The 56,276-nt window shown below is 39.0% G+C and carries 65 protein-coding genes and 3 pseudogenes (2 of these 68 running past the window's edge); 15 read left to right on the top strand and 53 right to left on the bottom strand.

The window, feature by feature from the left end; translation table 11 throughout:
- Together modA and hldE are read right to left on the bottom strand one after the other, a co-directional pair.
- Positions 1-648 carry the 5' portion of a molybdate ABC transporter substrate-binding protein gene (modA, locus tag DV356_RS04335; RefSeq protein ID WP_118806569.1) on the bottom strand. The gene continues 90 nt to the left of window position 1, outside the view, so only the first 648 of its 738 coding nucleotides appear in the window; the start codon lies at positions 646-648; its stop codon lies beyond the left edge, outside the window.
- A 185-nt stretch (positions 649-833) separates the two neighbouring features.
- On the bottom strand, positions 834-2,264 hold the full coding sequence (gene hldE, locus DV356_RS04330) for a bifunctional D-glycero-beta-D-manno-heptose-7-phosphate kinase/D-glycero-beta-D-manno-heptose 1-phosphate adenylyltransferase HldE (RefSeq protein ID WP_005688478.1): 1,431 nt from the start codon (positions 2,262-2,264) through the stop codon (positions 834-836).
- 96 nt (positions 2,265-2,360) lie between these two features.
- Between hldE and htrB the strand changes: the two genes are divergently transcribed.
- The 4 genes from htrB to gltS all read left to right on the top strand — a co-directional run bounded on the left by htrB (position 2,361) and on the right by gltS (position 8,834).
- Positions 2,361-3,296 carry a lipid A biosynthesis lauroyl acyltransferase HtrB gene (gene htrB, locus DV356_RS04325; RefSeq protein WP_118806568.1) on the top strand — a complete coding sequence of 312 codons (936 nt, stop codon included), beginning with the start codon at positions 2,361-2,363 and terminating at the stop codon, positions 3,294-3,296.
- Positions 3,297-3,368: 72 nt separating this feature from the next.
- Positions 3,369-5,267, top strand: a complete 1,899-nt coding sequence (gene parE, locus DV356_RS04320; RefSeq protein ID WP_005692944.1) for a DNA topoisomerase IV subunit B — start codon at positions 3,369-3,371, stop codon at positions 5,265-5,267.
- Between the two features lie 67 nt (positions 5,268-5,334).
- The gene (gene parC, locus DV356_RS04315; RefSeq protein ID WP_118806567.1) at positions 5,335-7,578 is read left to right on the top strand and encodes a DNA topoisomerase IV subunit A; all 2,244 of its coding nucleotides are present in this window, start codon (positions 5,335-5,337) and stop codon (positions 7,576-7,578) included.
- A 41-nt stretch (positions 7,579-7,619) separates the two neighbouring features.
- Complete coding sequence (gltS, locus tag DV356_RS04310; RefSeq protein ID WP_112101819.1) at positions 7,620-8,834, top strand: sodium/glutamate symporter; 1,215 nt, start codon at positions 7,620-7,622, stop codon at positions 8,832-8,834.
- A gap of 38 nt (positions 8,835-8,872) precedes the next feature.
- On the opposite strand, the gene DV356_RS04305 is transcribed toward gltS, so the two are convergent.
- On the bottom strand, positions 8,873-9,781 hold the full coding sequence (locus DV356_RS04305; RefSeq protein ID WP_118806566.1) for a RimK family alpha-L-glutamate ligase: 909 nt from the start codon (positions 9,779-9,781) through the stop codon (positions 8,873-8,875).
- A gap of 114 nt (positions 9,782-9,895) precedes the next feature.
- Here DV356_RS04305 and DV356_RS04300 point away from each other — a divergent pair, with 114 nt between their 5' ends.
- Positions 9,896-10,159, top strand: coding sequence for a GrxA family glutaredoxin (locus tag DV356_RS04300; RefSeq protein ID WP_105894423.1), 264 nt, complete (start codon positions 9,896-9,898; stop codon positions 10,157-10,159).
- A gap of 66 nt (positions 10,160-10,225) precedes the next feature.
- Here the strand turns inward: DV356_RS04300 and fabB are convergent, their stop codons facing one another.
- A complete protein-coding gene (gene fabB, locus DV356_RS04295; RefSeq protein WP_005655138.1) occupies positions 10,226-11,446 on the bottom strand; it encodes a beta-ketoacyl-ACP synthase I in 1,221 nt (406 codons plus the stop codon).
- A 148-nt stretch (positions 11,447-11,594) separates the two neighbouring features.
- On the opposite strand from fabB, the gene mnmC reads away from it, so the two are divergent.
- The 5 genes from mnmC (at position 11,595) to licD (ending at position 17,003) form a co-directional block, all read left to right on the top strand.
- Positions 11,595-13,607, top strand: a complete 2,013-nt coding sequence (gene mnmC / locus DV356_RS04290; protein WP_118806565.1) for a bifunctional tRNA (5-methylaminomethyl-2-thiouridine)(34)-methyltransferase MnmC2/FAD-dependent 5-carboxymethylaminomethyl-2-thiouridine(34) oxidoreductase MnmC1 — start codon at positions 11,595-11,597, stop codon at positions 13,605-13,607.
- Positions 13,608-13,694: 87 nt separating this feature from the next.
- Entirely contained in the window at positions 13,695-14,630 is a 936-nt protein-coding gene (gene licA, locus DV356_RS04285) for a phosphorylcholine kinase LicA (RefSeq protein WP_118806564.1), read from the top strand.
- Positions 14,630-15,508: a choline transport protein LicB gene (gene licB, locus DV356_RS04280; RefSeq protein WP_118806563.1), complete on the top strand. Its 879-nt coding sequence runs from the start codon at positions 14,630-14,632 to the stop codon at positions 15,506-15,508. The genes licA and licB overlap by 1 nt, the downstream gene beginning before the upstream one ends.
- On the top strand, positions 15,505-16,206 hold the full coding sequence (locus DV356_RS04275; RefSeq protein ID WP_118806562.1) for an NTP transferase domain-containing protein: 702 nt from the start codon (positions 15,505-15,507) through the stop codon (positions 16,204-16,206). The genes licB and DV356_RS04275 overlap by 4 nt, the downstream gene beginning before the upstream one ends.
- Complete coding sequence (gene licD / locus DV356_RS04270; RefSeq protein ID WP_118806561.1) at positions 16,206-17,003, top strand: lipopolysaccharide cholinephosphotransferase LicD; 798 nt, start codon at positions 16,206-16,208, stop codon at positions 17,001-17,003. Before DV356_RS04275 ends, licD begins: the two co-directional genes overlap by 1 nt.
- Before the next feature lie 37 nt (positions 17,004-17,040).
- On the opposite strand, the gene sppA is transcribed toward licD, so the two are convergent.
- On the bottom strand, positions 17,041-18,888 hold the full coding sequence (gene sppA, locus DV356_RS04265) for a signal peptide peptidase SppA (RefSeq protein WP_118806560.1): 1,848 nt from the start codon (positions 18,886-18,888) through the stop codon (positions 17,041-17,043).
- Between the two features lie 98 nt (positions 18,889-18,986).
- Between sppA and DV356_RS04260 the strand changes: the two genes are divergently transcribed.
- Positions 18,987-19,541, top strand: coding sequence for an NAD(P)H nitroreductase (locus tag DV356_RS04260; protein ID WP_118806559.1), 555 nt, complete (start codon positions 18,987-18,989; stop codon positions 19,539-19,541).
- Between the two features lie 42 nt (positions 19,542-19,583).
- Here the strand turns inward: DV356_RS04260 and DV356_RS04255 are convergent, their stop codons facing one another.
- The 3 genes from DV356_RS04255 to sstT all read right to left on the bottom strand — a co-directional run bounded on the left by DV356_RS04255 (position 19,584) and on the right by sstT (position 22,110).
- Positions 19,584-20,138: a TorD/DmsD family molecular chaperone gene (locus DV356_RS04255; protein WP_118806558.1), complete on the bottom strand. Its 555-nt coding sequence runs from the start codon at positions 20,136-20,138 to the stop codon at positions 19,584-19,586.
- On the bottom strand, positions 20,131-20,745 hold the full coding sequence (locus tag DV356_RS04250; RefSeq protein WP_112087689.1) for an NAD(P)H-dependent oxidoreductase: 615 nt from the start codon (positions 20,743-20,745) through the stop codon (positions 20,131-20,133). The genes DV356_RS04255 and DV356_RS04250 overlap by 8 nt, the downstream gene beginning before the upstream one ends.
- A 120-nt stretch (positions 20,746-20,865) precedes the next feature.
- Positions 20,866-22,110, bottom strand: coding sequence for a serine/threonine transporter SstT (gene sstT, locus DV356_RS04245; RefSeq protein WP_118806557.1), 1,245 nt, complete (start codon positions 22,108-22,110; stop codon positions 20,866-20,868).
- A gap of 284 nt (positions 22,111-22,394) precedes the next feature.
- On the opposite strand from sstT, the gene DV356_RS04240 reads away from it, so the two are divergent.
- On the top strand, positions 22,395-22,835 hold the full coding sequence (locus DV356_RS04240; RefSeq protein ID WP_118806556.1) for a LexA family protein: 441 nt from the start codon (positions 22,395-22,397) through the stop codon (positions 22,833-22,835).
- A 69-nt stretch (positions 22,836-22,904) separates the two neighbouring features.
- Here the strand turns inward: DV356_RS04240 and aroG are convergent, their stop codons facing one another.
- The 21 genes and pseudogenes from aroG to DV356_RS04135 all read right to left on the bottom strand — a co-directional run.
- Positions 22,905-23,993 (bottom strand): 3-deoxy-7-phosphoheptulonate synthase AroG, encoded by a 1,089-nt coding sequence (gene aroG / locus DV356_RS04235; protein WP_005687779.1) that lies wholly within the window; start codon positions 23,991-23,993, stop codon positions 22,905-22,907.
- 217 nt (positions 23,994-24,210) lie between these two features.
- On the bottom strand, positions 24,211-25,461 hold the full coding sequence (gene lolE / locus DV356_RS04230; RefSeq protein ID WP_118806555.1) for a lipoprotein-releasing ABC transporter permease subunit LolE: 1,251 nt from the start codon (positions 25,459-25,461) through the stop codon (positions 24,211-24,213).
- Complete coding sequence (gene lolD, locus DV356_RS04225; protein ID WP_005656856.1) at positions 25,461-26,144, bottom strand: lipoprotein-releasing ABC transporter ATP-binding protein LolD; 684 nt, start codon at positions 26,142-26,144, stop codon at positions 25,461-25,463. Before lolD ends, lolE begins: the two co-directional genes overlap by 1 nt.
- A gap of 81 nt (positions 26,145-26,225) precedes the next feature.
- Positions 26,226-26,867: a dethiobiotin synthase gene (bioD, locus tag DV356_RS04220; RefSeq protein WP_118806554.1), complete on the bottom strand. Its 642-nt coding sequence runs from the start codon at positions 26,865-26,867 to the stop codon at positions 26,226-26,228.
- A gap of 18 nt (positions 26,868-26,885) precedes the next feature.
- A complete protein-coding gene (bioC, locus tag DV356_RS04215) occupies positions 26,886-27,659 on the bottom strand; it encodes a malonyl-ACP O-methyltransferase BioC (protein ID WP_118806553.1) in 774 nt (257 codons plus the stop codon).
- Positions 27,647-28,294, bottom strand: a complete 648-nt coding sequence (locus tag DV356_RS04210; protein ID WP_118806552.1) for a DUF452 family protein — start codon at positions 28,292-28,294, stop codon at positions 27,647-27,649. The genes bioC and DV356_RS04210 overlap by 13 nt, the downstream gene beginning before the upstream one ends.
- 9 nt (positions 28,295-28,303) lie before the next feature.
- Positions 28,304-29,446 (bottom strand): 8-amino-7-oxononanoate synthase, encoded by a 1,143-nt coding sequence (bioF, locus tag DV356_RS04205; protein WP_118806551.1) that lies wholly within the window; start codon positions 29,444-29,446, stop codon positions 28,304-28,306.
- Between the two features lie 8 nt (positions 29,447-29,454).
- A complete protein-coding gene (gene bioA, locus DV356_RS04200) occupies positions 29,455-30,747 on the bottom strand; it encodes an adenosylmethionine--8-amino-7-oxononanoate transaminase (protein WP_118806550.1) in 1,293 nt (430 codons plus the stop codon).
- 18 nt (positions 30,748-30,765) lie between these two features.
- Entirely contained in the window at positions 30,766-31,947 is a 1,182-nt protein-coding gene (locus DV356_RS04195) for a lipoprotein-releasing ABC transporter permease subunit (RefSeq protein WP_005654778.1), read from the bottom strand.
- Positions 31,947-32,894, bottom strand: a complete 948-nt coding sequence (locus DV356_RS04190) for a 2-hydroxyacid dehydrogenase (protein WP_005693583.1) — start codon at positions 32,892-32,894, stop codon at positions 31,947-31,949. Before DV356_RS04190 ends, DV356_RS04195 begins: the two co-directional genes overlap by 1 nt.
- 59 nt (positions 32,895-32,953) lie before the next feature.
- Positions 32,954-33,808 (bottom strand): 3-deoxy-8-phosphooctulonate synthase, encoded by an 855-nt coding sequence (gene kdsA, locus DV356_RS04185; RefSeq protein WP_005654784.1) that lies wholly within the window; start codon positions 33,806-33,808, stop codon positions 32,954-32,956.
- A 14-nt stretch (positions 33,809-33,822) separates the two neighbouring features.
- Entirely contained in the window at positions 33,823-34,626 is an 804-nt protein-coding gene (locus tag DV356_RS04180; RefSeq protein ID WP_005654786.1) for a SirB1 family protein, read from the bottom strand.
- Positions 34,626-35,504 carry a peptide chain release factor N(5)-glutamine methyltransferase gene (prmC, locus tag DV356_RS04175; protein WP_118799957.1) on the bottom strand — a complete coding sequence of 293 codons (879 nt, stop codon included), beginning with the start codon at positions 35,502-35,504 and terminating at the stop codon, positions 34,626-34,628. The genes DV356_RS04180 and prmC overlap by 1 nt, the downstream gene beginning before the upstream one ends.
- Positions 35,504-35,944: an RDD family protein gene (locus DV356_RS04170; protein ID WP_192880830.1), complete on the bottom strand. Its 441-nt coding sequence runs from the start codon at positions 35,942-35,944 to the stop codon at positions 35,504-35,506. Before DV356_RS04170 ends, prmC begins: the two co-directional genes overlap by 1 nt.
- 52 nt (positions 35,945-35,996) lie before the next feature.
- On the bottom strand, positions 35,997-37,079 hold the full coding sequence (gene prfA / locus DV356_RS04165) for a peptide chain release factor 1 (protein ID WP_192882163.1): 1,083 nt from the start codon (positions 37,077-37,079) through the stop codon (positions 35,997-35,999).
- Between the two features lie 278 nt (positions 37,080-37,357).
- Positions 37,358-38,017 carry a tetratricopeptide repeat protein gene (locus DV356_RS04160; RefSeq protein ID WP_112119481.1) on the bottom strand — a complete coding sequence of 220 codons (660 nt, stop codon included), beginning with the start codon at positions 38,015-38,017 and terminating at the stop codon, positions 37,358-37,360.
- Between the two features lie 11 nt (positions 38,018-38,028).
- Positions 38,029-38,205 (bottom strand): hypothetical protein, encoded by a 177-nt coding sequence (locus DV356_RS09845; protein ID WP_005668661.1) that lies wholly within the window; start codon positions 38,203-38,205, stop codon positions 38,029-38,031.
- On the bottom strand, positions 38,205-38,864 hold the full coding sequence (locus tag DV356_RS04155) for a tetratricopeptide repeat protein (protein ID WP_112119480.1): 660 nt from the start codon (positions 38,862-38,864) through the stop codon (positions 38,205-38,207). Before DV356_RS04155 ends, DV356_RS09845 begins: the two co-directional genes overlap by 1 nt.
- Before the next feature lie 200 nt (positions 38,865-39,064).
- Positions 39,065-39,601, bottom strand: a complete 537-nt coding sequence (locus tag DV356_RS04150; protein WP_112119479.1) for an elongation factor P hydroxylase — start codon at positions 39,599-39,601, stop codon at positions 39,065-39,067.
- A 261-nt stretch (positions 39,602-39,862) separates the two neighbouring features.
- On the bottom strand, positions 39,863-40,570 hold the full coding sequence (locus DV356_RS04140; protein ID WP_116961880.1) for a PBECR3 domain-containing polyvalent protein: 708 nt from the start codon (positions 40,568-40,570) through the stop codon (positions 39,863-39,865).
- A 14-nt stretch (positions 40,571-40,584) separates the two neighbouring features.
- Positions 40,585-40,743: pseudogene (locus tag DV356_RS04135) on the bottom strand (phage portal protein family protein); the annotation flags it as partial.
- Between DV356_RS04135 and DV356_RS04130 the strand changes: the two are divergent.
- Positions 40,742-41,266 (top strand): pyruvate kinase, encoded by a 525-nt coding sequence (locus DV356_RS04130; RefSeq protein WP_118806548.1) that lies wholly within the window; start codon positions 40,742-40,744, stop codon positions 41,264-41,266. The pseudogene DV356_RS04135 and the gene DV356_RS04130 sit on opposite strands and share 2 nt — an antisense overlap.
- On the opposite strand, the gene DV356_RS04125 is transcribed toward DV356_RS04130, so the two are convergent.
- The 12 genes and pseudogenes from DV356_RS04125 to DV356_RS04080 form a co-directional block, all read right to left on the bottom strand.
- Positions 41,205-41,804 carry a site-specific integrase gene (locus DV356_RS04125; protein WP_239495799.1) on the bottom strand — a complete coding sequence of 200 codons (600 nt, stop codon included), beginning with the start codon at positions 41,802-41,804 and terminating at the stop codon, positions 41,205-41,207. The genes DV356_RS04130 and DV356_RS04125 overlap by 62 nt on opposite strands.
- An 83-nt stretch (positions 41,805-41,887) precedes the next feature.
- Positions 41,888-42,007 (bottom strand): annotated as a pseudogene (locus tag DV356_RS09995) (site-specific integrase); the annotation flags it as partial.
- Positions 41,979-44,300 carry a phage tail-collar fiber domain-containing protein gene (locus DV356_RS04115; RefSeq protein WP_239994844.1) on the bottom strand — a complete coding sequence of 774 codons (2,322 nt, stop codon included), beginning with the start codon at positions 44,298-44,300 and terminating at the stop codon, positions 41,979-41,981. The gene DV356_RS04115 and the pseudogene DV356_RS09995, both read right to left, overlap by 29 nt.
- 8 nt (positions 44,301-44,308) lie before the next feature.
- The gene (locus DV356_RS04110) at positions 44,309-44,848 is read right to left on the bottom strand and encodes a phage tail protein I (protein ID WP_112119475.1); all 540 of its coding nucleotides are present in this window, start codon (positions 44,846-44,848) and stop codon (positions 44,309-44,311) included.
- Positions 44,835-45,749 carry a baseplate assembly protein gene (locus DV356_RS04105; RefSeq protein WP_112119474.1) on the bottom strand — a complete coding sequence of 305 codons (915 nt, stop codon included), beginning with the start codon at positions 45,747-45,749 and terminating at the stop codon, positions 44,835-44,837. Before DV356_RS04105 ends, DV356_RS04110 begins: the two co-directional genes overlap by 14 nt.
- Positions 45,746-46,084 (bottom strand): GPW/gp25 family protein, encoded by a 339-nt coding sequence (locus DV356_RS04100; protein WP_005633786.1) that lies wholly within the window; start codon positions 46,082-46,084, stop codon positions 45,746-45,748. The genes DV356_RS04105 and DV356_RS04100 overlap by 4 nt, the downstream gene beginning before the upstream one ends.
- 1 nt (position 46,085) lies before the next feature.
- Complete coding sequence (locus DV356_RS04095; RefSeq protein WP_112119473.1) at positions 46,086-46,685, bottom strand: phage baseplate assembly protein V; 600 nt, start codon at positions 46,683-46,685, stop codon at positions 46,086-46,088.
- Between the two features lie 103 nt (positions 46,686-46,788).
- Positions 46,789-47,217: a hypothetical protein gene (locus DV356_RS04090; RefSeq protein ID WP_118806547.1), complete on the bottom strand. Its 429-nt coding sequence runs from the start codon at positions 47,215-47,217 to the stop codon at positions 46,789-46,791.
- 8 nt (positions 47,218-47,225) lie between these two features.
- Complete coding sequence (locus DV356_RS04085; protein ID WP_005689803.1) at positions 47,226-47,783, bottom strand: hypothetical protein; 558 nt, start codon at positions 47,781-47,783, stop codon at positions 47,226-47,228.
- 97 nt (positions 47,784-47,880) lie between these two features.
- A complete protein-coding gene (locus DV356_RS09840) occupies positions 47,881-48,051 on the bottom strand; it encodes a hypothetical protein (RefSeq protein WP_162628616.1) in 171 nt (56 codons plus the stop codon).
- On the bottom strand, positions 48,029-48,196 hold the full coding sequence (locus tag DV356_RS09835; RefSeq protein WP_162836930.1) for a hypothetical protein: 168 nt from the start codon (positions 48,194-48,196) through the stop codon (positions 48,029-48,031). The genes DV356_RS09840 and DV356_RS09835 overlap by 23 nt, the downstream gene beginning before the upstream one ends.
- A gap of 76 nt (positions 48,197-48,272) precedes the next feature.
- Complete coding sequence (locus tag DV356_RS04080; protein WP_118806546.1) at positions 48,273-50,993, bottom strand: phage tail tape measure protein; 2,721 nt, start codon at positions 50,991-50,993, stop codon at positions 48,273-48,275.
- Between the two features lie 39 nt (positions 50,994-51,032).
- Here DV356_RS04080 and DV356_RS04075 point away from each other — a divergent pair, with 39 nt between their 5' ends.
- Complete coding sequence (locus tag DV356_RS04075; protein ID WP_112119470.1) at positions 51,033-51,242, top strand: hypothetical protein; 210 nt, start codon at positions 51,033-51,035, stop codon at positions 51,240-51,242.
- Here DV356_RS04075 and DV356_RS04070 read toward each other — a convergent pair.
- A pseudogene (locus DV356_RS04070) lies at positions 51,239-51,391 on the bottom strand (phage virion morphogenesis family protein); the annotation flags it as partial. The gene DV356_RS04075 and the pseudogene DV356_RS04070 overlap by 4 nt on opposite strands.
- Positions 51,392-51,520: 129 nt before the next feature.
- Between DV356_RS04070 and DV356_RS04065 the strand changes: the two are divergent.
- Positions 51,521-51,793, top strand: coding sequence for a hypothetical protein (locus tag DV356_RS04065; protein ID WP_005653074.1), 273 nt, complete (start codon positions 51,521-51,523; stop codon positions 51,791-51,793).
- Here the strand turns inward: DV356_RS04065 and DV356_RS04060 are convergent.
- The 11 genes from DV356_RS04060 to DV356_RS04010 all read right to left on the bottom strand — a co-directional run.
- The gene (locus tag DV356_RS04060) at positions 51,771-52,229 is read right to left on the bottom strand and encodes a phage virion morphogenesis protein (RefSeq protein WP_005653071.1); all 459 of its coding nucleotides are present in this window, start codon (positions 52,227-52,229) and stop codon (positions 51,771-51,773) included. The genes DV356_RS04065 and DV356_RS04060 overlap by 23 nt on opposite strands.
- Positions 52,229-52,699, bottom strand: a complete 471-nt coding sequence (locus tag DV356_RS04055; RefSeq protein ID WP_118806545.1) for a phage tail protein — start codon at positions 52,697-52,699, stop codon at positions 52,229-52,231. Before DV356_RS04055 ends, DV356_RS04060 begins: the two co-directional genes overlap by 1 nt.
- Positions 52,696-52,911 (bottom strand): TraR/DksA family transcriptional regulator, encoded by a 216-nt coding sequence (locus tag DV356_RS04050; RefSeq protein WP_005633796.1) that lies wholly within the window; start codon positions 52,909-52,911, stop codon positions 52,696-52,698. The genes DV356_RS04055 and DV356_RS04050 overlap by 4 nt, the downstream gene beginning before the upstream one ends.
- A complete protein-coding gene (gene lysC / locus DV356_RS09925) occupies positions 52,908-53,171 on the bottom strand; it encodes an Rz1-like lysis system protein LysC (RefSeq protein WP_005672206.1) in 264 nt (87 codons plus the stop codon). The genes DV356_RS04050 and lysC overlap by 4 nt, the downstream gene beginning before the upstream one ends.
- Positions 53,086-53,436, bottom strand: coding sequence for a chemotaxis protein (locus DV356_RS04040; RefSeq protein WP_112119466.1), 351 nt, complete (start codon positions 53,434-53,436; stop codon positions 53,086-53,088). Before DV356_RS04040 ends, lysC begins: the two co-directional genes overlap by 86 nt.
- The gene (locus DV356_RS04035) at positions 53,421-53,939 is read right to left on the bottom strand and encodes a lysozyme (protein ID WP_112080763.1); all 519 of its coding nucleotides are present in this window, start codon (positions 53,937-53,939) and stop codon (positions 53,421-53,423) included. Before DV356_RS04035 ends, DV356_RS04040 begins: the two co-directional genes overlap by 16 nt.
- Positions 53,932-54,153 (bottom strand): phage holin, encoded by a 222-nt coding sequence (locus DV356_RS04030; RefSeq protein WP_005692259.1) that lies wholly within the window; start codon positions 54,151-54,153, stop codon positions 53,932-53,934. The genes DV356_RS04035 and DV356_RS04030 overlap by 8 nt, the downstream gene beginning before the upstream one ends.
- A 1-nt stretch (position 54,154) precedes the next feature.
- On the bottom strand, positions 54,155-54,364 hold the full coding sequence (locus tag DV356_RS04025; protein WP_005663423.1) for a tail protein X: 210 nt from the start codon (positions 54,362-54,364) through the stop codon (positions 54,155-54,157).
- Positions 54,364-54,870: a head completion/stabilization protein gene (locus DV356_RS04020; RefSeq protein WP_061723992.1), complete on the bottom strand. Its 507-nt coding sequence runs from the start codon at positions 54,868-54,870 to the stop codon at positions 54,364-54,366. Before DV356_RS04020 ends, DV356_RS04025 begins: the two co-directional genes overlap by 1 nt.
- A 292-nt stretch (positions 54,871-55,162) precedes the next feature.
- Complete coding sequence (locus DV356_RS04015; RefSeq protein ID WP_061723991.1) at positions 55,163-55,813, bottom strand: phage terminase small subunit; 651 nt, start codon at positions 55,811-55,813, stop codon at positions 55,163-55,165.
- A gap of 11 nt (positions 55,814-55,824) precedes the next feature.
- Positions 55,825-56,276, bottom strand: the end of a protein-coding gene (locus DV356_RS04010) for a phage major capsid protein, P2 family (RefSeq protein ID WP_061723990.1). The gene runs 598 nt beyond the window's last position; the window shows 452 of its 1,050 coding nt (coding positions 599-1,050); its start codon lies off the right edge, out of view; its stop codon occupies positions 55,825-55,827.

The raw sequence follows: 56,276 nt of genomic DNA, 5'->3' as shown, positions 1-56,276 counted from the left end.
ATATTTAGAAGAAGAAAGTAGACCAATAGTAACTTTTTCTTCTGGTGTGCCTTTTGGACTTGGTAATAATTCAACCTTGTCTCGAACTTTCCAAGCACCTGAACGACCTACTACAGCTGCATCTACATCACCATTTAATAAATATAGCATTAATTGTTTTACCGTCGCAGCTTTCACAACAATTTTATCATTAAGTTGCTTTTGATATCCTGACAACTCAAACATTTTTTCAGCGCCTTTACCAAGAGCCATTGCTTTACTATCACCAATACCTAAACGTAATGAGCTTTCAGCTAATGCTTTAAAAGAATCAATCCCTGAAATTTTATCTTTACGAATAGCCATAACTGGAACATGCAATACTATGGTCCCTATATTGTTTACATCATTAGTTTTCTGTAATTTTGTGACATAATCCTCTAAACCCGCTAAAAAAAGATCACCACTTTTTACCGTGTTATAACGAGCTAGAATCTGTCCAGAACCACCATATTCAACAGTTACTTTATTTCCTGTTTCTTGTTCATATTGGTGAATAATTTTTTCCACAGGCTCCTTCAGTCCCGCCCCAGCATATAAATACAAGTCTGCAGCTTGTACAGAAAATGTAGTTAAAATCATTGAAGTTACCGCAACTAATTTTTTCATTTTCTCTCCTTATAAAATGAGTTTCAGCGAAAATCGATATATATAAAATTGTATAATGAATTATTCGAAAGATTTATTCAATCTTTAGTTTATAAATTAATCGATTTTTTTCTAATTTCATGACATGGCACTAATTGACTTAATTTTGAAACAACAAAAAAGGTTGGGACTCCCCAACCTTTCACTTAATCTTTCAATAATTTAATTTTTTCAATCACGTTTGTTGTTGAACAACCATTTTCAAAGTTTAGCACTTTAACATCGCCACCGTTTGCCCAAACTTCTTTACTGCCTGCAATCTCTTCGGGTTTGTAATCTCCACCTTTGACCAAAAGATCTGGTAGAATTTCGCCGATTAAACGTTGTGGTGTATCTTCAGTGAAAGGCACCAACCAGTCCACGGATGCCAAACCAGCCAATACCGCCATACGGTTTTCAAGATTATTAATTGGACGACTTTCGCCTTTTAAGCGTTTAACAGAATCGTCGCTGTTTACCGCAACAATTAAACGATCGCCCAATTTACGTGCATTTTCTAAATAAGAAATATGCCCTGGATGCAAAATATCGAAACAGCCATTAGTCATCACAATTTTTTCACCGCGTGCTTTAGCTTGTGCGACAGCATCTTTTAATTCTGCTTCACTCATAATGCCAAATCCCGTTTCAGGGCGAGCATGAATCGCATTTTCAAGTTCAACTGTAGAAACCGTTGAAGTCCCCAATTTCCCCACCACAATTCCTGCGGCAACATTGGCTAGGTAACAAGATTCTTCGAAAGAACGTCCATCTGCTAATGCGGTTGCTAATACGCTAATGACAGTGTCACCGGCTCCCGTCACATCAAACACTTCTTTTGCAACGGTTGGCAAATGATAAGGCTCTTGATTTGGGCGTAATAATGTCATGCCTTTTTCAGAACGCGTCACCAAAAGTGCGGTTAATTCAATATCAGAAATTAATTTTAAACCCTTCTTAATAATCTCTTCTTCTGTATTACATTTACCTACAACGGCTTCAAATTCAGACATATTGGGTGTCAATAATGTAGCCCCACGATAACGTTCAAAATCAGTTCCCTTTGGATCGATCAACACAGGCACATTCGCTTTGCGTGCAATTTGAATCATTTTCTGAACATCTTTAAGCGTGCCTTTGCCGTAATCAGAAAGAATCAAAGCACCGTAATTTTTCACCGCACTTTCTAACTTCGCTAATAAATCCTTGCAATCTACATTATTGAAATCTTCTTCAAAATCAAGGCGGAGCAGCTGTTGATGACGAGATAAAATACGTAATTTAGTAATGGTTGGATGGGTCTCTAATGCAACAAAATTACAATCGATTTTTTGTTTTTCTAATAAATGGGAAAGTGCAGAACCAGTTTCATCTTGTCCAATCAATCCCATTAACTGAACGGGTACATTGAGTGACGCAATATTCATCGCTACATTTGCAGCACCGCCCGCGCGTTCTTCATTTTCTTGTACACGAACCACTGGCACTGGTGCTTCTGGTGAAATACGGTTGGTTGCGCCGAACCAATAACGATCAAGCATCACGTCGCCTAATACAAGTACTTTTGCTTGCTTAAATTCTGCTGAATATTGAGCCATTTTAAAATCTCTCTATTTGAATAACCAAAATTGTGGCGATTTTACCACAACTCAAATTTACGATAAACTACGCCCCTAACTTACGTGGAAAGAACAATGAAAAACGAAAAACTCCCTCAATTTCAACCGCACTTTTTAGCCCCAAAATACTGGCTTTTTTGGTTAGGCGTGGCAATTTGGCGAAGTATTTTATGTCTTCCCTATCCTATTTTGCGCCATATTGGTCATGGTTTCGGTTGGCTATTTTCACATTTAAAAGTGGGTAAACGTCGAGCAGCCATTGCACGCCGTAATCTTGAACTTTGTTTCCCAGACATGCCAGAGAATGAACGTGAGGCGATTTTGCAAGAAAATCTTCGTTCAGTAGGCATGGCAATTATCGAAACTGGCATGGCTTGGTTTTGGTCGGATTCACGTATCAAAAAATGGTCGAAAGTTGAAGGCTTACATTATCTAAAAGAAAATCAAAAAGATGGAATTGTTCTCGTCGGTGTTCATTTCTTAACGCTAGAACTTGGCGCTCGCATCATTGGTTTGCATCATCCTGGCATTGGTGTTTATCGTCCAAATGATAATCCTTTGCTTGATTGGCTACAAACGCAAGGTCGTTTACGCTCTAATAAAGATATGCTTGATCGTAAAGATTTACGCGGAATGATCAAAGCTTTACGCCACGAAGAAACCATTTGGTATGCGCCTGATCACGATTACGGCAGAAAAAATGCCGTTTTTATACCCTTTTTTGCAGTGCCCGATGCTTGCACAACCACTGGTAGTTATTATTTATTGAAATCCTCACCAAACAGTAAAGTGATTCCATTTGCGCCATTACGCAATAAAGATGGTTCAGGCTATACCATGAGTATTTCAGCGCCTGTTGATTTTACGGATTTACAAGATGAAACGGCGATTGCTGCGCGAATGAATCAAATCGTTGAAAAGGAAATAATGAAGGACATAACAATATACATGTGGCTACATCGCCGTTTTAAAACACGTCCAGATGAAAATACGCCTAGTTTATACGATTAAAAGTGCGGTCGAATATCACCGCACTTTTTGATAGAATTTTCTCAAATTAAAAAATTAACGAATAATCTCACCATGACAACCAATTATTCAGCTCAAGAAATTACCGTTCTTAAAGATCTCGAACCAGTGCAAATTCGCCCGGGAATGTACACTGATACTACTCGCCCTAATCATTTAGCACAAGAAGTTATTGATAACAGTGTGGATGAAGCCCTTGCGGGTTTTGCCACAAAAATTGAAGTAATTTTGCACCCTGATCAATCCATTGAAGTCACAGACAATGGTCGCGGTATGCCTGTGGATATCCATCCTACGGAAGGCGTTTCTGGCGTAGAAGTGATCCTGACTAAACTGCATGCTGGTGGTAAATTCTCCAATAAAAATTATGAATTTGCGGGAGGTTTACACGGTGTGGGGATTTCTGTGGTGAATGCGCTTTCTGAACGCGTGGATATTCAAGTTAAACGCAATGGTGAAGTGTATAAAATTGCCTTTGAAAACGGCAGTAAAGTAGAAGAATTGGAAGTTATAGGGACTTGTGGCAGACGCACAACTGGAACAACTGTTCACTTCAAACCGAATCCAAAATATTTTGACAGCGCGAAATTTTCCGTTAGCCGCCTACGCCATTTATTAAGAGCGAAAGCGGTACTCTGCTCAGGGCTTGAAATCAAATTCATTGATAAAGTAAACAATACTCAAGACATTTGGTTATATGAAGATGGGCTTTCCGATTACCTTATCGAAGCAGTAAATGGCTTTGAAACCCTTCCGGAAAAACCATTTGTTGGCGAATTTAAAGGAGCAAATGAAGCCGTTAGCTGGGCATTACTTTGGTTGCCAGAAGGTGGCGAACTAATCGGCGAAAGCTACGTAAACTTAATTCCAACAATTCAAGGCGGAACGCATGTTAATGGTCTACGTCAAGGTTTATTAGATGCTATTCGTGAATTTTGCGAATTTAGAAATCTATTACCACGTGGGGTAAAACTTACCGCCGATGATATTTGGGATCGCTGTTCTTACATTCTTTCCCTTAAAATGCAGGATGCACAATTCGCAGGGCAAACAAAGGAACGCTTATCATCACGCCAAAGTGCGGTGTTTGTCAGCGGTGTTTTAAAAGATGCGTTCAGCCTATGGCTCAACCAAAACGTACAAGATGCTGAAAAATTAGCAGAAATTGCCATTAGTTCTGCACAACGCCGATTACGCGCCGCCAAAAAAGTCGTGCGAAAAAAACTCGTTAGTGGCCCAGCATTACCAGGAAAATTAGCTGATTGTGGCTCACAGGATTTAGAAAAAACGGAATTATTTTTAGTGGAGGGCGACTCTGCTGGCGGCTCAGCAAAACAAGCACGTGATCGCGAATATCAAGCGATTTTGCCGTTACGTGGGAAAATTTTAAACACATGGGAAGTTTCCCCTGATCAAGTATTAGGTTCAACCGAAATTCACGATATCGCCGTGGCTCTAGGGATCGATCCTGATAGCAATGATTTATCACAACTTCGCTATGGTAAAGTCTGTATTCTCGCGGATGCTGACTCCGATGGTCTGCATATTGCCACCCTACTCTGCGCCCTGTTCTTACGTCATTTTCCGAAATTGGTACAAGACGGTCACGTTTACGTAGCAATGCCACCACTTTATCGCATTGACTTAAATAAAGAAGTCTTCTACGCATTAGATGAAAGTGAAAAAGAGGCGATTTTAGATCGGTTGAAAAATAAAAAAGGCAAACCGAATGTTCAACGCTTTAAAGGTTTAGGTGAAATGAACCCGTCGCAATTGCGTGAAACAACAATGGATCCTAATACGCGCCGTCTCGTTCAATTAACTTATGATTTAGGGGAAGATCAAGGCTCAGATACATTAGAACTGATGGATATGTTATTAGCGAAAAAACGTTCCGAAGACCGTAAAAATTGGTTACAAGCGAAAGGCGATCAGGTTGATTTATCTGTTTAAACTAAATTAATCTCAGCAAATCCGAATTTCAATAAATTAAGAATATATTCAATTAACAGAAACCAAAATGACAAATATTAATTATGAAGGCATTGAGCAAATGCCTCTACGTACTTTCACTGAAAAGGCTTATCTCAACTATTCCATGTATGTCATCATGGATCGTGCGTTGCCTTTTATCGGTGATGGTTTAAAACCCGTTCAACGCCGTATTGTATATGCGATGTCTGAACTTGGCTTAAATGCCACGGCAAAATACAAAAAATCTGCCCGTACCGTCGGTGATGTACTTGGTAAATTCCATCCACATGGCGACAGTGCTTGTTATGAAGCTATGGTGTTAATGGCACAACCCTTCTCTTATCGTTATCCGCTTGTAGATGGTCAAGGTAACTGGGGGGCACCCGATGATCCAAAATCCTTCGCTGCCATGCGTTATACGGAATCACGCCTCTCTAAAATCTCTGAAATCTTGCTAAGTGAACTCGGACAAGGAACAGTAGATTATCAACCAAACTTTGATGGAACCTTGGCTGAACCACAATATTTACCTGCTCGTTTACCGCATATTTTATTGAACGGCACAACAGGTATTGCGGTGGGGATGGCGACAGATATTCCACCACACAATATTAACGAAATTGCTGATGCAGCAGTAATGTTGTTAGATAATCCTAAAGCGGGATTAGATGATGTACTTGAAATTGTTCAAGGCCCAGATTTTCCAACAGAAGCGGAAATTATTTCGCCAAAATCAGAAATTCGTAAAATTTATGAGCAAGGTCGTGGCTCAATAAAAATGCGTGCAACTTGGAAAAAAGAAGACGGCGAGATCATTATTTCTGCGCTTCCACATCAATCTTCTCCCTCAAAAGTTATTGCACAAATAGCCGAACAAATGACGGCAAAAAAACTGCCAATGCTAGAAGATATTCGAGATGAAGCCGATCACGAAAACCCAATTCGCATTGTGCTAGTCCCTCGCTCAAATCGCGTCGATACTGATGCCTTAATGGCACATTTATTCGCGACCACAGATCTTGAAAAAAGCTACCGTGTAAATATGAATATGATCGGGCTTGATCATAAACCAGCGGTAAAAGGCTTATTAGAAATCTTAAATGAATGGCTCACTTTCCGTCGCACAACGGTCACTCGTCGCTTTCAATATCGCCTAGATAAAGTGCTCTCTCGCTTGCATATTTTAGAAGGCTTGATGATAGCCTTTTTAAATATTGATGAAGTTATCGAAATTATACGCCACGAAGATGATCCAAAAGCAGAGCTTATGGCACGCTTTAATTTAAGCGATGAACAAGCCGATGCCATTTTAAATTTACGCTTACGTCATTTAGCGAAATTAGAAGAAAACCAACTCAAAGCTGAACAAGATGAACTTGAAAAAGAGCGGTTAAATTTAGAAGCAATTTTAGGATCAGAACGCCGTTTGAATACGCTTATCAAAAAAGAAATTCAAGAAGATGCGAAAAAATATGCCAGTCCACGTATGTCTCAACTGGTCGAACGTGAAGAAGCCAAAATGATCTCTGAAAGTGATATGACGCCAGCAGAACCAGTTACTGTCATCTTATCAGAAATGGGCTGGGTACGTTGTGCAAAAGGACACGATATTGATCCTAAATCATTAAGCTACAAAGCTGGCGATAGCTATCTAGCTCACGCTTGTGGCAAAAGTAATCAAGCCGTTGTATTCATTGATAGCACGGGGCGGAGTTATGCACTCGATCCGCTTTCATTGCCTTCCGCTCGCTCCCAAGGCGAACCACTTACAGGTAAACTCAATTTACCCACTGGTGCGACCATTGAATATGTTGTAATGGCCAGCGAACAGCAAGAATTATTGATGGCTTCTGATGCGGGATATGGTTTTATTTGTAAATTTGAAGATTTAATTGCACGTAACAAGACTGGAAAAGCCTTGATTTCTTTACCAGAAAATGCCAAAGTGTTGAAGCCTAAAACATTGATAAATTCTACCGCACTTGTTGTCGCAATCACATCAGCAGGCAGAATGTTGATTTTTCCAGCACAAGATTTACCGGTATTATCAAAAGGTAAAGGCAATAAAATGATCACTATTCCCGCAGCGAATGCAAAAGATCGTAGCGAACTATTGACAAAATTATTGCTTATTTCAGATCAAGCAAGTCTTGAATTTCATTCTGGAAAACGAAAAATTGTATTAAAACCAGAAGATCTGCAAAAGTTCCGTGCAGAACGAGGCAGAAAAGGTTCGACATTACCACGTGGATTACATACCAATCTTGAAATTATGGTAGTCGAGCCGTAACACAACACATCACTTAAACATAACATAGGGAGATCCAATTTATGAGCTATACTTTTAGCACGTATGAAACCCTTGCATTAGCAAGCTTAGTTTTGCTATTGGGCTATTTTTTGGTTAAACGCATTAATGTATTAAAAACATTTAACATTCCAGAGCCAGTTGTTGGTGGCTTTATTGTTGCCATTGGTCTTTTAATTTGGCACAAAATTGATGGAACATCCTTTAACTTCGATAAAAATCTACAAACCACAATGATGTTAGTGTTTTTTACTTCTATCGGTTTAAGTGCCAACTTTTCCCGTCTAATTAAAGGCGGAAAGCCACTCGTTGTATTTCTATTCATTGCTGCATTATTAATCTTCGGACAAAACGTTATTGGCATTGCAAGTTCAATGGCATTAGGAATCCATCCAGCTTATGGCTTACTTGCAGGTTCAGTAACCTTAACAGGTGGTCACGGCACTGGAGCTGCTTGGGCGGATACATTTGCACATCAATTTAATCTACAAGGTGCAACTGAAATTGCCATTGCCTGTGCAACTTTCGGTTTAGTATTCGGTGGTATCATCGGTGGTCCTGTCGCTCGTTTCTTATTAAATCGCCAAAAACAAGGCGAAAATCCTGAAAATGATGAAGTTGATGACATTCAAGAAGCATTTGAACACCCAACTTATAAACGTAAAATTACTGCACGTTCATTAATTGAAACAATTGCAATGATTTCAGTATGTTTATTAATTGGTCAATATTTAGATGTACAAACAAAAGGTACTGCACTCCAATTACCAACTTTCGTATGGTGTTTATTCACTGGTGTTATTGTCCGCAATATTTTAACCAACATTTTCCGTTTCCAAGTAGCAGAATCCGCTATTGACGTATTGGGTAGCGTAGGCTTATCCATCTTTTTAGCAATTGCTTTAATGTCATTAAGACTTTGGGAACTTGCAGGTTTAGCAATTGACGTATTAATTGTTCTGGCTATTCAAGTAGCATTTATGGCTGCCTTTGCAATTTTCATTACTTATCGAGCAATGGGTAAAGATTACGATGCCGTCGTATTAAGTGCTGGACACTGTGGTTTTGGTTTAGGCGCAACCCCAACAGCAATCGCAAATATGCAAACTATTACCAGCCGTTTTGGGCCATCGCACAAAGCATTTTTAATCGTTCCAATGGTCGGAGCATTCTTTATCGACTTAATCAACGCTGCGCTATTAAAAGTTTCATTTGCAGTTGTAAATATGCTCGCGTAAAGTGCGGTTGAAATTGACAATGTTTTAGAGAAATGCCTTTATCTTGAATTGATAAAGGCATTTATTTCAATATAATCAATTATTTCAGCTGCAATATCAATCCCACTTGTTTTTTCAATCATTTCTAAGCCAGGGCTTGCATTCACTTCTAAAACCAATAATCCATTTTTTGAACGAATTAAATCCACGCCAGCTACATCTAAACCGATAGCTTTTGTTGCTTGAATGGCTATCTGATTTTCTTCATCGCTTAGGGTAATTTTTTCGGTTTTTCCGCCACGATGGCAATTCGCCCGAAACTCACCATTTTGCCCAATTCTCTGCATCGTTGCTATCACTTGATCACCCATCACAAAACAACGAATATCCGCATTGCCCGCTTCTTCGATAAAATCTTGCTGCAGCATAGATATATTGGTTTGCTTAAAAGCTTCCATAATGCTCACCGCACTTTGTGGTTTTTCAGCTAAAATTACCCCAATTCCTTGTGAACCATTTAGCGTTTTTAAAATTGTCGGCGAACTGATATGAGGTGTCGTCGCCTGAGCTTGCACTTCACTGCCACCTAAAAGTGAATTGGGAACAGGAACACCAGCCTTCAGCAAAAGTTGCAAACTTTTCCACTTATCACGTGCATTTAAAAATGCCTGAGATGAATTTAAACAAAAAGTCCCCTTGCCTTCAAAATGCTGTAAGACTGAGCATCCCATTTGTGTACTTGTTGTGCCAAATCGAGGCAAAATAGCATCATAATCAGGCAATAAATAAGGTTTCGACTCTGAATTTTCTTGATAAAAAATCTGAAAGTGCGGTGGATTTTGCGAGAGTTTTAAGAAACAGTGATTCGGATCTAAAATATCCATCTCATGCCCTTGATGTTTAGCCGCTTCTTTTAAGCGTTGGCAACTATAAAGACGAGGTTCTCGGCAAAGCATTAGTAATTTCATAATATTTAACTCATTGTCTACGATGTTCCGTATATTACACGAATAAAAACGCTTTATGTAGATGATAAAAATCAGTAGAATTACCTAGAATTTTAACTCAAAAAAGGAAATCTTATGTTCGTTGTTATTTTTGGTCGTCCTGGCTGCCCTTACTGTGTACGAGCAAAAAACCTTGCTGAAAAATTAAAAGGCAAAGTTGCTGATTTTGACTATCGTTATGTGGATATTCACGCAGAAGGCATTACTAAAGAAGATTTATCAAAATCTGTTGGTAAACCAGTAGAAACCGTACCACAAATCTTTATTGATGAAAAACCAATTGGTGGTTGCACTGATTTTGAAGCATTAATGAAAGAACAATTTGGTATCGTTGCTTAATTTTTCTTTTTAATTTATACAAAAAAGCCACTTTCAATCGAAAGTGGCTTTTTTCATAGAAGAGTTTTAACCGTTATAACGTTTAAAAATTAATGTCGCATTTGTACCACCAAAACCAAAGCTGTTTGACATGACAGTTTGTAATCCTGCATTTTCTTTCGTCTCAGTAACGATGTTGCAACCTTCAGCGGCTTCATCTAAGGTTTCGATATTAATACTTGGTGCAATAAAATCATTATCCAACATTAATAACGTGTAAATTGCTTCGTGTGCACCCGCAGCACCTAAAGAGTGACCAGTCATTGATTTAGTTGAAGAAATCGCTGGGATTTTGTCACCAAATACATTTTTGATTGCACCTAATTCTTTCACGTCACCTACTGGTGTAGATGTACCGTGTACATTGATGTAATCAATTGGGGTATCGACAGTTGCCATTGCTTGTTTCATACAACGCTCTGCACCTTCACCACTTGGTGCAACCATATCGTAACCATCAGAAGTTGCGCCATAACCTACAATTTCAGCGTAAATTTTTGCACCACGAGCAAGTGCATGTTCTAATTCTTCCACAACCACAACAGCACCACCACCTGCAATAACGAAACCGTCACGATTTGCGTCATAAGCACGAGATGCTTTTTCTGGCGTTTCATTGTATTTAGTTGAAACTGCACCCATTGCATCAAACTCAGTAGCACATTCCCAAGATAACTCTTCTGCACCACCAGCAAAAACGATATCTTGTTTGCCTAATTGAATTAATTCAACCGCATGACCAATACAATGTGCAGAGGTTGCACAAGCAGAACTCATAGAATAATTCACACCACGAATTTTATAAGGTGTTGCTAAACAAGCTGAAACACTTGATGCCATTGTTTTCGTTACAGCGTAAGGACCAATCGCTTTTACACCGCGAGGGCCACGAACCGCATCACAAGCCACTAATTGATTATGTGCAGACCCCGTACCTGCGCCAATCACTAAGCCAGTACGATCATTAGAAACTTGATCTTCTGTTAAGCCTGCATCTTCAATCGCTTCACGCATAGAAAGATAAGCATAAGCCGCTGCATCACCCATAAAACGGAACACTTTACGATCAATGTGCTCGCTTGGGTTTAATTTGATTGTTCCGGCAACATGGCTACGCATATTCATTTCTACAAACTCAGGCACAACTTCAATACCTGATTTCCCTGCTTTTAATGAAGCCAATACTTCTTCTTTGTTGTTACCGATACTTGAAATAATCCCAAATCCTGTAATTACAGTTCTTCTCATTGCTTCTTCCTTATTGTTTTATATGTAAAAATAACGACTCAAAATTACTATGAAATAAAAATATTTCAAGCAATAATTCATTTGTTCGACCAGTTCAGAAAATCGCGTTATTATACGCAAATTTCATTAGGCAAGAAAGGAATAAAAAATGACCTTTAGCGTCCAACATGCTGAGATTCACTTCAACCAAAACCATATTCCCGTCTCAGATCAATTCGATGATGTCTATTTTTCTAACGAAAATGGATTGGCAGAAACCGATTATGTTTTTCTACAAGGTAATCAACTTTGGGAACGTTGGATAACACACAAAGACGCTAATTTTGTCATCGCTGAAACAGGATTTGGTACAGGATTAAATTTCTTTGCGGTAACCAAATTGTTCCGTGAATTTCGCCAGCAACACGAGAATCATCCTTTAAAACGCCTAAATTTTATTTCCTTTGAAAAATATCCGCTAAAAATCACCGCACTTTCGCAAGCACATCTTGCCTATCCGCAGTTTGAAGATTTAAGCGCTCATTTGCAACGTTATTGGCCTTCATTAATTCTAGGTTGTCATCGTATTCATTTTGAAGAGACAACCTTAGATTTATGGCTTGGTGATGTATCAGAAAACTTGCCACAACTTGGCGATTATATGAATGAACGTATTGATGCTTGGTTTTTAGATGGCTTTGCGCCGAGTAAAAATCCTGAAATGTGGAATGATGATCTCTATAACTTAATGTTTCGTTTCACGAAACCCAATGGTTCTTTTGCCACTTTCACCGCAGCAAGTGCAGTCAGAAAAGGACTTGAATCCGCAGGCTTTAACGTGACAAAACGTAAAGGCTTCGGCAAAAAGCGAGAATGTTTAAGTGGGTTAAAAATACAATCAAAATCTACCGCACTTTCAACACCTTGGTATCTTGCTCAGCCTGCGAAAATGGAAAAACAAGATGTCGCTATTATTGGCGGTGGTATTGCCTCTCTTTGTGCTGCCATTTCTTTAATAAAACGTGGGGCAAAAGTCACCATTTATTGTGAAGATGACGCGCTCGCACTTAATGCCTCAGGCAATAAACAAGGTGCATTTTATCCGCAACTTAGCGATGATAATGCGCGTACCATTGATTTTTACCTGCACGCTTTCAGTTACGGTCGCCAATTACTTGATTGGGCAATCGAACAAAACATAGTGTTTGAACACGAATTTTGTGGCGTGGCACTATGTGCTTACAACGAAAAAAGTGCGGTTAAATTAACAAAGATTTCTCAGCTTGGTTTACCGAACGAAATCTTCCAAATGCTGAGTGCTGAACAACTCAGTGAAAAAGTGGGATTACCGCTTAATTGCGAAGGCGGTTGGATTGAACAAGGGGCTTGGCTTGCACCAAGACAATTTGTTCAAAATGCCTTTTCATTTCTTGAAAAGCAGGGTGTCGTCATTAAAACCGCACAAAAAATTACCGCACTTTCTCAAGAAGAAAAAGGTTGGGAACTAAAAAATATGCAAGGTCAAAAATACTGCCATGAAGTCGTCATTCTTGCGAACGGATATAAAATTACTGATTTTGTTCAAACAGAAAAGCTACCGCTCTACCCTATCCGCGGGCAAGTCAGCCAAATTCCAACATCAGAAAACTTACTCAAACTGAAATCTGTGCTTTGTTATGATGGCTATCTTACTCCAGCCAATCAATTAAAAACCTCACATTGCATCGGTGCAAGCCATGTTCGTGATAATGTTGATCGCCATTTTAGCGAACAAGAACAACAAGAAAACCAACAAAAACTCCAACAAAATATCGCCCAACCTTGGACTCAAGATGTGGATACATCAGGTAATCTCGCTCGTGTAGGCATCCGCTGCTCTGTAAGAGATCTTGCCCCAATGGTGGGAAACGTGCCTCATTTTGAACAGCAACAAGCGGGTTATTACAATCTATTTAACCTCCGCCGTCGTAAACAACCTATTCAAAGTGCAGCCAATTTTCAGAATCTTTTCTTAATCGCAGCCTTAGGTTCTCGTGGGCTTACCTCTGCTCCACTATTAGGCGAAACCTTAGCTTCAATCATTTATGGCGAGCCATTACCAATAAGCGAAGCCATATTACATAATCTTTCAGCTAACCGAGCTTGGGTAAAAAAGTGGTTGAAAGGTTCAAAAGTTGAATAAATTCATAAGATTCAGAGCCTTACAAAAATAACTTTAACGTGTTAAAATCAAACAAAATTTAAATATAAAAATGAATACAAAAATGCTATGCAATCAATCAATCAATCAATCAATCAATCAATCAATCAAATTGTAGGATTTGTTAAAACTTGCTACAAGCCTGAGGAAGTATTTCATTTTCTTCATCAGCATTCCATTCCTTTTTCCTCCATTGGAGGAATGACTAATCAAAATGTTCTACTTAATATTTCTGGAGTTAAGTTTGTATTACGGATCCCTAATGCCGTAAATTTATCACTTATAAATCGAGAATATGAGGCATTCAATAATGCTCAGGCATATCGTGCTGGCTTGAATGTAGAAACTCCCGTATTAGATGCCAAAAGTGGCGTAAAACTGACTCGTTATTTAGAAAATAGTAATACTTTAAGCCAGATACAATTAAACGAACAAAGTTGTTTGTCTCAAGTTGTGAATAATTTATATCGTTTACACAATAGTGAATTTGTTTTTCGTAATGTATTTAGCGTATTCGATGAGTTTCGCCAATATTTTTCATTGCTAGAAAACAAATCCGCTTTTTATCAAGCTGATTCGAGAATGGATAAACTTTCAGCTGTATTTTGGCAATTTGAAGAAATCAATAAAGAGATAATTTTACGTCCGTGCCACAATGATTTAGTCCCTGAAAATATGTTATTACAAGATGATCGGCTATTTTTTATCGATTGGGAATATTCGGGCTTAAATGATCCGCTATTTGATATAGCTACTATCATTGAGGAAGCTCATTTATCAAAAGAAGCTGCTGATTTTCTATTAGAAACCTATTGCAATCAGACAAATAAATATCACAAGACAGAATTTCAAATCGCTCACAAACGGTTAAAAATCCATCGTTTTTGCCAAAATGTATTGTGGTTTTTATGGACAAAAGTCAAAGAAGAACACGGCGAGAATTTTGGCGATTATGCGTTAAAACGCTTAGACGCAGCATTTAAACTGTTAGAGGAATTGCCATAATGCGTGGCTATCTCTTTGGCATACTGTCCGCTGTATTTTGGGCATTATCTGGACTGTTGTATAATGAATTGCCATTAAGTGAATATACTGCGTTAGGGAAAGTAATTTCATTACTTTTTTTAATTGATTTTTGCTCGTTATTAGTTATCGGCATCACATTATGGCGAAAAAGTGCGGTAGATTTTCAAGGCGTTTTTTGGCAACCTGCGTTATCTGGCATATTAGGCGGACCAATGGGAATGTCTGCCTATTTATTAAGCATTCATTATTTAACAATCTATTATGCTGCACCGCTTTCATCTCTCTTTCCTGTTTTCGCTGCGTTAATGTCTTATTGGATTCTAAAAGAAAAAATTACCAAAACAGCCCAATTCGGATTCGCCTTGGCTATTATTTCTTCTTCGTTGCTTGCTATTGAAGTAGGACAAGAAATAACCTTTAATACTATCGGTTTTATTTTTTTAATAATTTGTATATTAGGGTGGTCATCTGAAATAGTGATATCCTCCTATACAATGCGTTCTCTCTCTGGACTTCAGGTGTATTTTTTAAGACTATGTGGTTCAACTATTGGTTATTTATTGATTCTATTTATTCTTTCCTTGAAAAATTTCTCACTAGATATACTTAGTTTTAATTATGTACAAATTGCTGGTGTAATAATCTTTGGGGCATTATCTTACTGCTGCTATTACCAAGCGATTTATCTGTTAAAACCAATCAAAGCAATGGCATTAAATATCACATATTCTGTATGGGCAATTGAACTTGGTTATCTTATCTATCAACAGCCAATTAAGCCCATTACCTTACTGCTTACCTTATTATTAAGTGCAGGAGTGATCGTTACACTTTATTACAAAGGGGAACAAAAATGAATGCAATCATTTTAGCAGCAGGATTAGGCAGCCGATTTAAAGACATCACACAAAGCACACATAAATCATTGTTAGATATTCACGGCACACCTAACTTGGAACGAACACTGGCGTTTTTACAGCAAGCGAATATTGATAAAATTGTCATTATTACTGGGCATTTGCACGAACAATTCGAGTATCTAAAGAAAAAATATGACTGCACCTTGATTTACAACGAAAAATATCACGAATATAACAGCATTTATTCCTTTTCTCTGGCACAAGACTTCTTTAATGATTGTTATGTTATTGATGCGGATGTAGTGCTTAATCGTAATATTTTTCTAACGAAACCATCACACAGCAAATATTTCACAGTTATTCGTTCGGACACTCATAATGAATGGCTACCGATTTTAAATAGTAATGGGCAAGTAATGCGTATTGAGATTGGATCATTAAACCAGCCTAGCTTGTCAGGGGTATCTTATTGGACAACTCGGGATTGCAATATCATTCTAACTTTGCTCAAAGAATACACAAGTGAAGTGCGGTTAAAAAATCCAAAACTTTATTGGGATACCATTCCGATGGAATATATAGATAAATTAAATGTTCATACAGAGCAACTTAACCGTGATGATATATTTGAGATGGATAACCTTGATGATTATCAGCATATTTTACAAAAATTGACACCAAACAAGGAAAAATAATGAAAAAATTGACTCTCAGAGAACAACAACTCGTTTGTCTCGATATCTTAGATTATTTCCACGCTCTATGTGAGAAATACCAAATTCACTATTCTCTTGGTGGTGGAACATTAATCGGTGCTATACGCCACAAAGGCTTTATCCCTTGGGACGACGATATTGATGTATATATGCACCGCGATGAATATCAAAAATTTGTTGATGTTTGGTTTCAAGAAACTCACGAATACTACAATATGGAAACGGCAGAAGATATACTTGCTCAATATACCGGTGAAATGGCAAAAATTTTCGATTGTCGCACTCAAATAACAGATGCTAAGGGAAGAAAAAGCCCAATGTTTATGGATATATTTATCTATGATGGCGTACCGAATGAACCAAAGATCATCTACCCACTGATGAAAAAGCATCGAAGAATTAAACTTCGATTTTATTCTTGTAAGAAAAGATGGTTAAGATCAAAAGAAAATACTTTGCAAAGAACGATACTTGGTAAATTAAGCCACTTTTTATTTTCCAAAATGCAAAAAAATTTAGCACAATTCCAAATAAAATATCCGATAAAACAATGCGATTATATTGGTCTTGTATTATCTGACTACGGTGGTTGGCAAAAATCTTATATGCCGAAAGAATATTTTAATCACATTGTTTATAAAGAATTTGAAGGACGACAATTTCAAGTAATGAATGGATATCACGAACACTTAACGCAATATTACGGCGACTATATGCAACTTCCCCCTGAAGAAGACCAAAAGCCACATCATATTCAAGAAGCGTATATTTTGTAAGCGAAAGGGCAGATTTAATTCTGCCCTTGTTCAATTATTACTGAACCTTTCCACAATTCAAGCAATACAAATATTGACCTTTAGGATCATTAAATTTAGTTAATACATTCAATTCTTTTTGTAATTTTTGAATTGGAGCTGGCAGACCAAGCCATTTAGCTAACTGTTCTTGCGCACCTTTTTTAGTATCGCGCAATAAGGTGCTAATTAAACTCACATTATCATCAGTGAACCATTCCACGCTAAAATCTTGTACGGCAGTATCTTGGCGTTGATTTACTAATTGCTCTGCTTTATTAACTGCTTCATTAAAAGAACCAATCTCATCTACCAAACCATTTTGGAATGCATCACTGCCTAACCAAACCTGACCTTGAGCAAGTTTATCTACTTGTGTTTTAGAAAGCTGGCGACCTTTGCTGACAATTTCTAAAAATCGGTCATAACCATGCTCAATTTCTGTTTGATAAATATCTTGTACGGGTTTTGCTAATGGAGAAAACGCTGATGTATTAGCTAATTCAGTGGTTGAAACACCATCTGAACTCACTCCGATTTTCTTTATGCTATTTTCAAAAGTCGGGAACATCGCGAAAATACCGATAGAGCCTGTAATAGTGTTTTCATCGGCAATAATATAATCTGCAGTGGATGAAATCCAATAACCGCCAGATGCTGCCATTGCGCCCATAGATACGATGACAGGCTTACCGATTTTCTGTAAATTTTCTGTTTCTTGACGAATAATTTCAGAAGCAAAAGCACTACCACCTGGTGAATTAACTCGTAAAACAACGGCTTTCACTGAGTTATCATCTTGAGCTTTACGGAGAATTCGCGCAATGGTGTCGCCACCTGCATTTTCTTCATCACTTTCCCCATCGATAATCGCTCCCTCCACATTCACAACCGCAATTTTATTCGGTACGTTGTAATGTTCTAAGCGATCAGGCAGTTGAGTCAAATAATCATCAAATTCGATAAGGTTCGCTTTTCCATCGCTTCCTTTGCCAAAAAGTGCGGTGAGTTTTTTATCTAAATCCAAACGAGTTACAACGTCGGTTACTAATCCACGTTGTTGGGCATAAGCGGTACTATTGCCTTTTAACGCTTTAAGATCCGATAAATATTGTTTCGCATTCGGCAAAACGTTATCTTTCTTAATATTACGATTTTCGCTGACGGATAAAACATAATTATTCCACATTTCGCCTAACCAACGCTGCATATTTGCTTTTGCCTCAGCCGACATATCGTTGCGTAAAAATGGTTCTACCGCTGATTTATAAGTCCCTACGCGGAAAATATGTGGTGTAACGGCTAATTTGTCGAGCATTTCTTTGAAATACAAATTCTCTTGCGATAAACCGTGAATATCCACGCTTCCAATTGAATTTAGATAAATTTCATCAGCAAAGCTGGCTAAATAATATTGCCCTTGGGAATAATTATCCGCATAGGCAATTACTGGTTTTCCTGCATTTTTAAACTGGCTGATAGCCCCACCAATAAAATCTAATGCAGGCAAATCTGCCCCTTCAAAATAATTAAGATCAAGCACTAATCCTTTAATTTTAGGATCATCTTCCGCTTGTTGAATGGCAAATACCACGTCAAAAGTCGAGATTTTTCGAGGAACACGCTCGCCATTCAATTCGCTTAACGCATCTTGCCAACGAAGTGTTTCATCTCGGTTGTCCGCTAAATAACCATCTAAATTGAGCAATAATGCCCCTTCCCCTGTTAATGTTGTAGATTTTTTCCCGCCACTTGAAAAGCTAATAATCGCCACTAGCAGCAATACAAAACCTAAAAACACGACATTCATCACAAGATCACGAATGAAACAAAGTGCTTTCCAACAGAATTTTAATACTCGAAACATACAAATTACCTTTAAAAAAATTTGCCCTAGCGTATCACAAAGCCTTGCCAAAAACTATGCTATAATCTACCGCACTTTTATTCATAGGGAATAATAAAATGGATGCACTTACACTTTTAACCACAAGAAAATCAAACAAAAAATTGACCACACCTGCGCCTAATACAGAACAGCTTGAGCGTATTTTCGAAGCAGCAATGCGTGTGCCAGATCACGGAAAATTACATCCTTATCATTTTATTGTAATGGAAAACGAGAGCTTAAATAAATTGGAAACGTTACTTAAAGCTGCCGTTGTAGAATTTGATCTTGGGGAAGAAAAATTGATGAAAGCCGAAAACCTAGCACATCGCGCACCAATGGTTATTGGTGTGGTATCAAAAATCGATCCAACTATCGTTAAAGTGCCAGATTGGGAACAAATGCTAAGTGCGGGCTGTGCAACTTACGGAATACAACTAGCTGCACAAGCACAAGGATTTGATAACGTGTGGATTTCAGGGAAATGGGTTAATGGCAGTGCATTACGAGAAGCTTTCGGATGTCGTGAACAAGATCGTGTGATTGCCTTAGTTATGATTGGCACAAGCATAGAAAAAGCAGAACGTGAATGCCGTATTATCGATACAAAAGATTTTGTAACCTATCTATAAAATATTGCTTTCCTCAAGACTTAGAGGAAAGCAAAATATTGCCTACTCTTCTTCCAATTCATCCGCCATCGCCGCCAATATTTCTCGTGTAAGAAGGGCCAATGCACGATAAAAAGGCAAAGTTGCTTGCGTTTCTACTTGAGTTAAAAACTTCGCTGCACAAGGCAGTAAAAAAGTTTCAAAGAATTCTTGTTGAGCCACTAAAGAATCCGAATTATCTTCAAGCCAAGAGGCTGTGAGCAATAATAAAGCAAAATGATCCGTACTTTCCACCTCTGGCATATTGCGTACAAGACGAAAATTCACAAATTCTTCAACATCAATGCCATAAGCTGAAATAGCCGTCATCACTTTCCCATTCGCACCAAATAATTTTTGATACTCTTCGTTCAACAAATTGAGATCGATTTTAACTTGCAAGCTATTCAGCGCTAATTCACTTTCTTTATCAGTATCTAACGCCCAAACTTGACTCAAACCTTTTTGTTGTAACCAAACAAATGCGTCAGCGAGTACTTTATCTGTTGGAGAACGATAAAAAAGATTACCGAATAATCGACTAATTAATGAAAAATTATTAATTTGTTTTTCAGACATTACGCTTTTCCTTTAAAAGTGCGGTCAATTTTGCTTGAGTTTTTTGAGCGGCAAGTTCAATCATTGCTTTACGCGCCTTATCATCAATTAAATGAATATCTCCAAATAATTCAAACTCGACATTTTCAATGCCACAGTAATTAAACAATCCATTAATTAAACAATGATTAAGCGATTTATCCACACCAAATTCTTTATATTTATCAACATTACTGCCAATCGTAATAAATTGCTGCATTTGCTTATTTTTGAGCAACCCCACTGATTCGCCGTTTTCTGTTTTATAGGCAAAACCGTGACTTAATACGCGATCTAAATATCCTTTCAAAATTGATGGGAACCCCATCCACCAAAGGGGATAAACCAACGTAATTAAATCTGCTTGAAGAATAAAATCATGCTCTTGCTGAATATCTTCTGGAATAATACCTTTGTTAGCATTCTGCAATTCTTCATGAGATAAAATTGGATTGAAATTCATTTCATAAAGATCACGAAAAAATACATTTACACCATTTTCTTGACTAATTTGCTCAATACGATTGGCAATCGCTCGCCCAAAACTACGCACTGAATTAGGATGAGCAAAAATAATTAAGTGATTCATTTTTCTTACCTATTTGTAGGGAAATAAAACGTGACAGAAGTCTATCAAAATAGAGCGCACTTTGCATATAAAATCACATAAAAAAAGCGGGCATAGCCCACTCTCTTATTTGCATCATCATTATGCTGCGTTTTTACGTTCTTCTTCCATACATACTGCCGCAGTAAATAATACGTCAGTTGATGAGTTTAATGCTGTTTCAGTTGAGTCTTGTAAGATACCAATAATGAAACCAACACCGATCATTTGTGCTGCTACATCATCAGAAATACCAAATAAGCTACATGCTAATGGGATTAATAATAATGAACCGCCCGCTACGCCAGATGCACCACAAGCACAAAGTGCTGCAACAATACTTAATAAAAGTGCACTAACGAAAGAAACTTCTAAGCTTAGTGTATGAACTGCGGCTAAAGTTAAGATAGTAATAGTAATTGCCGCACCCGCCATATTAATGTTCGCACCCAATGGAATAGAAACAGAATAAGTTTCTTCATCAAGATTTAAGCGTTTTGCTAATTCAATGTTCACTGGAATATTTGCTGCAGAACTACGGGTGAAGAATGCAGTTACCCCACTTTCGCGTACACAAGTCCACACTAATGGGTAAGGATTACGACGGATTTTCCAGTAAACCAAAATAGGATTTACAACAAAAGCAGTAAATAACATCGTACCAATTAATACAGCAAGTAATTGCACATAACCGCCTAATGCGACTAAACCTTTATCAGATAAGGTTTCAGCCACTAAACCGAATACACCAAATGGTGCAAAAGAAATAATCACGTGAACAATTTTTGATACGCCTTCTGCAAAATCTGATAACACATTTTTAGTTGCATCAGATGCATGACGTAAAGCCAAACCTAAACCAATAGACCAAGCTAATACACCAATAAAGTTTGCTTTGAAAATTGCATTTAATGGATTATCTACCACATTCAAAATTAATGTTAGCAACACTTGACCAACGGCTTGTGGTGCAGAACTTGAATCTTCTTTCGCAGCCAATACCACTTCCGTTGGGAATACGAAACCAGCAATAACAGCAACAAATGCAGCTAAGAATGTGCCTAAAAGGTAAAGCACAATGATTTCTTTCATATTGCTTTTCGTACCAATTTTACGGTTTGCAAGGGCAGCCATAACAAGAAAGAAAATTAAAATTGGTGCAACGGCACGCAGAGCTTTTACAAAAATCGTACCTAATACGCCAACTTTTTCAGCAAGATTAAAACCAATGGTTTCTTGTAATGGTGCTGAAATCAATGCAACAACAATACCAAGAACCAAGCCAGCGGCAATTCGTTTTACCAAACTACCCTGAAATAACAGACTAAATAGACGTGATGTGTTCATATTTTTATCTTTCTTTTAGTAAATTTAACTTCAGATTGTTACCAATCCACCTAGGGGGAATTAAAGATAGCGTAAAATTTTGATGAAAGAAAATATTTTTATTATTTTTCACTCTAAAAGTGAACTTTTTTCTAAAGTTATTAGATATTCTCTAAAAACATACTTATAAAAAAATTTTTTATTTAACCTATTGACACCCTGTATGAAACATCAGTAAAATTTAACTGTACAAAAAAACAAGGTAAAAGGTTATTTATCCATATTATTTAACGGGAGATAAGAGAATGAACAACCAAACTTTGGCTACACAATATGAAATGGATTTTTCTTATAATCCACAGCCTTTTTTCAGTGATATAGAAGATAACCTTAAATTCAACAAAAAATTAGATTTAAATCTTTACTGTATCAAACGTCCAAAACAAACTTGTTTTATTCATATAACTAACCCAAATATGTTGGCTTGGGGAATTGAAAGCGGCGATATGTTAGTCGTCGAAAAAAATGACGATCTTTATTCTGGTGATCTTGTTGTGCTAGAAGAAAATAACGAATTTCATGTCTATGAATTTATGGCGCATAGCGACAATTACCTTTTTATGGCATTGGATTCCACTACACCAAATATAAATACAAAAGATTGGTCAAATTTACCTATTATCGGCACCGTAACCAATACGATTCATCAAATCAAACGTCGCGATAAAATGAAATGGGCAGCGTAGTTAAAAGCAAATAAAAAAGTGCGGTGAAAATCAACCGCACTTCTATCTAGTATCTAGATTATATTTCAATTAATTACTCGTCGCTTTACGTCTAGCAATAACTGCATCAGAAAGTTGTTGCAATAATCTTTCAGAATCTTCCCATCCAATGCACGCATCCGTAATACTTTGTCCATAAGTCTGCGCTTTGCCATCAACTAAATCTTGACGACCTTCCACTAAATGGCTTTCCACCATTACGCCAAAGATTTGTTTAGAACCAAATGCAATCTGATTACATACGTCTTGGCAAACATCCATTTGCTTTTTATATTGTTTACTGCTGTTTGCATGGCTAAAATCAACCATAACGTGTGGAATACGCCCTGTTTTTTCAATATCAGCACAAACTTTTTCTACATCTTCAGCACTATAGTTAGGACCTTTATCTCCACCTCGTAAAATAATATGGCAATCTTCATTCCCTTTTGTAGAAACAATTGCAGAATGACCAAATTTAGTGACAGATAAGAAATAGTGGGGAGCTTCCGCCGCACCAATTGCATCTAAAGCGACTTTCACACCACCATTAGTGGCATTTTTAAACCCAACAGCACAAGATAAACCTGAAGCCAACTCACGATGAACTTGTGATTCTGTTGTTCTAGCCCCAATCGCCCCCCAGCTCATAAAATCTGCCAAATACTGAGGTGTAATCATATCTAAAAACTCGCCCGCTGCAGGCACACCAAGATCATTAATATCTGAAAGTAATTTCCGTGCAATACGCAACCCATCATTTAAACGATAAGTATCATTCAAATATGGATCATTAATTAAACCTTTCCAACCCACCGTTGTACGCGGTTTCTCAAAATACACACGCATAATAATTTCAAGGCTATCTTTGTATTTTTCACGTAATGGTTTTAAACGAGTCGCATATTCAATGGCAACTTTCGGATCATGAATAGAGCAAGGCCCAATCACGACTAATAAACGATCATCTTTACCATGAATAATATTATGTGCCTCATGACGAGTTTGCTTCACTAACGCCGCAGCCTGTTCACTTGCTGGGTATTTTTCTAATAAGGCAATGGGTGGTAACACCTGATCGACTTTTTCAATTCGCGTATCGTCGTTTGCCACGACAATTTCAATTTTCTCTTTAGCCATATATCACTCTCAAACTTTCAAATGTTGTGTTTAAATTATGTAGCTAATCTACACTTATTTTTGTACTAGTAAACTAGTTCGATATGTTTTTTTGGAATAAAACCTACGAATTCCCTATTAAACTATCTTTACAACTCTCTTGCAAGCTGAATAAAACGAAATAATTAAGTAAATAAAAGATAAAAAAATACCGCACTTTTGTGCTGTACTCTCGAAATTAATGGCTACTTAATACTTGTGCAGGTTGTAATTTAGCAGCTCGGCTTGCTGGATAAAGGCTTGCCATTAAACTCAATGCAAGTGCTGCAACTAAAACCATCAAAACATCCAACCAATGCAACTCGCTTGGCAAGAAATCCACAAAATACACATCGCCCGATAATAATTTCTTACCGATAACCCACTCAATGCCTTGAATAAAAGTTGTAAGATTTAATGCAAGTATAATGCCTAACACAATTCCAATTAAGCAACCTTTCATTCCTGCCTGTAAGCCATACCAAATAAAAATACGTTTGATAAACGCGTTATTTGCTCCAAGCGTACGCATAATGGCAATATCGCCCTGCTTATCTTTTACTGCCATAATCAGCGTAGAAACAATATTAAAACACGCAACACCGATCACAAGCACCATTGCGATATACATTACGGTTCTAATAAGCTGAATATCGCGATACATATAACCAAATTTACTAATCCAATTTTGCATATATAGCATCTGCGGATAATCATTAAGCATTGATAAATCCAGATTTCTCACAGAAAAAGGATCATCTAATTTCAATTCAACACCTGTAATTTGATCAGGTTGATAAGTCAAAAAGGTTTGTGCTTGAGCAAGCGGCAATAAGGCATAACTATAATCAAGCTGACCATCTAAGCGTAAAATAGCGGTAACTTGCACTGGCTCACGAGTTGGTTGAGCAAATTGTTCATCGCCGTTTTGCTGAGAAATAAGCAAGGTAATCCAATCCCCTACTTTTACATCAAGTTCTTTAGCGATACCCGCTCCCAAGACTAATCCGCCTTCTTTCTCAAATTTGTTCCAACCTTGCTCTTGTACAAAATTGCCAATTGAACTTACCTTATCTTCTGCTTGTTTTTCAACACCTTTGACCTGAACAACTTTCAATTTTGAGCCATTTTCTACCAATGCCGTAAAGCTAACAAAAGGAGAGATTCCTTTAATTTGTGGATTTTGTTGTAGGCGTTTTTCTAAATTTTGCCAATGATGAATTGTGGGATCTTTCGCTTGAGGCGCAGAAAAAATCTCAATATGCGGCACGACTGCCAAAATCCGTTGATTAAGCTCACGCTCAAAACCATTCATCGCACTTAAACCAACAATTAAAACTGCAACACCCAATGCAATACCAATTGCAGAAAATTTTGCAATTAACGCGACTAAAGGATTTTTTTGTTTGCCACGTTGATAACGCCAGCTAATAAAAAACGGCGTATTCATCACGCCCCCTCCTTCAAAAGACCATCTTGCATAACTAAACGGCGTGATAATTTTTCCGCAAGCCCCATATCGTGAGTGACTAATAAAAAAGCAATATTTTGCTCTTGATTAAGTTGTTGAATCAGCTCAAAAATACTTTCAGTGGTCTTATGATCGAGATTTCCTGTGGGTTCATCCGCTAAAACTAACGATGGATTATTCACTAAAGCACGCGCGATAGCCACACGCTGACGTTCCCCGCCAGAAAGCGCAGAAGGACGATGGGTAATTCTATGACTTAATCCCACCGCACTTAGCATTTTTTCGGCACGATCTTTCGCTTCTGCTTTATTTTGATGACCAATCAACATCGGCATCATCACATTTTCAAGTGCGGTAAAATCCGCCATCAAATGATGGAATTGGTACACAAATCCTAAATAACGATTACGCAAAGCAGCTAATTCATTAGCCGATGCTTTTTGCAAGGATTGTCCATTAATAAACACTTCCCCACTACTTGGCTGATCTAAGCCACCCAAAGTATGTAATAAAGTACTTTTCCCTGAACCAGAGCTTCCCACAATCGCAACCAATTCTGCAGGTTCCATAGAAAAAGAAACGCCTTTTAACACTTGCGTTTGATTTTCGCCTTCTTGATAAAATTTATTGATATTTTCGCATTTTAATAAATAGTTATTCATTTTTTACTCGTTTTAACCGCACTTTAGCGGCAGATAACACCATCAAAAACTTGCACGAGTCTATCACACTTTTCCTTGAGCTTAAATTTCAATACACCCAAAGTATTCAAATCCTGTTTCAGGAAAATGTTTTTCAAGATAACGTTTTAAATAGCGTTGGGTTTCTTGACTAATAATAGGATCATATTCTGGGTAACCGTTATACATTACACTTAATACTGAAATACCTCGAGTACGACAAGCCTCTAAACTTAATAATGTGTGGTTTATACTGCCTAGTTTTCCCGATGTCACTAAAATTAAAGGGTAATTATTTAACTGGATATAATCCAACGTCGTCGCCTCTTCACAATAAGGTACCATTAAGCCACCAGCACCCTCCAATAGTACATAATCATATTTTTCTGCCAAAAGTGCGGTAGATTTTTCAATGATTTTTGCTTCAATTTTTCTACTTTCTCGCTTTGCAGCTAAATGTGGCGAACAAGGATATTCAAAAACATAAGGGCAGGTTTCGCCTTGTAAATCTTCTTCCGTTAAATCAATCCCTTGAATCTTTCGATGCACAAGTAAATCATCAGCGATATTTTTACAACCTGTTTGAATCATTTTTTGTGTAATCACGGAACAGCCTTGTTCCATCAATTTTTTAGCATAAATGCCTGTAGCAATCGTTTTTCCCACATCAGTATCAATGCCAGATATAAAAATAACCTTGCTCATAAATACGCCTTACTAATTTCAAGCACGAGAATAACGTGCGATAAAAAACAATGGATGATAAGTTAACCGCACTTTGCCCGACGGTATACTGAACGCCGACAAGTAATCGCCAATAAATCCATTGAGATTTTTTCTTGTCCAATTTTTTTGGTTCGTGGCTGTTACGCCTGTATATTTAAGGTGTTTGAGTACATCTAACGGCGTATCAAAGTCTAGTATTACCTTAAAATCCTCACACCATAAAAGCTCAAAATCTTTGGCCAACCAAGTCTGCCATTGGGATAAAGTCGGGTAATTTAAGCCTATATTTGTGATCTGGCGGACTTCTTTTAAATTGTCTTCGCCAAAGGTTGCAACCGCCAATAATCCGTTTGTTTTCAAGCCTGTTTTGCAATGGGCGATAAAAGCGTCGGGTTGGTGAAACCATTGCACGGCGGATGCGCTTGCGATTAAGTCAAATTGTTGCAAAAAAAGGAAATGTTCGGCATCGCCGCAATAAAAATCAAAGGATTGCGGCAATTTTTCAGCCAGTTGGGTCTGCACGTCGCACAAATCATTAAATAACCAATAATCTGCTGAAATCTGTTTTTGCAACAATGAACTCAACATACCAGACCCGCAACCAAGCTCCAAAACACTATCTAGTGACCCATTTGGTAAATAATCTTGCAAATGTGTCATTAACTTAATATTCATTTTTTGTTGAATTAACGCATGTTCATCATAGCTATTTAAGGCTTTTTGGAAGGCGTGTTGAATACGCGATTTATCTACGGAAGTTAATGATCCCATAATGCCGACCAGTGGCTAAATCTTGAAAACAGATAATGCTCACCCTCTATTTCCTGAACTGCACAACGCAATGCCCAATATTGGTGCTGATTAGCTGGCGTAAAAATTTTATCGCGAGAACTAACCCATGCATTTGTCCAGTGAATAAGATCTGTGCGTTTATCCTGCTGAATCATCGCAAAAAGTGCGGTGAGTTCTTGATGAATTTTGTTAAATGGTCGTGCAGAAAATTGTTGATAACGTTCAAAAGATACTTTGTCACCACAAATTCTACGTTCAAACTTTGAACGAGTATTTTCTGTGAGATTATCTAACGTACCTTTAAAAATAGCATAGGGAATACCAAAGCTATCATCACAAGGTAAACCTGTGCCATTCACTGCTGTTGCTGATTGTAAGGTGATTCCTTGTAATACTCGCTCTGCCGCCCAAACGCCCATAGACCACGCCACCAAACGGATGTGCCGATAGGCAGAAAAATCAAAATCTAACTTCAAATCTTGATAATCGTAGCAAATTAATAAATCATGATCTGTTGGCAAAATCAAATGAGCTACAGCATCAAGAGGTGTCCCCCAGCCAGCAAAATAAACTATTAAATGCTCACCTTGATGATCATAAAATTTCGTTTTCACATTATTTCCTTATAAGCATGCCACAAACTGTTTCACTTCATCCATTGTCATATCTGCCGTCAAAGACAATCGTATTCTGGATGTACCTTTTGGTACTGTTGGTGGTCTAATCGGCAAGCAATAATAACCTTGCTCTTGCAGATCTTTCGCCTTAGCAAGGGTCGCTTCGTTCTCGCCTAAAATATAGGGAACGATGCAAGTTTGGCTTGGCATTATTTGGGTTCTATGCTCCACTTCTTGGCGTAAAAATGCACTTAACTGCTCAAGATGCGTTCTTTCTTTTGAGAATTGCGGCAATCGTTCAAAAATAAAATAAGTCCAAGCCACATTAAAGGGCGGAAGTGCGGTTGAAAAAATCAATGGACGCATTTGATTAATCAAACATTCTTTTAATATTTGATCACAGACGACATAAGCCCCCATTGAAGCTAAGGCCTTGCCAAAAGTGCCAACCAATAAATCAATTTCGGCAATCAGATTATCCCGTTCGGCAATACCCAATCCGTTTTGCCCATAAACACCGATGGCGTGGGCTTCATCCACATAAAGATAAGTATTGGGAAATTGTTTTTTTAATTGAACAAGCTGTTTCAAATCCGCCACGTCGCCGTCCATACTGAAAACAGATTCGGTAACGATAAAAGTGCGGTCAAATTTTCCGACGTTTTTTTCAAGCAGATTTTTCAAATGTTCATAATCATTATGACGATAACGAAAGAACTCACATTGGCTTAAACGAATGCCATCAATCATGCTGGCATGCACTAATTTATCTGCCAAAATTAAACTTTTTGTTGTGGTCAAAGCAGGCAAAATGCCGATATTGGCGTGATAGCCGCTGTTAAATAATAACGCGCTTTCCCGTTGGAAACGTTGTGCGACAAGCTCTTCCAAATCGGTATAAATAGGAAAATTTCCCGTTAATAAACGAGACGAAGAACTGGTAAAAGAAGGGAAATTATCGCTATATTGCTGTAAAAAAGACTGGCGCAAGTTTTCATTTGATGCCAAACCTAAATAATCATTAGATGACATATTCAGCATTTTGCGATTTTCTCGCATAATATATCGTCCTTGATGAACTAAGTCTGGAATTGAACGATATTGATTTTGTGCGCTAAGCTGTTCCAGTTGCTGTTTGAAAGCATCCATTTTTCATCCTAATGTTCATATTCCTGAATTAAAGCCAGAATCATGCCTTCCGTTAATTTCTGAAGTTCATCATCTTTAATCACAAATGGTGGCATAACATAAACCAATTTTCCGAAAGGTCGAATCCAAACACCTTGTTCCACAAAACGTGGGACTAAAGTTTTCATATTTACCGCACTTTTCATTTCAACCACCCCAATCGCCCCTAATGCACGAACTTCTTTGACGTAATCTTTTTCAGCTAAAGGCGAAAGCTGTTGTTTTAAGGAATGCTCAATTCTCTGAATATTTTGCTGCCAAGGGCTTTCCAACAATAAACGGATAGATTCTGTCGCAATTGCACAAGCCAACGGGTTTGCCATAAAAGTTGGCCCGTGCATAAAGCATTTAGCCTCACCGCGACAAATAATTTGCGCAATGTCAGTGGTCGTAATAGTTGCCGATAAAGTTAAATAACCACCCGTTAATGCTTTACCGATACACATAATATCTGGCGAAATGCCTGCGTGTTCAGCTGCAAATAATTTTCCTGTTCGACCAAATCCCGTGGCAATTTCATCAAAAATTAGCAATATACCATATTGTTTACAAAGCGCTTGCGCTTTCACTAAATAAGTTGGCGAATAAAAATACATACCGCCCGCACCTTGCACAACCGGTTCTAAAATCAGTGCGGCGATTTCATTACCTTTTTTCTTAAGTAAATCAGCTAAAGGTTCAATGGCACAATCATTCCAAGATTCATTAAATGGAATGTTGGGTTGAGGAAGAAAATACTGCACGGGTAAGCTATGATGAAATAAATGATGCATCCCTGTGGTTGGATCACACACTGACATTGCATTCCAAGTATCGCCGTGATAACCAGAACGAATAGTGGCAAATTTTTGTCGTTGCACTTCTCCTTTAGCGTGCTGATATTGAATAGCCATTTTCATCGCTACTTCCACTGCAACAGAACCACTATCAGCAAAAAAGATCTTATCTAATCCATTGGGCAAAATTTGTACCAATAATTGAGCTAATTCCACCGCTGGGTCATGGGTAAATCCGCCAAACATAATATGGCTCATTTTTGCTAATTGATTCTGTGCCGCCGCATTTAAACGAGGATGATTATAACCGTGCAACGCCGCCCACCAAGAGGACATACCATCAATCAAACGACGACCATCTTTTAAAGTTATCATCACGCCATCAGCACGTTCCACCGCATAAAGCGGCATATCAGAAGAAACTGAAGAATAAGGATGCCAAATATGTTGTGTATCAAAAGCTAAAAGTGATTGTTCATCCACCATTTATTTACCATTAAAAACTTATTCGTATCTCAAAGCTGCTGCAGGTTCTACTTTCGCAGCTCGATAAGCAGGATAAAGGGTTGAAAGCAAGGAAAGTAACAGCGAAAATCCAATGACAAAAATCATTTGAACAAAGGATAATTCTGTCGGTAAAAAAACACCTTGTGGATTTACCGCACTTACAATGTCCGTTAAATTCAACGTAGCTAAAACACCTAAAATAGCACCGAGTAATGTGCCAACAAATCCCACCAGTAATCCTTGATAAATGAACACTGAACGCACTTGGGATTTTGTTAAGCCTTGAGTTTGCAAAATCGCAATTTCCCCTTGTTTATCCACCACCATCAAACTTAAAGAGGTGACAATATTGGAAATCGCCACGACAATAATCAAACTAATCAGCAAACCCATCATATTTTTTTCCATTCTCACTGCTTGGAAAAATTCGCCTTTTTGCACACGCCAATCTGTGATTTTTTGTGTCGGGAAATGTTGTGGGAGTTCTGTAATTTGGAACGGATCATTCAGAAATAAACGATAGCCCTGTGCTTGCTGAGGTTGAATACGCATTAAGCGACCAATATCTGTAATATTAGCAAAGGCTTCGTAACCAGATGCTTCGCCATAACCATAATAAATATCGCTAACAGTAAATAAACGCTGCATTGGCACCCGACCGAATGGTGTATATTGGCTATTTTCCGTAATCATCAAACGGATTTTATCCCCAATATTCACGCCCAGTTTTTGCGCCAGTTGATCGCCAATGACCAGTTTAAACTCCCCTCTAGGCAAAATTTCATTAAATTTAGTCTGATCAAAAGATTCAACCAAAGGATCATCAGAAAATGATTGAATACCTATAATTTGTCCTGCACTTACGCCTTTTGCCGTTTGATAAATCACATTTGTTGTATTGATCGGCACGGCTTTTTGGACAAAGTGCGGTAAATTTTCTAGCGTTTTTTCTGTAGAAATAGGCTGCTCTTCGCTCACAATCGCATGAGGAATAGAAGATAGCACCTGTTGTTTTTGGTAACCTTCTAATCCATTCATCACCGAAAGCACGATGATCAATGCCATCACACCTAGCACAATCCCCAGGCTTGCAAGATTAGTCACTAATCGCCCAAAACGATCCGCACTTTTCGCACGCCAATAACGTAGTGCAATATAAAGAGAAATAGGAAAATTCATTATTTTTGATGTAATTGTTGTACAAATTCTTCGATGTTTTGCATTACTTTGCCAACTAATGTTGTCACTGCACTATCACTCGCCCAAGCAATATGTGGTGTGATAATTAAATTAGGCATCGTTTTTGCAGCTAAAATTAACGGATTATCTTTTTCTGGTGGCTCTTTTACCATTACATCCAAAGCCGCTCCGCCTAAATGCCCCGTTTTTAACGCATCAACTAAGGCAAGTTCATCAATCAAAGGCCCACGCCCTGTATTAATCAAAAATGCACCTTTTTTCATTTTGGATAAGGTTTCTGCATTAATTAAATCCTTTGTTGTTTCCGTTAATGGGCAATGCAACGTCACAATATCCGCTTGTTTTAATACTTCATCAAAAGGCGTATAACCTTCACGGCAAACAGTGGCATCTTTATGTTCTGCATAAAGCACTTTCATTCCCACGGCATTAGCCAAACGCCCCACTTCTGTTCCTAGGCAACCTTTACCAAATACGCCCAACGTTGAACCGCGCACATCTGTAATTGGATAATCAAAATAACAAAATTGTTTACTTTCCGCCCATTTTGCTTCCGTTTGATCGCGTAACCAACCTGCCAAACTGTGTTTTAAAGAAAAAATCAGACCGATTACGTGTTCTGGCACGGTTGTACTGGAATAACCTGTCACATTACGCACGGCGATGCCCATTTCTTCTGCAGCCACAAGATCAACATTATTTGTACCTGTCGCAGTAATGGCAATCAGCTTTAATTTTGGCAGTTGTTGCAAAGTTTCACGATCAAAAATCACTTTGCTCGTAATCACAATATCTGCATCCTTTACGCGTTCAATCGTTTGCTCAGCAGATGTATGTTCATATTCTGTCCAAGTATGTTCAAAACTTGGGCGAGGAATTGAAATATGTTTAGGAATAGCCGTGCTATCTAAAAATACGATTTTCATTAATTGCTCCTTTTTTATATACAAAGTGCGGTCAAAATTAACCGCACTTTTGATGAAATTTAAATTGAGGTATCCAATTCTGGAAAAGATTTTACTAAATCATCGATGGCTTTCATTTGGGAAACAAAGCCTTCAAGCGCAGAAAGTGGCAATGCAGAAGGGCCATCACATTTTGCTTGATTTGGATTTGGATGTGCTTCTAAGAATAAACCTGCAATGCCTACTGCTAAACCTGAACGCGCTAATTCGGTTACTTGTGCACGACGACCACTCGATGCCGCCCCAAATGGATCACGGCATTGAAGTGAATGGGTTACATCAAAAATAACAGGGCTACCCTTAGAGGCTTTTTTCATTACACTAAAGCCAAGCATATCCACAATTAAATTATCGTAACCAAAATTTGTTCCACGATCACAAAGAATGATTTTATCGTTACCGCATTCTTCGATTTTTTCCACGATATTGCCCATTTGACCTGGGCTTAAAAATTGTGGTTTTTTCACATTAATCACTGCGCCTGTTTTTGCCATCGCTTCAACGAGATCTGTTTGACGTGCCAAAAAGGCGGGAAGTTGAATAATATCGACAACATCAGCAACGGGCTGACATTGATAGATTTCGTGTACATCGGTAATAATTTTTACCCCGAATGTATCTTTTAATTCTTGGAAAATTTTTAATCCTTCTTCCATGCCAGGTCCACGGTAAGAATGAATAGATGAACGATTCGCTTTGTCAAAAGACGCTTTAAACACATAAGGCACGCCAAGTTTCTCTGTCACTTTCACATAAGCTTCGCACACTTGCATTGCCATATCACGGCTTTCCAGCACGTTCATTCCGCCAAAAAGCACGAAAGGTTTGTCGTTTGCAACATCAATATTGCCAATTTTTACAATTTTATTTTGCATAAATTTTCCTTAAATCAATGGAGGGGAAAAGTATCTTTATTAATCTCGCCTTTAAGTTCTAAAAGTTGCGTGCGGATAAACGCCGCCGTTGGATCTTTTGGACAATGTTCCACAAAAAATTCTAAATCTTTCAATGCTGAAGGATAAGCCCCCATTTGAGCTAAAACTAAGCCACGGTCACGGATATGATAAGGATTTTCAGCATCAGTAATCATTAAATTCTTAATATAGTGGTATGCCATATCGTTATGCTCTTCACGAATAAGCGCATTTTTCGCCAGTTGCTCAAAGCGAGAATAAAGTAAAGAAAGATCGGCTCTATCAAGTTCTTCGGGTTGAATTTTCGCCCCAAACCCAAATGCACCTTCATAAAGTTGCTGCAATTTTTCTTGTGAAATATAAGTGCCATCCCAAGGATCAATAAAAGCCACTTCATCTCTGACTTCAGCACGTAAAATTAACTGTGTTGGGAAATTTACTGGGTAAATTGGCAAATCCAATGCCTCAGCTAAATAAAACACCATTGCCCCAAGAGTCACTGGCATTCCTTGACGATGTTCAAACACATAAGGCAAATATAAATTGCGAGCATAAAAATAATCTTCTGGATCGCAATGAAAGCCCCAATCACCATAAAATAGCTGTAGTAACTGATGAATCTGCTCTTCTTTCGGCCAATCTGGCGAAATTTTTTTACGCGCTTTACGCACAAGCCCACCCATTTTTCCCCGAAGTTGTGCTTCTGAGCTGCCATCATCAGAGATAACAAGATAAAAATGCACAAATTTATCGTATAACGCACGTCGATAATATTTCATTACTTCTTCCAAAAACCTAAAGTGACGCGCTCATTGTCGCCATAATCACGCACGGTTTCAACCATTTCCCAATGATTTTCTTGGAAAATTGACCGCACTTTTTCGCCTTGTTGCCATCCGTGTTCAAGCAATAATACGCCATTAGAATTCAAATAACTCGATGCTAATTCAATAATATGACGTAAATCAGCATACCCTGCATCATTGGCAACTAATGCAGAAAGGGGTTCAAAACGCACATCGCCTTGATGCAAATGTTCATCTTGCGCATCAATATAAGGCGGATTGCTGACGATAAGATCAAACTTCCCTGTTATATTATCAAACCAACGGCTTTGCAAAAATTCTACATTTAGCTGATTTCTTTCTGCATTAGATTGAGCTAATGCCACAACATCGGGCATAAGATCAACACCAATTATTTCCAGCGGAATATGCCGCTTTTGGCAAATGGGCGCAAGCTCGGAAGCCAAAGCGAGGGCGATTGCGCCTGTACCTGTGCCGAGATCAAGAATACGAAAGTGCGGTGGATTTTCTTCCAGTTTTTCTAACGCAATTTGTAATGCTTTTTCCACTAAACTTTCCGTGTCTGGTCTTGGAATCAATGTGCTTTTTGAAACATTTAATGGCAACGACCAAAATTCTTTTTCGCCAAGAATATAAGCGATAGGTTCGCCTTTTAAACGACGATCTAAAAGTGCGGTCAATTTTAACTGCACTTTTTCATCAATCTCAGTATCATCAAAAGCAAGGATTTGCGTACGCGATTTGCCAGTAGCGTGTTGAAGAAGCACAAGCGCATCAATTTTACTATTTTCAGTGGGATTTTTTTGTGCTAAATCCGCAATCGCTTGTGCCAGCCATTCTTTATAATTCATTATTTTTCGTCTTTTAACACTATCGTGCCAGCCACTAAATCAGTTAAAGAACGACGATCATCGCGCACAAGTGCAACAATACCGCTAATAATCAATAAGAAACTCGTCCACGCCAATAAAATATCAATAATCTCACGGCCGATGTATTTACCAAATTCAACAGGCTGATTGGTATGATAATTAAATACGCGCAAGCCTAACCAACGTTTTGCCATTGTTTGGCCATAAGTTTTCATAAAATATAACTGAAAACCAATATATACAATCGTCCCCACTACACCGGCAAAATCCCCCAATGCAAAACCGAGACCAACCATCACCCAAAGAACAAGCCCATTAATCATACTCGCAAGCCAACGTTTAAAACGGCTCGCTTGAGCGAGTTGAGAAGGTTTGAAAGTAGAAGAAAATTCAGCATCTTTTTGATTTTCAATGATCATTTTATTTCCCTTTAAAGTTAAAAAGGACATCTGAAATCAGATGCCCCTATCATTAATTCTGTTCAGACAATGCAGCCAACTGATCCGCTTGATATTCGGTAATAATCGGCTGAATCAGTTCATCAATTTTACCATTCATCACTTCATCCAAACGATAAATAGTGAGATTGATACGGTGATCGGTTACTCGACCTTGCGGATAATTATATGTACGAATTTTATCAGAACGATCGCCCGAACCTAATAAGTTACGGCGCATATCTGTTTGTTCTGCGGCTTGGCGTTCTTGCTCTGCTTGAACAATACGTGACGCTAATACTGACATTGCTTTCGCTTTATTTTTGTGCTGTGAACGCTCATCCTGACATTCCACCACAATACCTGTTGGAATGTGTGTAATACGCACCGCAGAATCCGTTGTATTTACGTGCTGACCACCTGCGCCTGACGAGCGGTAAGTATCAATACGCAAATCTGATGGATTAATTTCTGGCATTTCAGATTCTGGCAATTCTGGCATTACCGCGACGGTACAAGCAGAAGTGTGGATACGCCCTTGGCTTTCAGTTTTTGGTACACGTTGCACACGATGACCGCCAGACTCAAACTTTAACTGACCATACACACCTTCGCCAGTGACTTTAACAATCACCTCTTTATAACCGCCTTGCTCACTTTCGTTAGCACTGAGCATTTCTACACGCCAGCGTTTACTTTCAGCATAACGACTGTACATACGGAATAAATCACCGGCAAAAATACCCGCTTCATCACCGCCTGTTCCCGCACGGATTTCTAAATAGCAGTTATATTCATCATTAGGATCTTTCGGCAGTAAAAGAATTTGAAGTTGTTGTTCCACTTCTTCAATTTCCGCTTTGGATTCTTCGATTTCCATTTGCGCCATTTCTTTCATTTCAGGATCGTCGAGCAATATTTCAGCTTCTTCAATATTTTGATTTAATTGCGTCCAACGATTAAAACATTTCACTACTTCTTCAAGTTGCGAATATTCTTTAGAATACGCACGGAATTTATCCTGATCACTAATTACAGAAACATCGCCCAATAAGGCTTCTAGCTCTTCATAACGTTCTTTTAAACTTTCTAATTTTGCAATAATGGAATCTTTCATCATTTGTAAGTCACCGAAAATAAAATCGGTGTATTTTAGCCGATTTTAGGGAAAATTGACAGCGAAAAGGAAATTAAGAATCTCAGACGCTTTATTTGTGATTTTATTTTTATATTTTTGTATGGCATTTTGAATAAGTTGCTGACTTGAATTCATGCCATAATCATAAACCCAATGGGAAACTGGGGCGTATCCCATTTGAATACGCCCACTCGAAAATAATCCCTTCCCCACATTCCAAAATTCGCATTATTATTGCGGTAAGCGGAATAAAGGCATTAGCGTTCCCCTCTATTTAGCTTGCCATAATATTTGCAACCACCTTGATCACCATTATCACAAGCCTTACCAAACCATTCTTTAGCTAAAGATTTATTTACTTGAACACCTTTTCCTAAAAGATATGAGAATCCCAATAGAGCTTGAGCATCTGCATCTCCCTGCTCCGCCGCTTTGCGATACCATTTCACCGCTTCAACATCATCTTGTTTTACGCCTTGCCCCTTAGCATACCTCACGCCCAAATTAAATTGAGCCTTTGCATCCCCCTGCTCCGCCGCTTTGCGAAACCACTTCACCGCTTCAACATCATCTTGTTTTACGCCTTGCCCCTTAGCATAGCTCACGCCCAAATTAAATTGAGCCTCTGCATGTCCCTGCTCCGCCGCTTTGCGAAACCACTTCACCACTTCAAAATCATCTTGTTTGACGCCTTGCCCCTTAGCATACATCACGCCCAAATTAAATTGAACATTTGCATCTCCCTGCTCTGCCATAGGTAACCAAAGTTTAAAGGCGGTTTGATAGTCGCTTTGCTCATAAGCGGTTAAACCTTGTTGGAATTGCTGTTCCGGCGTATCCGCCCAAGCGGTGGATTGAAAAGAAAATACAGAAGCACCTAAAAGTGCGGTGGTTAAAAGTGTTTTTGTGAGTTTCATTTGTTTTCCTATTAAATTGAATGAATGGATAATCTTTTATTTTTATTCACTAAAATTGGCTTTGAACCATGATGAGGAACTTGCAAACCATAAACCCAATGAAAGGCTGGGGCGTCTCCCATTTGAATACGCCCACTTGAAAATAACCCTTGCCCTACATTCCAAAATTCGCATTGTAAAGTTGGCATTAGCGTTCCCCTCTATTTAGCTTGCCATAATATTCACAACCCACTTGTTCACCATTATCACAAGCCTTACCAAACCATTCTTTGGCTAAAGATTTATTTACTTGAACACCTTTTCCTGAAAGATATGAGAATCCCAACATAACTTGAGCACCTCCATATCCCTGCTCCGCCGCTTTGCGATACCATTTCACCGCTTTGAAATAATCTTGTTTTACGCCAAGTCTTCCTCCATACATCATGCCCAAACCATTTTGAGCCTTTGCATTTCCCTGCTCTGCCGCTTTGCGAAACCACTTCACCGCTTCAACACCATCTTGTTTTACGCCATGTCCGATTGCATACATCGCACCCAAATTTAATTGAGCATCTGCATCCCCCTGCTCCGCCGCTTTGCGATACCAGTTCACTGCTTTGAAATCATCTTGTTTTACGCCAAGTCCTCTTTCATACATCATGCCCAAACCACCTTGAGCCTGTGCATATCCCTGCTCCGCCAAAGGCAACCAAAGTTTAAAGGCGGTTTGATAGTTGCTTTGCTCATAAGCGGTTAAACCTTGTTGGAATTGCTGTTCCAGCGTATCCGCCCAAGCGGTGGATTGAAAAGAAAATACAGAAGCACCTAAAAGTGCGGTGGTAAGAAGTGTTTTTGTGAATCGCATAGAAATCGTCCATTTATTAATCAACAATTGAAACAACTAAACATTTTTTGTTTAGCATTATGTTTTGTTGTACTCTCTGTAAAGAGAGTGCAACACCCAGTATACTGGGTGTGAAATGATTAAAAATTGAACTATTTGATTAGGAGGGAATTGGGGGCTTAAGACTGAAAAAAGTGAGCAATTTTGCTCACTTTCTGCTATTAAATACGCGCGACATCAAACTTCGCCAGATCAATTTCATCTTCTGTGCCATAAAATGCCACTAACGCCTTGCGTAACATTTCCGCTCGTTTTGGTAAACCTTTTTCCACATAGGTTTTCACTTGTTCATACACGGCTTGTTTAAAAGGCTGTGTATCGCCCGGATTGCCATTCAAATTATCCGCACTGGCAAAATAACGAAAACCTGCCGCTGTCGCCAAAATCCATTCTAATGCTTGCGGTTTAACTTCAACTTTTTCAAAGTCACGCTGGCGTTCTTCTGAACGTCCATCTGGCTCATACCAATAACCAAAATCTTCTAGTTTACGGCGTTCTTTGCCTGCCACTAACCAATGGGCAATTTCATGCAATGCACTGCTGTAAAATCCTCGCGCAAAATAAATCGCGTTATAAGGCACTTCATCATTTGCGGGTAAATAAATAGGCTCATCACCGCCTTTGACTAAGAGAGTGTTGTATTCCTCTTCAAAACATTGATTAAAAATTGCAATAATATCTTCTAATTTATGTTCCATTCTATCGACTCCTAAAAAATCGCGAGATTATATCACCAGAGGCTCATTTGTTCTTGTTTATTTTCTTCAGGTAAATTGACATGTAACCCAATCAAACGAATCGATCGCCCTTTTGCTCGCATAAAAATTTGAGGAAGTAATCGTTGATTTTTAAAATTTAAGGGGGTATATTTTAGTACGCACTTAGAAAAGCGATGAATCTCCCAGATCGCAAGCGAAGAGGTGAAATAGACTCGGGACTGTGTGTAGGTGTGGGGAGCCCTACCTAAGTGCGTAATCCTTTTCTAATAGCTTTTTAAGCTCCTTGTCTTTTATTCGTCTAAACGACAGCACAAAGATTTCTTTTGGTAATATTTTCACTACAAGCATTTTCCCTTGTCGAATAAAGGTGTAACGATCTGCAAAATCTTTCACTTGTAGTAAATGCTCGGGAGCATTGATGATATCTGGCAACGCCTCATACTCATCAATCCCAAAATCTTGCCCATCACGGCTATTAAACTGTTTAATTAAAGTATCATCAGAAAGCCACACTGTGCCAGTTTTGCTTTTCAATAAATCCTTACTTTCCGCACTCAAGACACCTGCCGCAAATTTAAAATTTTTGGTAAGACTATCTCGCACCTGTAACATTTGATCAGCAGTGAGTTTTTTTCCTTCAGGGCTGAGCGTTTGTTTCATCTCCGCCATATGCTTTGCCAACAATTCAAAATCGTGCTTAAACTCCCCACCTTTCATCTCAACCTTCGCAAACGCATGCGCCAGTTTTTCAGGATAAAGATCCAAATTAGGCTTGTAGTTTAATCGCCCTACATTGTAATCAAAGCCTTTATCCGTCACACGTATCGTGCCATCAGGTAATTTAAACCCTACCGTCTTTTCACGATTACCTTGCTTATCCGCAGGGCGTTCTACTTCCACCAAAAATTCAGAACTATCATCAGGCTTATCAATCCCACGGCGTTTCAAATCTCTTTCGCCTAACCTTCCTGCGGTTCAGGAATCCCTAATTTATCCCGCACCCAACTTTCCGAAATCTGCACGCCAATGCCCGTAAGTTTAGGGATGGCATCTGCAAATACCGATAAGTCTTCATATTCTTTTGTGTCAAACTCAAAATAAGGGATACGATGTGGTGCAATGACAAAACGTTGTGATCAGCCGATTTGTATTGAGTATGAGGAATGCAAACCGAATAAATACGGTGAGATTCGTAAGAAAATTGTGGGGGTAAAAAACAGATTCACAGAAAAGAAAATCATCACCAAATTAAAAAACTGGGTGATTAAATCAGCGAAAAGTGCGTTGGGTTCCACCGCACTTAATTCGGAGTCCACCGAAACAAACAAGGCGCATCGCGCCGCTTGGACTTGTGTCAATAACTGTAACCGTTCAAAAATTGAACAGCAAGCTAATTTATTGATGTTGCCTATCGGTTCGCCATTAAAACCGTCACAAATTGAACTTTTAATGCGCCATGGACGGTTACGGCTTAATGACTATCGGTGGATTTGTTGTGAAAACGATGAAGTTTTCATTAAAGAAGAAAAAATTCCGTTGGCTCAAGCCTTTGGTTGGGGTCAGATCATAACCCGCCTTTGTTTTATAGCCGTTGAGCAATTTCTGCCATATCAGGTGCGTAATAAGTATTTTGCAGAATACTGAGATCTCTATGGCCCGATATTTTGGCTAATACCATTACATCCACTTTTTCTGCCAATCGGGTTAATGCTTCACGGCAGGTGTCGTGAAAATGTAAATTGGCGTTTTCAAGCCCTGCCATCTTTTTGAGCTTGCGGAAGTTGTGATCCAGTTGGCGTGCTTCCATTTGGAATACTCGCGGATCACTTTCTGTTTTTACCGAAGTAAGATGTTGTAAAATCTCTATTGCTTTTACCGAAAGAGGCACCGTGCGTGAATGTCCATTTTTAGTAATTGGCAAAAAGGCGGTGTGCTTTTCAAAATTAATATTATTCCAAGTTAAACTTGCTATTTCCCCTGCTCTCATTGCTGTCTCTATAGCAAAAAGAAATGCCGCCCCCGTGCAATTTTGTAAGGTTTTTGGCGGTTCAATATGTTCGACATCATAACCTGACACAAAAATCAGACGCTCAATTTCATGTTCATTATATCGACGAGTTCTTGGTGCTAGCGCTTTTGGTTTCTCAAGATATTTTAGGGGGGGTCTGTTATAAAATCCCATTCAATCGTTTTGGCCATTAGAGCAGAAAGCGAACTACGTTCACGCAAAACTGTTGCTGGAGAGACTTCTTTTAATCGTTGATTTTACCACTCACGAAAGTGTGCTTTTCCTATTTCTTGTAAAGATATTGCGGCAAGCGGAGTTCGAGAAAGACGCAGTAGCCTTATGCGCTCTTCACGTTTCCCGCGCTTGGTTATCGTTATTATCATTAAGCCTGTGACTTTCGGACGATTGAAGATATAAAATTAACGTTTTACCGAAGCACTTCTCTGATATATTAATTCGCCCAGAATTCACGTTACCTTGCCAGACTTTTTTTAATGTGCCAATTTGAGACAAATTCTTTTGTGCCTGCAAAAATTGCTGATTTATATCAGCTTTTGCATTGGTTATTTGTTGCAAAGTTGATTGTTTATTTTCTTCTATTTTTTGTTCAACACGCTCAGATAACGCTTGCATATTTTGCGCAAGTGTACCCGCATCAAGCGCACCAGCATTTTCAACAACACCGAATGCCTTCACCCAGAATTGCACGTCATCAAATGTGTTTTTTGCTTTGATGCATAATTTGAGGATTAATGATTTAGGGCGAGTTTCATTTCCACCTGTTGCCATTGGGCTATCTAATAGCGGATGCATAAATCCATTATCACTGAGATTATCATCAGTTGTAGTTGAAGTGCGTAATCGTGAATCTATAACTGTTTTCGTTTTGTCATAAAAAATATTACTATCACTTGAATTAACCCAGTGTGTTCTCACTTTGTGAACATGCTTTTTAATCTCATCACTTTGCGTTTCACCAACAGATAAATTGTTTGATGCATTTCTAATAAATCGGTCTTCAGCTAATGGCACATTTGAAATAGAACCATATTTACCGACTAAGTGACGATATAACTCGGGGTAATTTTGCTGTGTAACGGTTGTTCTGATTGAATCAAAGGCAATCCAACCAGCAGGGATATTATCCACGGCAAAATAAGCCGTCATCCCCACATCACTACGAGTTAAATCAGGAAGTTGGTTGCTGTCGCCCAAAGTGCGGTATAAATCGGGAAAGGTTTGTTGGTTGAATGTCGTGCCATCAGCACGTAAAAAACCAACGGGATTAGTTACCGCACGAGGGAATGACACCACCGCACCAATAGGCACGCCGTCGCCGCCTGTCTCTTTCCATTCTGACCAATTTGAGCCATTAAAAAAGCGTGTTTTGATTTTGTTATCATTTGCTTTACGTGCAATTTGACGCACCGCATTTGTTGCCCCACCGCTCACTACTTCAATATGCCATGCCCCATTTTCGGGTAGATTTTGACCGCTTGCTAAGTAATAATTGCCATCGGTTTTATAGCCATTGGCATCGCCCTGCCCTTGTTCTACTTTAAAATTCCCAATACCATAGCCTGCAAGTGTATTAGGCTTGCCTTCAATATCCGTATTAAATTGGGGTTTTGCCCCAGCGTGGTAGATTTTTTGATTGTTATATGACAATTCCCCATTTGCCCGAATACGAATGGTGCCGATAGCTCGGTTACTTTTTTTATACTCTATCCAGCCGTCGCCATCATTCGCCCCCATATTTAAGAGATGATTAGCATTTGCATAAGTTTGCGAATCAGCCACCCCAATGCCACGAAACCCAATGATTTTAGATTCAAAACTTTTGGTACCTTGAATCGATTCATTGCCCCTTAATCCCACTTTGCTCTCTGCGGCAGTTTTAGCTTCTACTGCTTTGTCATAGGCGGTTTTGGCTGCTTTACTTGTCGCTACGTTATCTTCGCTTTCGCTATTTACTGCAGAGGATTTTTTGCTGTTTTGGATGTAATTTTGCGAGACATTTAACTGTAATTGTGCTGTTTGTTGAGCGAGTTTTTTCCCTGCTTTTGCGGTGAGTGCAAGAGATTCACTTTCAAGCCCTGTATCGTTGGTGAGTTGGACTATACCTTGTTGTGTGGTGCTTGCCTTGGCTATTTGGTGGCTGTGTCCGCTTTCATTAAATCCATTTTGCGTTGTGGCAGTAATGGTTTTTGGTGTCATTTGTTGTCGGGTGACAAAAATTACACTGTTATCGATGGATAATGTCACCGCACTAGAGGATTCTACTTTTAAGATCATCCGCAATACTTGGACTTTACCACTTCCGCTACTTTCTGTCGGTTTAAAACTTTCAGGACAGTTTGCGTAGGCAATGAGTTTGTTTTGTGCGTCAAATACGCCCATTTCTCTTATGTAAAAACCGCCGATATTTTCAGGGATGGTTAATTCAACGATGACTTGTTTATTATTGCGAGGGTCGAGAGAGACGGCACTGACAGGTGCAGTGTGCGTTTGATGTACGAGAGCTGTTGCGCTCGCCGTTGGTGTGACCGCTTTCCCATTACCATCACCCACTGCAAATTGGGTGAGCTGTAACGGCTGCCCTTGGCTTAATGCGTGAGCGATAGCCCGTGTTCCGTAGTCGGTTAATATTGCAAAATATTGTGATGCCATAAATGTTCCTATTGTGGATATACCGTGATGATTTCGCCCCATTGCTGACCAACAAAGGCACAAAGTGACCCTGTTGGGGAGAGGGCGATAGCGAGCTGATTGAGATGTCTTGAGACGGGTTTAACATCATTAATCAGTCGCACTAGTTCGTTATAGGTTTGTTCATTCAAGCCACTTTCAGACACTTCTACGGTTAGGCTAAATGTTCCTGGTGTGCCTTGCGGATTTGTTTGAAACCATTCTTTCAGTTCAATAAGATAGCCTATTGGCTCAACCACACGTTTTACTGCGCCAATCGTGCCTTTGTGTTTGTGTACAAAATAAGACTGTTTAATCGCAATGCGTTTAACTTCTTCTGTCCAGTTTTCATCCCATTTATCCACTGAAAACGCCCAAGCTAAATAAGGGAGTAATTCGGCTGGGCAGCGTTCAGGGTTGATTAAATCTGCAATAATAATAGGATTTTCTACCGCACTTTTTAGAATTTCAGCCGCACGTTTTTCTAATGGGGTTGAGCCTATCGGCAGTAAATGATTAGTAATCCTCACTTGTCACGATCTCCAAATTAATTGCCGTGCAGTAGGCTGATTTTGAGCTTGGTAACACAATGTCGGCGGTAGGCGAGATAAGTTCTACCCGTTGTACACCTTCCAAGTGTAATGCGGCATAAATACCCGATAGGCTAATATCTCGCCCTAAACGGTGTTTTTCTTCGGTGTAAGCGGTCAATTTTTTTAATGCAGCCGCTTTGATTGGCTCGTATTCAGGGCCACGATAAAGATGTAATTTGGCGCGGATTTCGTAGGATTGGATCACCGCACTTTGGACAATAACGCGGTCGCCAATAGGGCGAATGTCATCATCATTAAGTTTGGCTCTAACTACATTTAAAAGGTTTTCGTTTGCTTCACCTTGTCCATTACGGCTTAAAATCGTGACGGTGACATTGGCTGGCTGTGGTGATACCACAGACACATCTGCAACATCGGGGTGTGCAGAGAGTGCGTGGAAGATATAAGCAGAGCGAGGGCCCGCCACAGAAAGCCCCTCAAAGGCTAATTGCGTGCGCAATCTTAATGAGGTGTCATCTTCTAAAATTTCGGGGATTTTAGGCGTAACATTATTATTCGCCTCTTGAATGACTTGTCTTTTTACATTGTAATTGGCGGCAATCACATCTAAATCCGAGCCGCTGGCATAGGCTAACATTGTGGCTTTTGCCGCATTATTGATGCGGTTTCTTTCCATCAACTGCAAGTAAACCACTTCTTGTAATAATTTCGTGATGGGTTCACTTTCTAAACTTAATCGTGCTTGCCAAAATGCCCTTTCATCTTGTGGGAAAAGTGCGATAAATTCCGCTTTTCTGTCTGCGAGCAAACTTTCAAAATCTAAATCTTCTAGCACTTTCGGTGCATCTAGTTTTGATAAATCGACTAATTCGCTCATTGTTTATGTCCTAAAAATAGTTTTTCGTTGTGCATTTCTTGGTTATCTTTACGACTGCGTGCAACATAACTTGCCACAATGCCACCTTCAACCAATTCAGGTTTAAATTGTGTGATCTGTACTCGAGGTTCCCAACGATTAATCGCTGTAACAGCACAAGCCGCCAGTTGTAATAACAATGTGTGGCTAATGGGGCGGTCTATTAGCATTGGGATTAAACTGCCATATTCACGCCGCTGAATACGTGAACCAACTGGCGTTAGCAAAATATCGGCAATGGATTGTTTAATGTGATCGCTTTCGTTTTTTAATGTTTCGCCAGTGTATCGATTCATGCTATGCCTTTGCGTTAGAGGTTCGTTGGCCATCGCCTTGTTCAAGGTGAACGTGGTTTTGTAAACTAATTGAGCCACCTTTAATATCACCGCTTGCGGTCACGCTGCCTTGCGTGCTGATATTGCCTTTTGTAGTGCTTGTGCCTGTGGTTGATAAAGAGCCGTCAATATTCACATTGCCTTTGATATTGATTGTGGGGCAGTCAATATCAATTTGATTAGCGGCAGTAATACTGGCGGTTTTGATGCCTGTCACAACCAATGCGCCACTTGATTGGTTGTAAGTGATTTTGGCACCGTCAGCAAATTCAATGACGTGTTCGTCGGGCGATTGGCTTGGGCTATTTTGTGTGTAAAGCCCAACTAATATGCAGGCAGTAGTAAATTCACCGCTAACGGATAACATCACACATTGTTCGCCCACCGTCGGCGGCGACCAAGTTTTGGTTGTACCCGCTCGAAATGTAACGAAGGGTAAAAAATCCGTCAGAATGTTACCGCTCTTTACGCGAGCGCGTGCAGTGGCGTAATTCACTTCAGCGATTACCCCAAAGCGGATAATGTTGTCTAGTTTTCGTTGTAATTCAGCAGACATAGGCATTCACAGTTAAAGAAAATGCCTTATTGTTGGCAATATTGTGCGGTGTGGCGAGTGTGGGAGTGTGTGGAATAGTAGGTAACAAAAAAGGGCTTTCGCCCTTTGATTATGCTCTGTCAATGATTGGGTTTGGAGTGTCCCATTCGCGTGGGAACGGTTCGTGTTGTGGAGAAAAAGCGATAATCACGATATGTTCATCTGATATTTTTTGATAATGAATTACAGGTCCTGATGTTTCTCCATTCAAATTTATTTTTAGCCCACTCATAGGATAATATCTAGATCCTTTATTGTAAGGGCCGCAGTGATAATGCCATATTTCGTTTTGTTGATAAACCTCTGTATTTGGAATGTCATTGAGATTATCATCAAGCCAAGATGGTTTATTTTTACCTCTTAATAGTTTCCCTTGTTTAATGGATTGCATAAAATCAAAGATGAGCTGCAATTCTTCATCTGACATGGCTTGAATGTCTTTAAAAAAGGGCGTGTTTAAACGCCCTTCTTGAAATTGTTTTGATAACTCAATCTTCATTTGTTATCCTACATCATCACTGCTTTTTTAAAATCATCAAAAGAATGTGATGATTTGTAGGTGTACCCTGCATCTTCAGATTTGCGATAAAGGCGTGATAACACTACTTCATCTGATTGTTGCTTGTATTTTTCTGATTTCATCATATTGCAAAGCGTGTGCATTTTATTGCTGAATGATTGTAGCGTTGTTGATAATTCTGGAGTTTTATTATTGGCCATAATATTGTTAGCTAGATCATCATATTTATTAATTTTGCTTTCTAGTCTCAGAACGTCACTTAAATCAATATAGCTTAATGATTCTGCCGTAATTGACGCAATAACAAAATCAGTGATAGCAGAAACAGCTTTCACCATATCAATAATCTTTTCTATGTCTTGTTGATTGATCGATTTGTTTTCATCTGTTTGAATACTGAAAATATTGACTGTGTGTGTAGTGTGACGAACAGGATGATTTATCGCCAATGGCGCAATAAATAACGCAGACATTGCCACGGTTTTTAATTGCTTAAAAATTGGCGCAAAACTTTCAAAAATAGGATTTAATGATAGATTTGTCATAAGTCACCAAAGAATAAAAGTTTGCGAAGTTTACAACTTTTTGAAGAAATATAAAACTATTTTCTACAATGTGCAACAAAAAAGGGCTTTCGCCCTTTTATTTTTTATCATAAACTTCAACAAATTCTTGTTGCTGCCATAATGCGATTAATTCAGCGAGATTAGTCGAATGTTTATCAATATCTTGTTCTGTAAATCCCAATGCAAGACTGATTTGCGTAAAAAGATGATGGATTTCGACAAATTTAATATGTTTGCGTTCTAGCATTTAATTGTGTGGCTCTAAGTTGCGCTTTTAAAATGGTTTGAACATTTGCCTTGATTTCTTTGGCATTGTCACCCTTCACACGTTCGCCTTTTATTTGCGATGTGCGGTCAATAATTTCACGAATAAAAGGTGCATTTTCGTTCATTGATACCCTCCTATTTTTCGCAGATCCTAGCACTTCTGTTTACAATAAACAACAAAAAAGGGCTTTCGCCCTTTTATTATGCTCTGTCCCACATTGAACTCCGCGCTCTGGCTTGGCGTTGGTTTTCAATGCGTTGTATTTCTTTTGCCACTTGTTGTGCAATGGCTCGTTCGTCCATGCCTTGTGCGGCATGGATAGTGATATTTACGCTCATTGGTTGGCTGGTTTGCGTCATCATTGGACGAGCGGAAATTGGTGCACGAGTATCCACTTGCACAGGGGCGGCAGTTGCAACGCTGATCCCCAAACCGCCCGCAATCAGTGCTCGTTTGCCGTAATTAAGGGCGTTGAGCGTATTTACACCAAGGCGTGATGTGGCTTCTTTGGTCATCACGTATTCGCCACCGTGGAATATCCCTTTGGGTTCAAACTTACCGCCATTTCCTGCGTAGCCGCCTGACCATTTGTTAATATTCGGTATGTTGTTTCCTGCATTGTTTGTGATATCTGCAACATTCTGTTTTGTTTGTTCGATTTGTTTTTCAGTATCTTTAGAAAACCCGAGTTTTTCTTTGAGCCAATTTACGGTGTTAATAATGCTATTTTTTACCGTTTCAAAGGTTTTCGATACCCCATCCCCAAAGGCAGAAATAACTTTAGAGCCAAAATTCGTAAATTTGTTTGGTAAATCAACCCCAAACCAAGACAAAACTTGAGAAAAGGCTGTATAAAATAATCCTAAAGGACTCCAATTTAAAATAGTAGCACTGATATTGCCAATACCTGATGTAAAAAAGCCTTTGATATTTTCCCATCCAGTATTAAACATATCGCAGACCCAACTCCAGCCAGTTGAAAATGCCTCTTTGACAATATCCCAATGTTTGACAAGTAATACTATTGCAGCAATTACAGCACCTATACCTAAAACAATCCAGGTAAGCGGATTTGTTAATAATGCAGCACTGAAAGCAAGGATATTAGGAATAATGCTGATGATGGTTTTACCTAATGAGCCTAAAAATAATGCAGTTCGACCGATAGGGAATAGTAAGAAACTAAATGCAGAGGCAAGGGCACCTGTTATGCCGACAACGGCAGTTAAAAAGGCGGCTATTTTCATTAGTGTTCCAGTTAATTCTGGATTCGCTTTAACCCAGTTCTTCACCTTTTCTGTTATTTCGCCTAATTCGGTAGATAACTGTTTTAATTGTGGGGCAATCGTTGCACCTATTTCGGCAAGTAAATTAGTAAATGTACCTGTTGTTGCTTCCCAAATATTGGTTAGTGTGCCTAATTGTTCATCTACACGTTTACGTAAGTCAGCTTGTTTTTCCATTTTTTGGGCAAATTCTTCATATCCTGCTTTGCCTTTTTCAATGAGGGTAGATACTACCTGATTGACCTCTGCATCATTACCAAATACTCCTTCAATAACTTTTATGCGTTCTGTAGTATTTAATTTTTTCAGTTTTTCTAATTCGCTAAATAGTTTGTCAAATCCACCGAATTCACCTTTTCCATTAGTGAAATCAAGATTGATCTTTGATTTTAAAATTCCCTTTTTTCTAAGTTTATTTAATGTGGCTTGGATGTCACCGTATTTCATCCCCTTTTGTAATACTTTTCGCATAGCGTTACCTGATGCGGAACCATCCATACCTGCTTGGTCAAACATTGCAACGAATGGTGCTAATTTTTTTGCACCGTCTAACCCTTTCATTTTTATGGTATCCATGACAGAACCAAGATTTTTGAAAGCACCTAGCATATTGGTTGGATCAACGCCCGCATAAAAGCCTTTTTGAATGACATCCATTAAGCCCATCATGTCTTTTTCAGTGGTACGTGTAGCATCTTGCATTTTTGCAGCAAATTCTGCAGCTTGTTTAGGAGGCATTTCAAGCTGAACAGATAAATAAGCAGCAGCTTCCCCTGTGCCACCTAAAATTGTCTCTGCACTCATGCCTTGGCGTACTAACATTGTCATTAAATCTTGGAAGTCAGCTGTTGTTCCTGGTAATTTATCACCAAGATTTGTAGCGAGTTTGTTGATTTTCTCAAAATTAGATGACACCTTTCCGTCCTTATCCATCATCGCTACTTTTAGATTGGTTGCGGCGACTTCGGCTTGTGCAAAAGCTGCGACTGGTTTTGCCACTTGTTCCTTCATCATTGAATGTGTGGCTAAGGCTCTCCCTCCAATATTGGCATATTGTTCCGCTTTTGTACGTAATCCATCTACACGTTGGGTATAGTTATGTTTCTGACGTGTTTTTTCATTCAGTCTTGATAGCTTATTTCTTTGTTGGTCGATTTCTTTATTTGTGCCTTTTATTTGATTTTGCAAATCTCTTTGGCGTTGTCCTAGTGTTGCTGCGCTTATTCCATTGCGATTAAATTCGGAGCGAGCATTTTTTAATTTTGAAACCATTCTTTCTTGTTCAGCTTTTAATTTAGCTACATTTTTTTTGGTTTGATTAAGTTTGTTGCTAAATCCTTCTGTTGGTTTAGGCATGTTTTTTAAAGCTGATTCCATTCGGCGCACTTCGGCATAGGCTTTAGATAAAGCTTGTGTGTTTTCGGCGAGTTTTGCTTTCAGTGGATTTAATGTCTCTCGATATTTTTTTATTTGTAATTCATTTTGATTATATTCTTTGGATAATGATCTTAATTTTGTTTTACTTTCATTTAGTGTACTCGAAAGCTGTTGTGTCGCTTTTTGTGCTGATTTGAATGGCGCAGTTAATTTATCCATAGCGGATAACAGAACTTGAATTTTTAAATCTTTACTCATATTATTTACCTATAAAGTGATCATAAATAAGGGGGGATTATGGAACGTGCGATAGATTGGGTTTTATTTATTGGCATTTTTATTGTTTTCCCGACATTGGCTTATCAAATTCACGCTGAATTACCCGATGTTAGTTGGTTTACCATTGCGTTAGTTTCTTTTATCAGTGCAGGGTTAATTTGTGCCATTTTCGTTACTCCACTTGTGGCTATTGTTGGTGCTGTTTTTCGGATATTTTCTCGTCATTAAAGAGCGCCATCAGCAATTGCTTTAAGCACAAATCTTTCAATCATTTCAATATCTTCTTCTGTAAAGCCCAGTAATTCACGCTGGGCATATTGCACTTTGAAATCTTTATTGTTAGATGGTCGTGCCGTTAAACCATATTGATGCACTGCGAACTGGAGCAGATATTTTATCAATGGCATTTAATAAGACTGTAAGTTGTAAATTATTCATTTTTATTCACTTTCCTATTGACAAGATTAATTATTTAGCTCAATAATCGAGGAAGAAAAGGGGGAAATATGATTGCAATACTTTCATTATTTATTCTGTCTGTTGGCTTACTTGGGCTTGCAATTGGTTTTGGTGTAATTGCATTGCCTTGGTTAGTTTCTGGCATTATTGCCGCGCCTGTTCTGTTTCTTTATATGTTGATGATGGGGTCGGTGCTTTGGCTTGCTGAAATCAACTTTTTCCTTGGTGTTGCAGCACTTGCAGTGTATTGCTATTGGATTCACATTATTCGCAAGCACATCAAATTAAAATCACAATCTAAAGACTTAATTGCTCAATAATTAAGTTTTCAATCAACTCCACGTCACTTTCCGAAAAGCCCAGTAATTCACGCTGGGCATATTGCACTTTGAAATCTTTATTGTTAGATGGTCGTGCCGTTAAACCGTATTGATGCACTGCAGCAATGGCAGCACTTGAGCCATTAAACCCCACTGAAACTTCGTTACCATTTGACCGCACTTTTAAATGACGGGCGGTGCGGAGTTTGGCGAACATGGCTTTGCGTTTGATTCGTCCTTTCTTTTTGCCAAATTCTTTACGTGGTTTTCTCGGTTCAAAGGCTGAACCATCGGGATTTTGTTGGCGTGCAATTCGGTTCGATTGGCTTTTTCGTAAGGCTTGCCCGATTTTTCGCCCAAGCTGTCTGCGAGCCTGTGGAGAAAGATTGGCAATAAGTGCGGTCAATTTTGCCTGAACTTCTTCGACTGTTGCCATTAGACGATATCCCCCTCAAAAATTGGCGAATCCCTGTTTTCCAAATAGACTTTTACTCGGTTAGGTTCATCCCATACGGGTTCTTTTGCATAATGGATCTGCACGTTATTCCCCTCTTTTTTCGACACGACACGTTCAGTGAGTTGGATTTCGAAACTAATATCTGCGGTGTTGTTATTGTTGTAATCCACCTGGAATTTAAACGCATTCTCTCGAATTTGTGGATTTTCTAATATTTCAGGTTGATTTGTGCGGAGATAAGCCATTATTGGCACAATCAAGGTGGCAATATCGCCTGCATAATCAGTCACCACGACATTGAGTGTGTAACGATATTCAAAACTAAATGATGCGGCACCCGTTGCGACGATTTGCCCACCGTCCACATAAAGTTGTAGATGATCGGGATTTTTTACAAAATCGGGATGGCTTTGCTCAAGGATTTTACGCAGTTGGTTGGGTTTTTTCATTTTCGAAAATTCCGTTGTTGCATTTCAAATCTTTGTTGGCAAGTCACGCAACGTGTTACGCCTTGAATCATTTGTCTGCGTTTTTCGGGGATAGGGGCATCACAATCTTCACAATAAAGGCGACTTACTGCTTTAAAAGTGCGGTGTTTTTTGAGGGCGATTTCACGTTGCATTTCTTCGAGCTGTTGTGCTCGGTCGAATTGATCTGTCATGGCTGTTCCTTTTTATTAAATTCATCCATGCATTTTTTTAAACTTGAGTTCTCGATAATGCACAAATCAAGGTGGTGTTGTGTCTGTAAATAGGCTTCGGCTAATTCGCCATTGGTGCGAATTTGTGGCGAATACGCACTGCACTCTGTGGTTTGTGGACAAAGAATTGGCGATTTAATGACTTCCTGCTGAGTTGAGCACGCGTTTAACATCATCAGGCAAAGGGCGGTCAGCCCAATCTTGGTTTGATTTAAGTACATTTTTTAAATCCTGTGTTTGTTGATTTTGGTTTGCTTTGAGGTTGTTTACGGCTTGGATTAGCTGTGCTTGCTGTTCGGCAAAATTTTGAACGCTATGATTTAACTCAATGTAAGCGTTTTGCCATTTCAGTTTTAGCTGTTCTTCTTTGAGCATTTCTTTTCGCCAATAATTAGCCTTAAATCCCAGAAAAACAATGAGGAGTACAAGCAGTATTGGTCCGATAAGGAAAATGCCTCGTTCTTTGGCGGTTAAGAAATTAAACATAGGTTTTTTTCCTTTTGACGGCGTTCAATTAATCCTTTTAGCGGTTTTCCTGCTGCATAAATCCAACGTTCGAATTGACCGCACATGGCTTTGCTGTAGCCTTGGCGTGCCATTTTAAAAAGTGAGCTATTTTTTAATTTGCCGCATCCTATGTTAAAGGTGATGGAGACGAGGGCATCAAATGCACCTTGTGGCATGGTTTGCCCGTTGGCATATTGATTAACGCATTTTTCTGATTGTTTAATGCCTTTTACGTATAACTCGGCAATTTCTTGCAAGGTGTAAATTTTATTGCGGTCAATTTTTTCAACGGCATCGGTTATGCCTATGCCGACTGTTAAAACATCGGCAGGGCATTGATAGGGCTTTTTCATACAACCTTCTGCATTGCCAATCAGTAACAAGCCTTTTTCGGATGTTCGAATTTCATTTCCATGAGTGGCAATCACAAGTCCAACAACAGCGGATATGGCACAGAGGTATTTGGCGGAACGTTTAATCATGATGATGGATCCGTTGTTTGAGTTCTTTTTCTTTTAATTCAAAATCTTTTTTCTTGTAATACCAATTTACAAGAAAGGTGGCGACACCAATCACAATACCTGTAATCGATGCGACATCAGCCCAATTTACATTTGAGAACATATCGGCAATGCGTCCAATTAAGAAGGCGAATATTCCTGATGTGTAAGATGCTTTTGATGGTGTGTCGTGCATATCAGCTCCAAAGTTGAATTGTGTCATTTGCTACACTGATTTTTTCTGTATCGGCATCTGGCAATATGACAGGGGTACCAATGGGAATAATGGGCTTATCCATTAAATGCGGATTGAGTTCGCATGTTATTTCGAGTAAGCCTTCACTTCGTCCAAAATGGCGATAAAGAATGGCATCTAAATTGTCATGTTGTTGTGCGTAAACTTGCATTAGATTAACTCCGCATCGACGCGTTTTCTGCCCAATATGTCGCTAATCGCAAAGCGAGCATCACGACGTAATTCATCAATGCTGTCTTTGAGTTGCGCCATTTTCTTTTCGCCATCGTTAGTGCTGTCATAGCTTGCATAGCGTTCATAAAGGTTTGCCAGTGCCAAGCAACTTACCGCACGTTTATAGCGATAAATCAGCACGCTTTCGCCATTGATTGATGGGGCGATGATTTGTTCTAAACTGTCACGTTTGCTTTGCGTTTTAAACGTGGAGAGTTCGGCATTGACACTTGCCATGCCCTCAATTAAGGCATCTTGTAAACGTTGTGTAGTAATGGTGCCGTCTGCACGGTATTGATTACGAAATTGGGAAAGTGACATATCGGGGAAGAAACCGTCATTACTGATAATGTCATCTAACGTATCGTAATCATTTAACTGTTGCTGCACTTCGCCCATTTCATAATCGGGGGCAAGTTTGACTGATATTGCACCGTCGCTCATTGATTTACCCTTATAAAAAAAGTCGGGTGAGGATTAAATTAAGCACGGCCAATAAATCCGTCAGAATTTGACCGCACTTTTAATCCGCCCGACGGCTGCGTGGTTTGCTCGGTTTATATTCTTTCTTGCTTTTGCAAGAAAGAACCAAAGAACACACCCGATTAAATCGCTTTTCTGCCCTTTGTTGTCATTTTCTTAACGGAAAATTTTTAACTCGCTACGCTCAAACAAGAAAAATTTTCCTAAAAATGCCAAGTCGGTCAGGCGATTTAGACGGGGCATTAAAACAACATCAACATTCAGTCGCTGATAATTGTTTTTTTAGTTTCTTGATGTCGCCTTTCACGCCAATTTTTTGATCTAAACCCAAAGCACGTTCTAAATATGCCAGTGCTTGCTCAGGGTGTTTTTCAACCAATAACAAACCCAATTCACGCAATAATCGCGCTCGGCTTTCATCTGGCATATCGCAATCGGCGGTGATGCGTTGAACTTGCGCTAAGTAAGCCACTTCGAACGGTTTATTGGCGGCTTGTGCGGCTTTGGCTTGGTCGGCAAATTCTTCTGCTAACAAGGTGCCAAGTGTTCGGGTGAATGGCTCGGGCAAGCGTAAATCATGAAATACGGCATAATCGGCAATTTGTAAGGCGAGATGATATTCGCCACAGTCAATCGCCCACACGCACCATGTCATCAAGACATTATCTTGTTTACCACTTCCGACCGATAACGCCCCTTCAATCCATGGTAGATAGTCAGGCAAAATTTGCTTTTTAAATGCGCCTTTGCGTTCCGTTGATTGGATGTTTTTCAAATCCTTTCGATGTCTCGCAAGAATACGGCACATTTTTTCATATTCTGTAAAGTCGCTTAGATCTTCGGTTTCTGCCGCATTAGCGATAGCGGCAGAAACTTCCAGAAAATGGCGTTTAGTTGGACGCATAATTGATTCCGTTATGCAGCCACTGGCGAAATAGGCGTAGGTGCCTCAAGAATGGTAATATTTTTCGCCATGGCGACTGCCTCGTAGTTTTCCACAACATAGGCTTCGTTTGACGATAAATAATCTTCCACACGATTGCGTTCTGGCACATCTTTTAAGTGACGACGTACTTTGCCTTCCTGCACGTAGATTGACAAGTTATCAAGCGATGTGACTAACACGGTGCCTTTCGGGAAGAATGGAACAGATACGGCTTGTAACCCACCCACACGTTTTTGACTAATGACGGTATCCCCTGCCAAAATTTCGCTTGGTTTTTCTTGGTTGATTAATGGGAAGTATTTATCGGCTAATAAGTCGCTACCCATAATTGCAACCAGTTTAGTGTCGTCACGATATTGAGCTGGGATGAAATCTTCTTTTAATGCAAAGACAAGGGCATCAAGGTTTTTATAGGTTTTAC

The sequence above is a fragment of the Haemophilus influenzae genome (genome assembly GCF_003494325.1).
Taxonomy (GTDB): domain Bacteria; phylum Pseudomonadota; class Gammaproteobacteria; order Enterobacterales; family Pasteurellaceae; genus Haemophilus; species Haemophilus influenzae_I.
The sequence above is the reverse complement of the archived record's forward strand: the minus strand, read 5'-3'. Positions and strand labels throughout refer to the sequence as shown.

Bases quoted from the DNA above. Each gene is read 5' to 3' on its own strand.
- parC (WP_118806567.1), top strand. From the start codon at position 5,335: ATGACAAATATTAATTATGAAGGCATTGAGCAAATGCCTCTACGTACT.
- DV356_RS04015 (WP_061723991.1), bottom strand. From the start codon at position 55,813: ATGCGTCCAACTAAACGCCATTTTCTGGAAGTTTCTGCCGCTATCGCT.
- DV356_RS04080 (WP_118806546.1), bottom strand. From the start codon at position 50,993: ATGAGTAAAGATTTAAAAATTCAAGTTCTGTTATCCGCTATGGATAAA.
- DV356_RS04090 (WP_118806547.1), bottom strand. From the start codon at position 47,217: ATGAAGATTGAGTTATCAAAACAATTTCAAGAAGGGCGTTTAAACACG.
- DV356_RS09845 (WP_005668661.1), bottom strand. From the start codon at position 38,205: ATGCCAACTTTACAATGCGAATTTTGGAATGTAGGGCAAGGGTTATTT.
- DV356_RS09835 (WP_162836930.1), bottom strand. From the start codon at position 48,196: ATGAACGAAAATGCACCTTTTATTCGTGAAATTATTGACCGCACATCG.
- DV356_RS04095 (WP_112119473.1), bottom strand. From the start codon at position 46,685: ATGCCTATGTCTGCTGAATTACAACGAAAACTAGACAACATTATCCGC.
- DV356_RS04055 (WP_118806545.1), bottom strand. From the start codon at position 52,699: ATGAAAAAACCCAACCAACTGCGTAAAATCCTTGAGCAAAGCCATCCC.
- lolE (WP_118806555.1), bottom strand. From the start codon at position 25,461: ATGAATACGCCGTTTTTTATTAGCTGGCGTTATCAACGTGGCAAACAA.
- fabB (WP_005655138.1), bottom strand. From the start codon at position 11,446: ATGAGAAGAACTGTAATTACAGGATTTGGGATTATTTCAAGTATCGGT.
- DV356_RS04085 (WP_005689803.1), bottom strand. From the start codon at position 47,783: ATGACAAATCTATCATTAAATCCTATTTTTGAAAGTTTTGCGCCAATT.
- sstT (WP_118806557.1), bottom strand. From the start codon at position 22,110: ATGAACACATCACGTCTATTTAGTCTGTTATTTCAGGGTAGTTTGGTA.
- DV356_RS04075 (WP_112119470.1), top strand. From the start codon at position 51,033: ATGGAACGTGCGATAGATTGGGTTTTATTTATTGGCATTTTTATTGTT.
- aroG (WP_005687779.1), bottom strand. From the start codon at position 23,993: ATGGCTAAAGAGAAAATTGAAATTGTCGTGGCAAACGACGATACGCGA.
- lolD (WP_005656856.1), bottom strand. From the start codon at position 26,144: ATGAATAACTATTTATTAAAATGCGAAAATATCAATAAATTTTATCAA.
- DV356_RS04190 (WP_005693583.1), bottom strand. From the start codon at position 32,894: ATGAAAATCGTATTTTTAGATAGCACGGCTATTCCTAAACATATTTCA.
- licB (WP_118806563.1), top strand. From the start codon at position 14,630: ATGCGTGGCTATCTCTTTGGCATACTGTCCGCTGTATTTTGGGCATTA.
- DV356_RS04100 (WP_005633786.1), bottom strand. From the start codon at position 46,084: ATGAATCGATACACTGGCGAAACATTAAAAAACGAAAGCGATCACATT.
- parE (WP_005692944.1), top strand. From the start codon at position 3,369: ATGACAACCAATTATTCAGCTCAAGAAATTACCGTTCTTAAAGATCTC.
- licA (WP_118806564.1), top strand. From the start codon at position 13,695: ATGCAATCAATCAATCAATCAATCAATCAATCAATCAATCAAATTGTA.
- DV356_RS04050 (WP_005633796.1), bottom strand. From the start codon at position 52,911: ATGACAGATCAATTCGACCGAGCACAACAGCTCGAAGAAATGCAACGT.
- DV356_RS04125 (WP_239495799.1), bottom strand. From the start codon at position 41,804: ATGGGATTTTATAACAGACCCCCCCTAAAATATCTTGAGAAACCAAAA.
- DV356_RS04065 (WP_005653074.1), top strand. From the start codon at position 51,521: ATGATTGCAATACTTTCATTATTTATTCTGTCTGTTGGCTTACTTGGG.
- DV356_RS04105 (WP_112119474.1), bottom strand. From the start codon at position 45,749: ATGAGCGAATTAGTCGATTTATCAAAACTAGATGCACCGAAAGTGCTA.
- DV356_RS04195 (WP_005654778.1), bottom strand. From the start codon at position 31,947: ATGAATTTTCCTATTTCTCTTTATATTGCACTACGTTATTGGCGTGCG.
- DV356_RS04150 (WP_112119479.1), bottom strand. From the start codon at position 39,601: ATGGAACATAAATTAGAAGATATTATTGCAATTTTTAATCAATGTTTT.
- sppA (WP_118806560.1), bottom strand. From the start codon at position 18,888: ATGTTTCGAGTATTAAAATTCTGTTGGAAAGCACTTTGTTTCATTCGT.
- htrB (WP_118806568.1), top strand. From the start codon at position 2,361: ATGAAAAACGAAAAACTCCCTCAATTTCAACCGCACTTTTTAGCCCCA.
- DV356_RS04170 (WP_192880830.1), bottom strand. From the start codon at position 35,944: ATGATCATTGAAAATCAAAAAGATGCTGAATTTTCTTCTACTTTCAAA.
- gltS (WP_112101819.1), top strand. From the start codon at position 7,620: ATGAGCTATACTTTTAGCACGTATGAAACCCTTGCATTAGCAAGCTTA.
- DV356_RS04300 (WP_105894423.1), top strand. From the start codon at position 9,896: ATGTTCGTTGTTATTTTTGGTCGTCCTGGCTGCCCTTACTGTGTACGA.
- prfA (WP_192882163.1), bottom strand. From the start codon at position 37,079: ATGAAAGATTCCATTATTGCAAAATTAGAAAGTTTAAAAGAACGTTAT.
- DV356_RS04060 (WP_005653071.1), bottom strand. From the start codon at position 52,229: ATGGCAACAGTCGAAGAAGTTCAGGCAAAATTGACCGCACTTATTGCC.
- DV356_RS04035 (WP_112080763.1), bottom strand. From the start codon at position 53,939: ATGATTAAACGTTCCGCCAAATACCTCTGTGCCATATCCGCTGTTGTT.
- bioC (WP_118806553.1), bottom strand. From the start codon at position 27,659: ATGGGATCATTAACTTCCGTAGATAAATCGCGTATTCAACACGCCTTC.
- DV356_RS04025 (WP_005663423.1), bottom strand. From the start codon at position 54,364: ATGCAAGTTTACGCACAACAACATGACAATTTAGATGCCATTCTTTAT.
- DV356_RS04130 (WP_118806548.1), top strand. From the start codon at position 40,742: ATGACAAAACGTTGTGATCAGCCGATTTGTATTGAGTATGAGGAATGC.
- DV356_RS04305 (WP_118806566.1), bottom strand. From the start codon at position 9,781: ATGAAATTACTAATGCTTTGCCGAGAACCTCGTCTTTATAGTTGCCAA.
- DV356_RS09840 (WP_162628616.1), bottom strand. From the start codon at position 48,051: ATGCTAGAACGCAAACATATTAAATTTGTCGAAATCCATCATCTTTTT.
- bioF (WP_118806551.1), bottom strand. From the start codon at position 29,446: ATGGATGCTTTCAAACAGCAACTGGAACAGCTTAGCGCACAAAATCAA.
- bioA (WP_118806550.1), bottom strand. From the start codon at position 30,747: ATGGTGGATGAACAATCACTTTTAGCTTTTGATACACAACATATTTGG.
- mnmC (WP_118806565.1), top strand. From the start codon at position 11,595: ATGACCTTTAGCGTCCAACATGCTGAGATTCACTTCAACCAAAACCAT.
- DV356_RS04020 (WP_061723992.1), bottom strand. From the start codon at position 54,870: ATGAGCGACGGTGCAATATCAGTCAAACTTGCCCCCGATTATGAAATG.
- DV356_RS04115 (WP_239994844.1), bottom strand. From the start codon at position 44,300: ATGGCATCACAATATTTTGCAATATTAACCGACTACGGAACACGGGCT.
- hldE (WP_005688478.1), bottom strand. From the start codon at position 2,264: ATGGCTCAATATTCAGCAGAATTTAAGCAAGCAAAAGTACTTGTATTA.
- DV356_RS04040 (WP_112119466.1), bottom strand. From the start codon at position 53,436: ATGTTTAATTTCTTAACCGCCAAAGAACGAGGCATTTTCCTTATCGGA.
- DV356_RS04030 (WP_005692259.1), bottom strand. From the start codon at position 54,153: ATGCACGACACACCATCAAAAGCATCTTACACATCAGGAATATTCGCC.
- bioD (WP_118806554.1), bottom strand. From the start codon at position 26,867: ATGAGCAAGGTTATTTTTATATCTGGCATTGATACTGATGTGGGAAAA.
- DV356_RS04255 (WP_118806558.1), bottom strand. From the start codon at position 20,138: ATGTCTGAAAAACAAATTAATAATTTTTCATTAATTAGTCGATTATTC.
- DV356_RS04155 (WP_112119480.1), bottom strand. From the start codon at position 38,864: ATGCGATTCACAAAAACACTTCTTACCACCGCACTTTTAGGTGCTTCT.
- DV356_RS04250 (WP_112087689.1), bottom strand. From the start codon at position 20,745: ATGAATCACTTAATTATTTTTGCTCATCCTAATTCAGTGCGTAGTTTT.
- DV356_RS04275 (WP_118806562.1), top strand. From the start codon at position 15,505: ATGAATGCAATCATTTTAGCAGCAGGATTAGGCAGCCGATTTAAAGAC.
- lysC (WP_005672206.1), bottom strand. From the start codon at position 53,171: ATGTACTTAAATCAAACCAAGATTGGGCTGACCGCCCTTTGCCTGATG.
- prmC (WP_118799957.1), bottom strand. From the start codon at position 35,504: ATGAATTATAAAGAATGGCTGGCACAAGCGATTGCGGATTTAGCACAA.
- DV356_RS04260 (WP_118806559.1), top strand. From the start codon at position 18,987: ATGGATGCACTTACACTTTTAACCACAAGAAAATCAAACAAAAAATTG.
- DV356_RS04240 (WP_118806556.1), top strand. From the start codon at position 22,395: ATGAACAACCAAACTTTGGCTACACAATATGAAATGGATTTTTCTTAT.
- licD (WP_118806561.1), top strand. From the start codon at position 16,206: ATGAAAAAATTGACTCTCAGAGAACAACAACTCGTTTGTCTCGATATC.
- DV356_RS04160 (WP_112119481.1), bottom strand. From the start codon at position 38,017: ATGAAACTCACAAAAACACTTTTAACCACCGCACTTTTAGGTGCTTCT.
- DV356_RS04180 (WP_005654786.1), bottom strand. From the start codon at position 34,626: ATGAAATATTATCGACGTGCGTTATACGATAAATTTGTGCATTTTTAT.
- kdsA (WP_005654784.1), bottom strand. From the start codon at position 33,808: ATGCAAAATAAAATTGTAAAAATTGGCAATATTGATGTTGCAAACGAC.